The sequence below is a fragment of the Halobellus sp. GM3 genome, assembly GCF_052545375.1.
In genome coordinates this window covers 279,934-333,622 of record NZ_JBQWLT010000004.1, presented here as the reverse complement: position 1 = coordinate 333,622, position 53,689 = coordinate 279,934, and the positions used below count along the sequence as shown (strand labels likewise).

Below are 53,689 nucleotides of genomic sequence, written 5' to 3'. Positions count from 1 at the left end.
GCGAGTACGCGATCACCGAGGACGCGCTCCCGCGGACCGACACCGGGACGATTATGCGCGAAGACCTCGTTCAAAAGCACTTCTCGGAGTAGCCCCATCCGCGTCTCTGCGGTTTCTCGGACGGCACGGGGGTTTCAGCCCCGACAACGGGGAATCTCGAATCAGATCCCTAGAACAGGAACACGAACATCGCGATCTGGATCGGTAACAGGAACACGAGCGTCGCGATCGTGCAGAGACTCGCCATCCGACTCAGCTCCAGCGTGTCGACGACGCCGAGGCCGAGGATGGCGACGAGAACGGCGGACTGATACGGGAAGAAGTAGCCGTTCAGCGCCACGGCCTCGGCCATCGCGACCGGGACGAGCGGGATCCCCGCGCCGTTAGCGAACGAGACGAAGACCGGCGTGATCACGCTCGCGACGGCCATCCCCTCCATCACGAACGCGAGCAGCATCGAGACGGCGACGACGAAGACGAGCACGAGCGGCAGCGACGGGTCGCTGGGGAGGTACGAGAGCATCGTCTCGGCCGCTAGATCGGTGAAGGCGGTCCGTTGGAGCCCCTCGGCGATCGCGAAGATCGCCCCGAGGAAAAAGAGGATCGAGAAGTCCGTCTCGCCCATCGTCTCGTTGTCGATGACGCCGATTCGGGGCGTGAAGGCGAGCAGTGCGACGACGACCGCGCCGAAGAGCGGATGGAGCCCGTGGACGAAGTCGGTCGCCCAGATCGCGACGCCGATGAGCAAAAAGAGAAGCATTCGACGCTCGCGCGGGGACGCCGTGACCGACTCGACGGCGTCGGGAGCGACCATCGCGTCGCGGTCTCGCGGGCGGTAGAGGAGATACGTGACGGCGACGACCACGGCGACGCGCCCGACGCCCATCACCGGCCCCATCCACAGCGCCCACTCCGTCCACGAGATGGCGGGGCCGCCGCCGGACTCGACGAGTCCGGTGACGATGATGTTCGCGAGCGACCCGGTCAGCACGCCCGTGGCCCCGTAGTACGTCGCAAAGAGCGGGCCGAGGAAGATCCCGACCTTCGCCCGGCGCTCGGTGAAGAGGTCGCCGAGGGAGCTGAGGATCGGTGCGAGGATGAGCACGCGAACGAGCGAGGAGGGAACGAGCACCGCGAGCGCGAAGCTCCCGATCGAGAGCACGACGAGCAGGTATCGATACACCGCGAGCGCGTCGGTCGAGATCCGCTCGGGCATCCGGTCGAGGGAGATCCGCTCGACGAGCTCGGCGAGGCCGCTCGCTCTGGCCGCCTCGCCGATGAGGAGGCCGACGACCACGAGCCACGTCGCCGGCGAGCGAAAGCCCGTCAGCGCGAGATCCGTCGAGAAAACGACGCCCATCAGCCCGATGCCGAGAAGCGCCGTGAACCACGGTTCGACCGGCGAACCGATCCACATCGCGACGCAGAACAGCGTGATAGCCAGCATCCGCGCGGCGTCGGGCGCCAACGGCGCAAACCGGAGAACCGATCCGGCCGCCAGCACGCCCGCCGGGAGGGCGAGCCAGGACGGATCGACCGGAAGTGTCCGCCCCACCCGCGCCGAGAGTCCGTCTGTCATTTTCGTATCCGGCGTGTCACCGCGGACCACAATTAGCGTGTCGATGCCCGCGCCGTGCGCGGATCCGTCGGTTCCGCGCCGACGCCGTGTTTTTTACCATCGGCGACCGTGTGGTGACCACCGATGACCGAACTACCCGCGAACGTCACCGAGATCGCGCCCGACGTCTACGACATCACCGTCAAGGAAGCGGCCGACGCGGAGTGGCGAGTGTTCCTCTTCGACGGGGAGACGCCGACGCTCGTCGACGCCGGGTTCGAGGACACCGTCGGCGTCGTCGCCGAGACCGTGGCCGAGCTCGGGATCACGCCGGAGCGCGTCCTCGTGACGCACGGCGATCCCGACCACGTGGGCGGGCTCGCGGGGCTCGTCGACCGGTTCGACCTCGAGACGTGGGTCCCCGAGGGGGTCGACGTGGACGCCGACGTCGATCACCGCTTCGGAGACGGCGACCGCGTCGGGCCGTTCACGGCCGTCCACGTCCCCGGCCACGCCGAGTCGCACTACGCGCTCGTCGACGAGTCGACCGGAATCGCCGTCCTCGGGGACGCGGTCTTCGGAGCGGACGCCCGCGGGCTCCCGGCGGGCTATTTCGTCCTCCCCACGGCGCATTACTCCGCCGACCTCGCGGCCGCCGACGACTCGCTCTCGCGACTGCTGGAGTACGACTTCGAGGTCGGACTCGTCTATCACGGGTCGAGCGTGACCGAGCGCGCCAGCGAGAAGCTCGCCGCGTTCGTCGACTTCGAGGGGAAGTTCTGACAGCCTCCCGCGAGCGGCGTCGCCAGCTCTCTTCTCGAGTGCGTGTGACGCAATGTGCCCCCGGTACTCTGTCACGGAAAATATACGGAGAGAAGACGCCGGTCGGGACGAGGAGTAAACGCTTTGACGGAGTTCGGATAATGTCCGATCGTGAGTCTCACACAGCTTTTCGAACCCTCGGCGGTCGCCGTGATCGGCGCGTCGAAGACCGAGGGCAAAATCGGCTACGAAGCGATGGCGAACGCTACCCGGTTCGACGGGGCGGTGTACCCGGTGAACCCCTCGACGACGGGCGAACTGTTCGGCTCGGAGTTCGTCTCGTCGCTGAGCGAAATCGACGACGACATCGACCTCGCGCTCTGCTGCGTGCCGGGTCCGGCGGTGCCCGACGTGCTCGAAGAGTGCGGCGAGGCGGGCGTCGGCGCCGCGGTTATCTACGCGAGCGGCTTCGCCGAGGCGAGCGAAGAGGGCGAGCAGTTACAGCAGCGGGTCGTCGAAATCGCCGAGAAGCACGGCATTTCGGTCCTCGGCCCGAACACGAGCGGCTTTCTCGTCCCCGCGACCGACCTCCGGTGTTCGTTCGCCAGCGGCGTCGAGGAGGTCCCGCCGGGGAACACCGCGATCATCGCCCAGAGCGGGGGCGTCGCGCATGTGCTCTCGTTCCAGTCGCGCCGCCAGGACCGCGGCATCTCCGCGATGGTCGGCCTCGGGAACCGCGCGAACGTGGGGTTCGCCGAGGCCATCGAGTACTTCGACGGCGACGATCGAACCGATTCGATCGTCCTCCACGTCGAGGGGACCGACGACGGGCGCCGGCTGCTCGAGGCCTGCCGCGAGAGCGACACGCCGGTGATCGCCTACAAGGTCGGCCAGTCGGACGTCGGCGAGTTCGCCGAATCGCACACCGGCGCGCTGACCGGCGACCACGAACTGTACACGGCGGGGTTCGCACAGTACGGCGTCCCCACCGTCGACGCGACCGACGACCTGCTGGACGCCGCGGCGGCGCTCGGGAACTCCCCGACCCCCGACGGGCCGAACGTGGGCGTCGTCACCGCGCAGGCGGGGCCGGGGATCATCATCACCGATCGGATCCAGCGCGCCGGCGGGCGACTGCCGAAACTCACCGCGGAGACGCAGGCGCGCGTCGACGAGATCCTCCCAGGGGTCACCTACGCCGACAACCCCGTCGACACCGGTCGTCCGATGCCGGAGTTCGGCGAGATCGTGACGGCCGTCGCCGAGGACGAACGCGTCGACATCGTGCTCGTCAACGAGCTCTTCGAGGCGGCGCTCGGCTACCCCATCGAGGAACTCGACGGCCTCGCAGACCGCGTCGACAAGCCCGTCCTGTTCGTCACCGAGGGCGTCGAGGAGAACATGGCAGACCAGCGCGACGCGCTTTCTGACGCCGGGATCCCGATCTTCGAGACGCCCGAGCGCGCCGCGGAGGCCGCGGGCGCGCTGGCCCGGTACGCGCTGTTGCGGGAGGGCCCGTCGGGGGTTCGGACCGACGGCGGTCCCGGTACCGAGGCGGCGGCGAGGGACGGCGCGGCCGCAGACGGGGAGGTGACCGCCGATGAGTGATCCGACCCCCGAACCGATCGCGGCCGCCCGCGAAGACGGTCGGCAGACGCTGACGGAAGCGGAGGGGAAGCGACTCCTCGCGTCGGCGGGGGTCGAGACCCCCGCCTTCGAGGTCTGTGCGGACGCCGACGCCGCCGTCGAGGCCGCCGGCGACATCGGGTACCCAGTCGTCGTGAAGGTCTCTTCGCCCGCCGTCACCCACAAGAGCGAGTGGGCTGACGGCGTCGGCGTCGCCGTCGGGCTCGACGCCGAGGCTGCGGTCCGAGAGGCCGCAGCGGCGATCTTCGACGCCGCCGAGGAGCGGGGTATCGACGCCGACGTGCTCGTCGAGGAGGCGGCCGACCTCGACCGCGGGACCGAGGTCATCGTCGGCGGGCTCCGAGACCCCTCGTTCGGACCGGTCGTGCTCACGGGGCTCGGCGGCGTGTTCACCGAGATATTCGAGGACACCAGCCACCGGATCGCGCCGATCGACCGCGCGGAGGCCCGCGCGGCGATCGAGGAGCTGCAGGCCGTCGCGCTGCTCGAGGGCTACCGCGGGAGCGATCCCGCCGACATCGACGCGCTCGCGGCGACGGTCGCGGCCGTCGGCGACCTCGTGAGCGAGTACCCGATCGCCGAACTCGACGTCAACCCCGTCTTGGCGACATCCGACGGAGTGATTGCCCTCGACGCGCTCGTCGTACTGGAGGATCGATAATGTACGAGCGAATCTGGACTGTCCGGTTTTCGGACACCGACCCGCACGGAATCGCCCACTACCCGCGCATCGTCGACGCGCTCCACGAGACGTCGGACATGTTCATGCAGGAGATCGGGTTCCCGTTCTGGGAACTCGCCGGAGAGCGAAACTTCGGTCTGCCGCTGGTGGACATGAAATTCGAGTTCGAGGCCCCGCTCCACGCCGGCGACGAGGTCCGTGTGACGCTGACGCCGGACCCGAGCGACCGGGCCGTGCGCTTCGAGTACGAGGCGTGGGTCGGCGACACGCTCGCCTTCTCGGGGTACGAACAGCGCGTCTGCGCCGAGACCGACGGCGGCGCGATCGAGATCCCCGACGACGTGCGCGAGGGGTTCGAGGCGTACATCGAAGCGTAGTACGGAAGTAATATCAGATATTTTATCCTCCCAGTGCAGTGAGCGATACGCTTTTACGCGTTACGCGGATATCACGGGGTATGGCGGAGTTCGAGAACCCGTACGCGACGGAGGATCCGTTCGTGGAGGCGCACTTCGATTGTCTAGAATGTGGCGGCAAACTCTGGGAGTACGCGATTCAGCGACAGATGGTGTGTGAGGACTGCCGAAGCCTCTTCTCGACGGAGGAGGTCTTCGAGGCGCAGGCGATCGCCTAAGTCCACCGAGGCGACCGCGGCGGTGGAGGCGAAACGACACCCGAACGACCGAGCGGCGATCGGTACGCGACGCACCGCCAGCCCCCGCTCCGTCGGCCCGAAACGTGCGGGTGTCCAACACACTTATTATCGGCTTGTACCAATATTCGCTTATGGCACAGGAAGAGCCAGAGGAACTCCTAGAGATGAGTTCCCACACTCGGAGTATTCTCGAGGAGCACAGCCTCCAGCCGCTCTGGGAAGTCGAGGACGATTTCGGCAACGCCCTCGACGACCCCGAGCCGGACATCTGGAAGTGGGAGGACATCAAAGAGGCGATCGACGCCATCGAGGACGACATCCCGATCGCGGACCTCCCGCCGGGCTTCCAGCGTCGGGTCGCCGTCCCGATCAACGCCGCGCACGCGATCTCGAACACGATCTACGTCGGCGTGCAGACGGTCTCGCCGGGTGAGACCGCGCCGTCGCATCGACACGGGGCGAACGCGCTCCGCTTTACGATCGACGGCCACGAGGACATGAAGACCGTCGTCGCCGGCGAGGAGTTCCCGATGAAGGACAACGACCTCGTCACGACGCCGCAGTGGGAGTGGCACGACCACGTCAACGACGGCGACGAGACGGCGGCGTGGCTCGACGTGTTGGACCTCCCGCTGGTGCTGGACTCGCTGAACGCGAAGAACACCTTCGAGTACCACGAACTCGACCGACAGCCCGTCACGAAGAGTCAGGGATACTGGGCATCCCAGTACGGTCGCGGCCGGCCGCAAGACGACGTCAAGCAGAGCGGCATCCCCGGCCCGTTCGAGGGGATCCACGACGCGACCCCGCCGTACCGCTTCGAGTGGGACGAGATGGTGGAGTCGCTGCAGCAGCGCGCCGACAACGACGACCCCGACCCCAACGACGGCTACAGCCTCTCGTACGTGAACCCGGCGACCGGCAAGCCGCCGCTGTTCCCGACGATGTCGTTCCGCGCGCAGCTGATGCAGGAGGCGACGGACCCGCACTTCCACAACGCCACCGAGGTGTTCTTCGTCATCGAGGGCGAGGGAGCGACCCACATCGGCGACGAGGCCTTCGAGTGGAGTCAGTGGGACATCCTCGTCGTCCCGCCGGACGAGATCCACCACCACGAACCGGACGGGGAAGCGACCCTGCTCGGAATCACCGACCGGCCGGTCTTCGAGGCGTTCAATCTCTACGCCGAAGCGGAACCGAACTCGTAAGCCCGAGACGGTCGCCGCCGGACACCTCCGCACGTTTTTTCGGACGAACGAGGACGCTTTGAGGCTCGCCTCCGGAATAAAGACCGCGAGAACGGATCCGCCACCACGGGACGTGAGCGACGCTAGCAAAAGTGTCCGAGGGCAGCGAACCCGTCGGGTCGAAAGTGGTTCTCCGTGGCTGACCGCTCTGTTCTACTCCTGTCCGCCCTTGGTGACGTTGGCGTCGGCGTAGCTGACGTCGCGGCCGGTGACGTCGACGGTCATCGAGCCGACATCCTCGATCTCGGCCTCGATGGTGTCGCCGTCGTGGAGTTCGCTCACGCCCTCCGGCGTGCCCGTCGTGATCACGTCGCCGACCTCCAGCGTGGCGCCGAGAGAGGCGTACTGGACGACGTCCGCGCAGGTGTAGACCATGTCGCCGGTGTTCTCGTACTGGCGGCGCTCGCCGTTGAGCTGCAGTTCCATCTGCAGGTCCTGCGGGTCGTCGAACTCGTCGGGCGTGACGACGCAGGGGCCGATGACGGTGAACGTGTCGTAGGACTTGCGGTTCGAGCGGTCCTGGTCGCCCCGAAGCGAGATGTCGAGCAGGATCGTGTACCCGAAGATGTTGTCCCACGCCTCCTCCGCGGAGACGTCTTTGGTCTCTTCGCCCATCACGAACGCGAGTTCGATCTCGTGGTCGGTGCGGCGGTCAGTGAAGGGGAGTTCGATGCCGTGGTCGGGGCCGACGACGCTCGTCGGCGCCTTCAGGAAGTAGCCCTTGTCCTTGATGGAGAACCACTCGTCGGTGGTGATGTCCTTGTCCGCGATGGCCTCCTCGATGTGGTTCTCGTAGTTCAGCGGCGCGGCGATGACCTTCCCCGGACGGCCGACCGGCGAGCCGATCTCGACGTCCTCGACGTCGTAGTCGGGGTCTTCGCCCTCGTACTCGGCGGCGTCGTAGTCGCCCTCGATGTACTCGACGAGCGGCTCGTCGCTCTCGAGACCGAGACGGTCCGAGAGGTCGATGACGCCGCTGCCGTCGGCTGTGAGCAATCCGAGCTGATTGTCGTCGTAACGGACAAATCGCATACGCGAGTCATCGTCGGAATGAGTGATAAAAGATGCCTTTCGCGACGAGCGGCGAGCCACGCGAACGCGGCGCCGACCTGATCGCCGGTGTAGACGGGTGACGCGGGGGGTCGTGCCGATCCGAGCGTGATCACGGCCGCGGACGCGGGCCCCGACACCGACTCCGCGGCCGAAAACAGCGGTGGCCGCTCGGGGAGGGCTACAGGTAGCTCTCGGTCCGCGAGAGGTCGACGTCCGCCGCGACGTCCTCGCGGAAGTGTTCCGTCAGCGACTCCAGCGACCAGCCGTCGGGGTTCACGCCGACGACCTCCGTAGCGGGATCCGAGAAGACGCCGACGCGGTCGCCGCCGGCGTACAGCGTACAGCCCGTGACGTCCTCGGCGGCCTCGCTCGCCGCGTAGGCGACGAGCGGCGCGACCCGCTCCGGGGGCATCTCCTCGCGGGTGTACGGGCGGTGTTCCTCGGGCACCGTCTCGGTCATCCGCGTGTAGCCGTTCGGGACGAGTGCGTTGACTCGGACGTTCGATCGGGCCAGTTCGGTCGAGACCGACCTGACCATCCCGAGGACGCCCGCCTTCGCGGCGGCGTAGTTGGCCTGTCCGAGCCCGCCGCGCGCGGCGCCGGCGCTGACGGCGAGATAGGAGCGCTGGCGCTCGAAGCCGCCGCCGTCGTCGCCCTCGGCGTCCTCGCTCGCCTCCCGCCAGTGTTTCGCGGCCGCGCGAAGCGGCGCGAACTGGCCGGTGAGGTTCGTCTCGACGACCGCGCGCCAGTCCTCCGCGGAGAGCTTGTAGCTGATACCGTCCCGGAGAATCCCCGCGAAGTTGCAGACGAAGTCGACGCGGCCGTGTTCCGCGACCGTGTCGGCGATGAGTTCCGCAGCGTAGGCGAAGTCGCTCACGTCGCCGTGGTGGGCGGTCGCCTCGCCGCCGCCTTCGCGGATCTCGCGCGCGACGCGTTCGGCGACAGCGGGGTCGCTCCCCGTGCCGTCGACGGCCGCGCCGAGATCGTTGACGACGACGCGCGCGCCGTGTGCGGCGAGTTCGTGCGCCGCCGCCTCGCCGAGGCCGTTCCCGCCCCCGGCGACGACACAGACCGCGTCCGAAAGCGTTTCAGACGACCCTTCTCGCATCTCAGAAGGGGTACTCGCGGGGCTCGTGCTGCAGCGAGATCCACTTCTTCTCGGTCACCTCATCAAGGAAGTCCGTGGAGTTGTAGCCGCCGATTCCGGAGGCCTTCGTCCCGCTGAAGGGGACGTGCGCCTCGTCGTTGATCCCCTGATCGTTGACGTGGATGTTCCCGGAATCGATCCGCTTTGCGATCTGGAGCCCGGCGCCGATGTCGCCGGCGTGAACCGATCCCGCGAGGCCGTACTCGGTGTCGTTCGCCATCTCGATCGCCTCGTCGACGTCGGAGAACGGGATCACGGGCGCGATGGGACCGAAGTGCTCGTTACAGGAGGCCGCCATGTCGTTCGTGGCCTCGGAGAGCACGGTCGGCCTGACGACCAGCGAGTCGTCGACGCCGTCGAGGTCGACCGTCTCGCCGCCCGTCTCGAGCGTCGCGCCGGCCTCGATCGTCTCCTCGACGTAGCCGAGCATCTGGTCGCGCTGGGACTCGTTGATGATCGGTCCGAGGACGACGTCGTCGTGGGCGCTGCCGGCGGGGAGCGCCTCCGCGCGCGCGGTGAGCTTCTCGACGTACTCGTCGTAGATCGACTCGTGGACGATGTGGCGGTTGATCGAGATGCAGACCTGCCCCTGGTGGATGAACGAGCCGAACACGGCGGAGTCGATCGCCTGGTCGACGTCCGCCTCGGCGGTGACGATGTGGGCGTTGTTGCCGCCGAGTTCCATCGCCGGGACCGCGAGGTTCTCCGCCGCGAGGCCGGCGACGTGCTGGCCGACCTCGGTCGAGCCGGTGAAGGCGACGACGTCGCTGTCGGGATGGCTCGCGATGTGGTCGCCGATCTCCGAACCCCTGCCGGTGACGACGTTGATCACGCCGTCGGGGAAGCCGGCCTCCTCGGCCAGCCGGGCCCAGACGAGTCCACCGATGATCGGCGCGTCGGTCGACGGCTTGACGACGACCGAGTTACCCGCCGCGACGGCGGGTGCGAGCGCGCGGGCCGTGAGGTTCAGCGGGAAGTTCCACGGCGAGATTACCGTCACGACGCCCTCGGGCTCGCGGTAGACGATGTTCTCCTTGCCGGGGATGTTCGAGGCGGCGGTCTCGCCTTTCATTCGCCGGGGGAGCGTCGCGGCCTCCGCGAGGTGGTCCTGCGTGATCTGAATCGAGGTCTCGCCGACGCCGTGGATGCCGCCGATCTCGGTCGTGATCAGCTCGATGATCTCCTCGGAGTGCTCGTCGAGGGCGTGAATGAGGCCCTGTACGAGCTGTTCGCGCTGGGCGGGCGGAGTCTCGCCCCACTCAGCCTGCGCCTCGACAGCCGCCTCGTAGGCGGCGTCGACGTCGGCCTCGGTCCCGCTCGCGACGTGCGTTACCGTCTCTCGCGTCGAGGGGTCCTCGACGGGAATCGTTTCGCCGCTCTCGCTTTCGCGCCACTCGCCGCCGATGTACAGGTTGTTCCAGTCCGCGTCGATGCTATACGGTGACTGCCCTTCGAGTGCCATACTCTCTAGTTACCGCGAATCACTAATGAAAGTTTGGCCGTAACCCCTAATTTCCCGCGGAAAACCCGGTTACACCGGTGATACTGGATTCCGGCGTGAGGTCCACAGCTCCCGCGTTCGCGCCCAGTGACGCCGAAAACAAAAGATAATAAACGATCGGGCAAGAGCGTACACCGTACCAGTGGTGCGCAGACGACGATCAGCAGACGAACGCCGGAAAACCGCGAGTGGTACCGATGGATAGTTCACAGCGGTCACAGCTCGACTCGCCGACGAGCTGGCTCATCGTCGCGCTCGGCGTCGTCCTCCTCATCCTCGTCTGGGGGCTGATATTCACCTTCACCGTGTACTCCGAGGCGCTCGCGACCGGGTTCGGGCTCTCGGGGCTGCGCGTCTCCTCGGTCTTCTCGATCACGACCGCGGCGTTCTACATCGCGGGCGGCGCGATCGGCGTGGTCATCGCCCGGATGCCGCTCCGCCCGGTCGTCGCGGTCGCCGGCGCGGTCGTCGCGGCCGCCGTCGGACTCCTGCAGATCGTCTCGTCGTACCCGGGGCTCGTCCTCGCGTTCTGTCTGTTGGGAACCGCCGGCGGGACGGTGTTCGTCGTCGTCATCTCGCTCGTCCCGCAGTGGTTCGAAAAGTACCAAGGGCGGGCGATGGGGATCACGATGACGGGGAACGGACTGGGGATCTTCGTGCTGCCGCCGGTGTGGGTGTGGCTGCTCGACCGAACGGGCGTCAGGGGGGCCTTCGCCGTCGTCGGGGGGGCGACCGCGGCGGTGATTCTGCTCACCAGCCTCCTGTATCGACGCCCGAAGGGGCGGCGAGCGGCGGCGTCGCCGGTCGACGTGTCGTGGATCCGCTCGATGCTGACCGACCGATCGTTCTTGGCCGCGCTCGCGGGGTTCGCGCTCCTGTGGGGATGGTACTTCGTCCTCTCGGCGGACTTCGTGGGCATCCTGACGTCGAACGGCATCGGCAGGGCCGTCGCCGCCACGGCCTTCGGAATCGTCGGCGGGATCAGCGTCGTCGCCCGCGTCGCGAGCGGCGAGTTCGCCGACCGGGTCGGAATGCGGGTGACGCTCGCCGTGGGCGCGGTGCTGGCGGCCGCCGGGATGGTCGGGTTGCCGCTGGTGACGTCACCCCTCCCGATGTACGCGGTGCTCGCGAGCTTCGGCGTCGGACTCGGCGCCATCGCCGCGCTGTTCTCGCCGATCGTCATCGAGCGGTTCGGCCCCGAGAACGCGACCGCCATCGTCGGCATCTTCACGATCGCCGAGGCCACCACGGCGTTCTCGGTGCCGATCGCGGTGAGCGCGCTGTCGAGTTTCGCCGGTGGGAACACGCTGCCGCTGCTTTTGGTCGGCGGGATGACGCTCCTCGGCGCGGGGCTGTTCTACCGGGGAACGGCGCCGACCCCCGAGGAGTCACCGACGCGGGCGACGAGAGAATAGGCTGTTCCGAGTGGAGTCGCCATCGGTCGACGTCGCTATCGGTCGACGTCGCTATCGGGAGATGCCCGCGGCGAGCGCCTCGACCGGCGTCGGCGGCCCCTCGCGGTTCGGATCGGTTTCCCGGAGCAGCGACTGATCGATCGTCGCGCCGAGGTCGTTGAGCTGCGTGCGGCAGGACGCGCCCGGCGCGACGACGGCCTCCGTGTCGCTCGCGTCGATCTGTCCCTTGAGCGTTTCGCCGATCGACTCGCTCATCGCGCGGTGTTCTGACTCGTATCCGAACGTGCCGGCCATTCCACAGCAGCCCGAGTCCAGCGGGTCGACGCGGTAGCCCGCCCGGCGGAGCACGCCGACCGCGTGGTGGTCCTTCTTCGTGGCCTTCTGGTGGCAGTGGCCGTGGTACGCGACCGACCGGTCGGGGGCGTCGAAGTCGATCCGCTCGTCGAGGCGGAACGCGTCGATGTACTCACACACGCCGTAACTGTTCGCCTGCACCGTCTCCACGTCCGGGCCCGAGAGGAGGTCGCCGTAGTCCGACTGGAGCATCACCGCGTCGGAGGGCTCGGGGACGACGACGTCCCAGCCGTCCTCGATTCGCGGGACGAGCGCGTCGACCGTCTCCGTCGCCGTCTCGCGGGCGACGTCGAGAAAGCCCTTCGAGAACGCCGGCCGACCCACGTCGGTGACCTCGGCGACGTCGACGTGGACGCCGGCGGCCTCGAGCACTTCCACGGTCGCCTTGCCGACCGAGGGGTGGCTGTAGTTCGTGTACGTGTCGGCGACGAGGAGGACGCGACGGTCGGCCTCGTCGGCGGCGACCGTCGACCCCCCGCGCTTGTCGAACCACTTCTGGACCGTCTCGCGCTCGAACGTCGGGAGGGTGCGATCGCTCGCGATGCCGATCGTCCGATCCATCACGGCGCGCGCGCCGGGGACCTGCGACGCCCAGTTCGAGACGGGCGCGAACGTGCTCCCGAGCTTCGCTAAGACGTCGAAGTTCGCGAACAGCTTCGAGCGCAGCGACGACCCGTGTTCTTGGTGGTGTGCGTGGGTCACCTCGGCTTTGAGCTTCGCGAGGTCGACCTCGCTCGGGCAGTCGTTCGCACAGCCCTTACAGCCGATACAGAGGTCCATGACCTCGGTGACGAACTGCTCGTCGGTCGGGTCGTCGGGGAGGTCGCCGCTCATCGCCTGCCGGAGCATGTTCGCCCGGCCGCGGGTCGCGGTGATCTCCTCGTCCGCGGCGCGATAGGTCGGACACATCACGCCGCCCTCGGTCTGCTGAGTGCGGCAGCCGCCACAGCCGTGACAGAGCTCCACCATCCCCTGCATCCCGTTCTCGTTGTCCCACTCCAGCGCCGAGTCGAAACCGGCGTCGAACTCGTAGTCGGGATCGAACCGGAGGTTCTCCGTCAGGGCGACGTCGCCGCAGACCTGCCCGGGGTTCAGGAGCCAGTCGGGGTCGAAGGCGGTCTTGAGATCTTGGAACGCGAACCACAGCTCGTCGCCGTAGAGCTTCCGGTTCCACTGCGTCCGCGCGCGGCCGTCGCCGTGCTCGCCGGAGACCGATCCGCCGAGTTCGACGACGAGGTCGGTCACCGCGTCGCCGATGGCCTCCATCGCCGCGAGGTCCGTCGACGACTTCGTGTTGACGAGCGGGCGGACGTGCAGCACGCCCGGTCCCGCGTGCGCGTAGAACGACGCGAACGTGTCGTGCTCTTCGAGCACCGACTGGAACTCGGTGACGAACCGCGGCAGGTGCTCGGGCGGGACGGCGCAGTCCTCGAGGAAGCTGATGTGCTTGGCGTCGCTCGTCCGCCCGAGCAGGATCGGGAGTCCCGACTTCCGGAGCTTCCACAGCTCCTTTCTGTCCGCCTTGTCGTAGGCCTCCAGCGCGTCGAAGGCGTAGCGCTCGGGGCCGGCGCTCTCGTCGCCGTCGCCGCTACCGGCGTCGGCGTCGCCCTCTCCGTCGTCCGCTCGTCCGGGCACGCGGTCTTCGAGCAGCTTTCGAACTTTCTCGCGGCCGTCCGCCTCGTCCTCGGCGTAGAACTCGACGAGGAGGGCGGCCTCGGTCCGGTCGGGGAGCTTCGCCGCCACGTCGGCGAACTCGGTCGTGTCCGACGCCAGTCCGATCAGCACGTCGTCGATGAGTTCGACCGCGGCGGGGTCGTGCTCGAGGACGTGGACGACGTCGCTGACGGTCTCGACGACGCTGTCGTACGTCAAGAGCGCGACCGACTTGGTCTTCGGGAGCGGCTCGAGGGAGACGGTCGCCTCCGTGATGACCGCCAGCGTCCCCTCGGACCCGGCGAGCAGGCGTCCGAGGTTGACGACGCCCGCCTCGCCGTACTCGCCCTCGGCCTCGGCGACCAGTCGGTCGAGGTTGTACCCGGAGACGTTCCGCTTCATCTCCGGGAACCGCTCGTGGATCTCGTCTGCGTGCTCGTCGAGGACGGCGATCACGCCGGCGGCGACGCGCTCCTCGGCGTCGCCCTCCGGATCGGCGCGCTCGCGCAGTTCGTCGACGGCGACCTCGCCGAACGTCGTGACCGTCCCGTCCGAGAGGACCACCTCGACCTCCTCGACGTAGTGGTCGGTCTTCTCGTAGACGAGCGAGTGCGCGCCCGTGGAGTTGTTGCCGATCGCGCCGCCGATAGCGCTCCGGTTCCCCGCGGCGGGGTCGGGGCCGAACGTCAGGCCGAACTCGGCCGCGCGGTCGTTGAGCGTCGCGAGCACCGTCCCCGCCTGCACGCGCGCCTCTCGCGCGTCGGGGTCGACGTCGTAGACGGCGTCCATATGGCGCGAGAAGTCGAGGACGACCGCCTCGTTGACCGTCTGACCGGCCAGGCTCGTGCCGCCGCCGCGCGGGAGAACCGGGATTTCCTCGTCGGCGCAGTAGGAGACCACGCTCGCGACGTCGTCGGTCGAGGTCGGGAAGACGACGCCGATCGGCGTCATCTCGTAGGCGCTGGCGTCGGTGGCGTAGAGCTGTCTGGTGTACGTGTCGAAGCGCACCTCGCCGTCGATGCGGGATTCGAGGGCGTCGACCAGATCCGGTCGTTCGACGGTTTCGGAGACGTACTGATAGTCCGAGCGAGCGTCTCTCGCCGGTGCGGCGCTGCGCACGCCGCCGTCGGGAACAGCATCGCTGTCGCGGTCTGGCATATGCGTACTACTGTGTCGAACGGACACTTATAGCCGCCGTTGTCGGCTCTACGTCGAAGCCGCCGAGACAGGGCTTCCCGAGATGCGTTCTGGAGGGAGAGTCCCACGGTGCGGAACCGCCCAACGGCGCGGGACTGTCCTACCGCACGAGACCGCCACACCGCCCGGGACCGACCCCGTCGTTGGGAAATCGTTTTGACGGTCGCCGCGTTCGGTACGGTATCGTGACCCAGACAGACCACACCGACGTCGGCCGGTTACGGACGCTGACCGAGCGGTTGCTCGTCCGCGACGCGACGGCGCACGCGGCGGCGATCGAGGCGCTCGGCGAGGAGGGCGACGAGCGGGTCATCCCCCACCTGGTCGAACTGATCGTGATCGACAGCATCGCGAACGACTGGGAGCGGTTCGGCTTCCCCGCCGCGCTCCGGGGGCGTGATCCGCCGCGGTATCTCGAACTTCCGGAGGTGCGCTGGCCGGGCGTCCGCGACGCGCTCGCGAGCCTCGCGGAGCCCGACTTCGACTCCGCGCACGCGTGGGTCGAGTGGGAGTCGTGGTACTCCCAGCAGGACATCGAACCGCTCGAGGGCTTCGACGAGTGGAAACTGCGGCTGTACCGGTCGTATCTGCCGCCTGTCGGCGGACTCCTCGACTGTGAGCCCCGCGAGTTCGACCTGCAGGACATCCGGTGGGGCAACTGCGATCGGTCGTTCCTCGCCGCGCTCAACGCGCCGACGTTCGTTCCCGGCGACGCCGTCGACGCCGATGGAAGCGGGACTGCCGAAGGAGCGTCAGTCGACGGCGCGGGTTCCGGCGACGCCCCCGAGCGCTATCTCGAGGACGACCACGTCGTCTTCGGCTTCGAGATCGAGGGCACGTCCTACGCCGTCCCGCGGTGGGTGCTGTTCCCCCACGAACTGCTGAACGCCGAGCTCGACGGCGTGCCGGTGAGCCTCACGTACTGCACGCTCTGTAACGCGCCGATCCTCTACGACCGGCGGGTCGGCGAACGCGGCGACGAGGGCGGCAGTGGCGGTGCAGGTGCCGACGGCGACGGCCGCGGGGCCGACGTCCGCACGTTCGGCAGCACGGGGATGCTCGCCGCCGGCAACAAGGTGATGTACGACGAGGAGACCGAGACGCTGTGGGACCAACACGCCGGCACGCCGATCGGCGGACCGACGCTGGCGTCGGATCCGGATCTGTTCCTCGATCAGTTCGCCGTCACCCAGACGACGTGGGGCGAGTGGAAGGCCGAGTATCCGGACACGCTCGCGCTCGACCTCGACACGGGCTACGGCTACGACTACGCCTACTACGACGGGAACGTCGACTTCTTCGAGCACTACTGGAACCGCGAGGAGATCGTCCAGCCCGGCGTCCGGCGCGACGACGACCGCCTGCCGGAGAAGGCGTCGGTCTACGGCGTCACCGGCGACGACCCCGAGGAGGTGTGGGTCGTCCCGATCGACGACCTCGCCGATGTCGAGGGAGGCGTCCTCTCGGGGCGGATCGCAGGCCGCGACGTCGTCGCCCTGCTGGACGCGACCGACGACGTCGCGGTCTACGAGGCGCCGCCGGGGGCGGTCGAACGAGTCGCCGACGACGACGGGGTGGCGCTCGTCGACGGAGCGGGGACGCGCTGGCGGCTGACGCGGAACGAACTGCGGTCGGCGGACGGCGAGGCGCGCGATCGAATACCCGGCCGCCACGGCCTCTGGTTCGCGTTCCGAACGCACTACGAGACCGCGCACGTACTGGAGTAAGCTGGACCGGGATATCCCCGGTAGTACCCGCCCCGGCCGCTCGACGGTCGTCGGATTCGAGCCGTCGAACACCGACGCGAGCGGTCGGTTTCGGTGGTTCCCAATCGTTTCAAACGAGAGTAACGTTTAATGCGTCTTTTGTCGCTCATCGTAAACGGATATGTTCAAAGGTAGCGTGTGGTATCCGAGTTCGCCGCGGAACGCGGCGATCGTCGCGATGCTCGTGGGAATGATCATTCTGCATCACACCTCGCTTCTGGGGCTGACGGACGCCGGACTGCTGTTCGGGTGGCTCCCCATCCAGTTGGCCTACGACTTGGCGTACACCGTCCTCGCGGTGTTGCTTCTGTACTGGGTGTACACGGTCGCACCGAAGGGCGAGGAGCGCGACGACGTGCGCACGCCGAACGACCCCGCGTCGGGGAACCGATAGGAGGACGTCGAGATGGTCTCTCTCACCTCCGACATCGCGCTCATCGTCGCCATCGTTGTCGCGTACCTCGGACTCGTACTCGGGGTGGGGCAGTACGCCTCCAGTCGGACCGGGAACTCGCGCGAGGACTACCTGATGGCGAACCGCTCGTTCGGGACGATCGTCCTGCTGGCGGCGCTCTTTGCGACCAATATGTCCGCGGTCGTGATGATCGGCGCGCCGGGGTTGTCGTACAACATCGGGCCGAGCGCGTACGGCTACTTCATCGGCCTGCTGGTCTTCACGTTCCCGCTGTTCATGATGACGATCGGACACCGAATCTGGCTCGTCGGGAAGCGCTTCGGCCACATCACGCCGGCGCAGGTGCTGAATCACCGCTTCGAGTCGAAGTACCTCGGCCTGTTCGCGATGCTGCTTTTCACGTTCTGGACGGTGCCGTACCTGCTGGTCGGTATCCAAGGCGGCGGCATCGCGTTCGAGGCGCTCACCGAGGGGTTCGTCCCCTACTGGGCCGGCGGGCTGATCATCACGCTCGTCGTGCTCGTGTACGTCTCGCTGGGCGGGATGCGCGGGACGGGGTGGACGAACGCGTTCCAGGGCGCGGTGTTCGTGATCGCGCTCATCGGCTTCGCCATCGTCATCCCGCAGCAAATCGGCGGCTTCCGAGCGGCGACGACCGCCGCCTTGGAGGTCAATCCGGCGCTCCTGAACCGCGCGGACATCCCGCCGCTGGGATGGAAGAGTTACGTCTCGGTGGCGGTGTTAGTCTCCATCGAGACGTTCATCCTCCCGCACCTGTTCATCCGGTACATGACCGGGCGGTCCAGCCGCAAGCTCCAACGGACCGCCGTCGTCTACCCAATCGCGCTGATGCTGACGTGGGGACCGGCGGTTATGCTGGGCTTTTGGGGCGTCGGGCAGTTCCCGAACATCGATAACCCGGACTTCATCCTGCCGGCGCTGATCGGCGCGAACTTCCCGACGTGGCTCGTCGGACTCGCGCTGGCGGGCATCCTCGCGGCGCTGATGTCCACGCTCGACGGGCAGGTCCTGACGCTCGCGACGATGCTCACCGAGGACATCCTCCGGCCGTTCGTCGACATCACCGACCGGGCCGAGGTTCTCTCGACGCGTATCTTCATCGTCGCCATCCTCGCCATCGCGTACGTCGCTGCGCTCCTGACCCGCGAGTCGATCATCGACACGACTATCTTCGCGTTCAGCGGCTACGCGCTGATGTTCTTCCCGATCGTGACCGCGCTGTACTCCCGCCGGGTGACCAAGTACGCCTCGGGCGTCGGCCTCGCGCTCGGGTTCGCCGGCCTGTGGGCGTTCCAACTCGGCGTCCTCCCCGGGAGCCTCACCTTCGGCTTCCTCCCGGTGATGCCGCTACTCGTCCTCCAACTCACCGTGATGCTCGTGATCACCCTCGCGACGTCGCCGCCGAGCGAGAAGCGGATCGACGCCTACGAGGACCTGTTCGACGAGTCGTGGTGAACGAACCGCAGATCGGATAAACGATATCTGAGTTTTCCTTCGCGCTACGTATGTGTAACTCAGTATTTCAGTCCAGACTGTGCCCAATTCGGGTGCTCCCCGTTCAGTAAGCGTCTGGATCCGAGAAAACTATATATCCGTTTATTCGTCCTCGTTGGGGGTCACTCGCGGTCCGCTAACGACGATTCGAGGTCGTCGATGAGGTCTTCGTTGCCGACGTACACCGGCGTCCGGGCGTGGAGGTCGTCCTTCTCGACGTCCAGAAGCGACTGGCCGCCGTCCGAGGACGCGCCGCCGGCTTTCTCGACGATGTAGCCGACCGGGTACCCCTCGAACTGCACGCGGAGTTTCCCCTCCGGCGCGTTCTGCAGCGTCGGATACGCGAAGATGCCGCCGTAGGTGAGCACCTGGTTCACGTCGCCGATCATCGCCCCGCCGTAGCGGAGTTTCATCGAGGGATCCGACTCGACGGCCTCGGCGAACGACGCGAACTCGTCGACCCAGTGGGGGACGCGACCGCCGAAGCCGTACACCGACGGGTCGTCCGGAAGCGTGAGCTCCCCGTTGACGACCTGGTAGCTGCCGTCCTCGTGGATGACGTACTCGGTGACGGTCGCTTTGTCCGACCGGGCGACGGCCATCGTCGTCGTCGCGCCGTAGAGCACGTACGCGGCGGCGACGATGTCGCGACCCGACGCCGGCAGGTCGTCGTCGTAGATGGCGACGATGGTTCCCATCGCGGCGTTGGGTTCGAGGTTCGAGGAGCCATCGAGCGGATCGACGCAGACCGAGAGGCCGCTGCCGACGTCGACGCCCGCCTCCCGCTCCTCGCTGGCGTAGACGCCGACGTTCGACAGCGAGCCGATCCGCTCACAGAGCAGTTCGTCCGCGTAGACGTCCGCGGCCTTCTGTGACTCGCCGGAGGGGTTCTCCCCCTCGATGGCGACGCGGCGGCCGGGAAGGCCCCGGCGGATGTCGGGCGCGGCGCGCGCGACGACGTCCAAAACGGCGTCGACGGTCGCGTTGATCGATTCGGGGTCGGTCGGCGAGGAGTTGTCTTGCGTGGCCATCGGATCACTCGTCAAGAGGGTCGTCAGTGCCCTATTCGGTTACTGCGGGCATAAAATCTTTGTTACCGTAGGTAGATACAATGGAGCGCCGAGGTGAAGAATTCTCGGTTTATATCCCCTAACACACCCGAAACGAAGCTTTCGTGAGATTCACTCGGTGAGTAAATACTCTCCGGCTCCACTCCGTGCAACCCACGTGATCGCACCCAGCAAGGCAGAACTCCACCGGCGATCACGAGGACTCGTGCTCGCGCGCGAGTCGCCGCCACGACTCGACGCGGTCGGCGTCGAGGTCGAGCGCGTCGGCGACGCTCTCGGAATCGGCCGTCGCGAGCCGTCGTACCGAGCCGATCCCCGCCCGGCCGAGCGCGGCGGCGACCTCCTCGTCCAGCGCGTCGATCGCCGTTAGGGGCGTCGGCGCGCTCCGTCGCCGCCACGCGGCTTCGGCGTCCGTCGACGACGTCCCCGACGCCCTCTCGGCCCCCGTCGACTCCCCACCGGCGTCGGTCGACCGCGCGCCCGCCGCCGACGTCGCGTCGGTGTCGGGCCACGAGGTCGTCGTCGCGCTCTCCTCGGAGCGAGCGGCGTCATCGTCGCCATCAACCGTTCGGGCGCGCCAAGCCGCCTCCGCGTCCGCGGCGTCACCGGAGCCGTCGGTCTCGGCCCCGTCCTCGGACCAGCCCGATGACGCGGCGATCCACGCCCGCTCGTCGTCGTCCAGCCCGCGGACCTGCGTGGACCGGCGGTCGAGGTCGGTCCCGCCGCCGTCGAGCGACCACGACAGCGAGTGCTCGCGCCTGATCTTGGCCGCGACGCCCGGGTTGACGCCGGCTTCGGTCAGATCGCGGTACGCGACGCGCTTCTCGACGAGGTCCGCGACCGAGACCTCCGAGTCGCGGAGGACCGCCGCGCTCTTCGGTCCCACGAACCGCAGGTCCTCGAAGCTGTCAGGGACGCGCTCCGGGCCGCGCTCGTTGCGTCCGTCCCTCTCGTCCGCGCGTTCCGTATCGGTCGCCCCGCCATCGCGATTCTCAGACCCGGTATCCCCGCTCTCGCCGTCTTCGCGGGTGATCGTGTTCCACGGCAGCGGGATCTCGAGATCGTCGGCTCCGCCGTCGCCGTCGACTCCACCCGCATCGGTGGGGACGCGAGCGCCGTCACCAGCGAACTCCCGAGCGCCGTCCTCGTCGGTGCTCCACCGAGTAGCGGCGCTCTCTCTTCCGTCCGCGCCGCTTTCCTCCCCCTCGGCCACGCCGTCAGGCTCCCCCTCCTCGGTCACGCTTTCCTCCGTTCGGTTATACCTCCACGGTCGATAACTTGATACTGTCGACTGGTGTTTGATACCAGACAACATAGTAGAGGGCCGGTCGCCCGCTCGGCGTCCATAGCCGTACCCTATCAGAATCGATAGCCGGTCGTCAGGTTTTATCTCCGGCGGCTCCGTGCCGGTCGATAATGGCGATGATTCGCGTCGAGGGGCTGCGAAAGACCTACGGCGACTTTCCCGCCGTCGTCGACAGCGATTTCACGGTCGAGCGGGGGGAGATCTTCGGCATCGTCGGCCCGAACGGGGCGGGCAAGACGACGACGCTGAAGATGCTCGCCGGACTCGTCGAACCCACCGAGGGCGTCGCCGAGGTCGCCGACTACGACGCCGGCGATCCGGAGATGCGCCGAACCCTCGGGTTCCTCCCGGAGGAGTCGCCGCTCTATGAGGATATGACGCCCCGGTCGTACCTCCGGTTTTTCGCCGACCTGTACGACGTCCCCCGAGAGGCAGCGACCCGGCGGACCGAGGAGACGCTCGATCGCCTCGAGCTGGCCCATCGCGAGCGGCGGCTGGGCGATATGTCGAAGGGGATGAAACGGAAAGTCGCGATCGCCCGCTCGCTGGTCAACGATCCCGACCTGCTGATCTACGACGAGCCCGCCTCGGGGCTGGATCCGCTGACCACGAACTACGTCCTCGAGTTCACACAGGAGCTCGCCGACCGGGGCAAGACCGTCGTCTTCAGCGCGCACAACCTCTACCACGTCGAGAGCATCTGTGACCGGATCGTGATCATGAACCGCGGGGAGATCATCACCCGCGGGACCGTCCCCGAGATCCGAGACGAGCACGGGGCCACGAGCTATCACGTCTTCACGAGCGTCCCGGTCGAAAACGCCGAGCGAGACCCGCGCTCGAAGCCGGGGCACGAGGGAGGGGACGCGCGAGTGGACGAATCCGAGCCCACCTCCAGTCGCTATCGAAGCGTGGTTCCGGATATGGACGCCGTCGAGACGGTCCGCGAGCGCGCCGCCGCGGCCGGCGGCGAGGTCGTCGACATCCGGACGCGGGAGCAGAGCCTCGAGGACATCTTCCTCGACCTCGCCCGCGAGACGCCGACAACGTCGGCGCGGGGGCGGGCGCGGCCGCAGGACGACAGCGCGGAGACGTCCCACCCGCCGGATCGGACCGGTGGGGCCGATCCGCCCGAGAGGACATCGGACACCGATGCCGACGCGGACGCAAACAACGCCAACACCAATACCAACACCGACGCCGACGGGGGCCGACCGCGGTGACGCGGTCACTCCGCGAACGCCTCGCCGCGGTCGCCCGGATCGCACGCTGGGAGGTCGAGCGCTCCGCGGGAATCGTCGACCGGCGGACCGCGGTGCTCGGCCTCCTCGCGTTACTCCTCGCCGGGACGATTCTCGGATCCGGCGCGCTCGCCGGCGGCGTCGCACTCGACCGCGACATCTACCGGGTCGGCGTCGACGACGACAGTCCGTACCGCGAGCCAGTCGAACGCAGCGCCGCGCTCGACGCCCGGCCAGCCGACCCCGACGCGCTTCGGGAGGGTGATCTCGACGTGCTGGTCCGCGACGGTGATTTCCGCGCCGCCGACACGCCGAAGGGGCGGGCGGCGCTGTCGGAGCTCCGGTCGTCGATCCGCGCATACAACGTCGGTCAGATGCGCGCCGAAGAGAACGGCTCCGCCGCGTTCCCCGTCGTCGTGGTCCTCCAGTACGTCTCTCGGTCGGAGGCCATTCCCGACGACGCGTTCGCCGACGACGGCGGCTCCGAGGGGACGATCGAGATCGAGGTGACGTCCGGCGGTGACGGATCCGGAGGCGACGGGACGAGCGACGGCGGTTCTGACTCCGAGGGAGACGACACCGACGAGTCGGCGGCCGCCGGCTCCGCCGGGCCGCTCGGCGTCCCGGCGCTCTCCGGGATCAACCCGCTCGGCGGCGGATCGGGGTCGCCCGCGGAGATCGAACCGCCGTTTCCCTTCGGCTCGCTCGTGCTCGCGTTCGCCTTCTTGGTGCCGATGAACTTCGTCGTGCAGGCGTACGGGAGCACGATGCTCGCAGAGCGGATCAACCGCCGCGGCGAACTGCTGCTCGTCGCGCCGGTCTCGCCGGTCGACATCGTCGCGGGGAAGACGCTCCCGTACCTCGGCGCGATGATCGCGCTCACGGCGCTCATCGCGATTGCGGTCGGCGGCAGCGTGGTCTCGATCGCGGCCGTGCTGCCGATCGCGCTGCTCTTTCTCGCGGCGACGTTCGCCGGCGCGATGTTCGCGCGCTCGTTCAAGGAGCTCACGTTCGTGACGGTCACGGTCTCGGTGTTCCTGACCGCCTACACGTTCGTGCCCGCGATATTCGCGAACGTCACGCCGATCGCGCTCATCTCGCCGCTGACGGTCGTCGTCCGCGACCTCCAGCCGCTGGAGTCGGTGACGCCCGGCGCGTTCCTCTTTGCGACCGGGCCGTTCGCCCTCTGTGCGGGCGTGCTGTTCCTGCTCGGTAGCGGCATCTACCGCGAGGAAGACCTCTTCACGCAGCGGTCGGTGCCGCTGAAGTTCCTCGACGCGCTGGCGGCGCGCGTGTCGCGACCCCGCGACGTCGCCGTCCTCTCGGGGCTTTCGATCCCGTTCGTCTTCGTCGCGGAACTGCTCGCGATCGCCGTGCTCTTTGCGCTCCCGGTGTCGCTCACGGTTCCGCTCCTGCTGCTCGTCGTCGCGCTCGTCGAGGAACTCGCAAAGAGCCTCCACGTCTACGCCGCCTTCGAGAAGGGACGCTTCCGGCGGGTGCCGCGCGTCGCGCTCGTCTTGGGCGCGCTCTCGGGGCTGGGGTTCTTCGTCGGCGAGAAGTTCACCGCCGTCGTGCAGGTGGTCGGACTCCCCGAACTGGCGCTCGGGCAGGCCGCGTTCGCGCCCTCCGGAATCGGCGTGTTCTCCGCGGCGGGGCTGCTCTTCGCCCCGCTTGCGCTGCACGTCGTCACCGCCGGGCTGACCGCGCTGGGGGCGATGCGCGGCCTGCGGTGGTACGCCGCCGCGTTCGTCGGCAGCGTCGTCGTTCACACGGCGTACAACCTCACGGTGGTGAGTGCCCTTGGCTGATCGCCCCGCCCCGCGGAAGGGGTCGAGCGACCGATCGGAGACGGACCCGCGCGTAACGATCGCGCGCCGCGAGCTGGGGAGCCTCCGCAAGGAGAAGACGATCGTCCTCGCGCTGGCGCTGCAGCTGTTCATCGCGGCGTTCTCGTCGTTCCTCGTCGTCGGGCTCGTCTCCCTGTACGACCCTGGGCAGGTCGACGGCTACGAGGTCGACGTCGCGGTGACGGGCGACGCCGCCGAGGACCTGATCCGCGCCTCGCGGGAGGTCCGCGGCGTCGACGCGCAGTTCTACCGCTCCGAGGAGACGGCGATGCGGGCGTTCCACGAGTACCGGGCCACGGGAGTCGACGCGGTGCTCGTCGCGGAGACGAACGACGACCGGGTGTTCGTGCGGGCGGTCGCGCCCGACTCGAACGTCCAGACGACGATCGTCGTCGTCCAGCTCCGCGACGTGGTGCGCTCTTTCGAGCGCGCAGAGCGGGTCGATCGCGCGGCGCATCTCGAATCGCTCCCGCTGGAGCTGCCGCCGGAGGCGTCCTCGAGCCCCTATTTCGGCTTCACGTACACGGTGTTGCTCCCGCTGTTGCTGTTTCTGCCCGTCTTCATCTCCGGCTCCGTGACGGTCGATTCGCTCTCGGAGGAGATCGAACGGGGGACGCTGGAGCTGCTGTTGGTCGCGCCGGTCTCGCTCTCCGACGTCGTCGACGGCAAACTGCTCGCGGCGGCCGGCCTCGCACCGGCGCAGGCCGCGCTCTGGATCGGTCTGCTCGAACTGAACGGGACGGCAGTCGCGAACGTGCCGGCGCTCCTCGCGCTGGTCGCGGCGATGGCGCTCCTGATCTGTGGACTCGGCGCGGCGGTCGCACTGCTCGCGCCCGAGCGGCGCGCCGCGCAGTTCCTCTACTCCGTGGGCGTCCTGTTCGTCTTCGGCGGGACGACGCTCCTCGCGAACGGTCCGATCACCGCCGCGTCGCGGCTCGCGATCGATAGCGCGGGGGCCGCGGAGTTTCTCTCGGTCGCTGTGGTCGTGGTCGCCTCGATAGCCGTCTACGGCGGCGTTCGGAGGCTCCTCGCCCGGGTCGACGTCGACGACCGCTGAGCGGTGGCGGTCGTGTCTGGGCGCCGGCAGAGACAGGCGTCTCACAACGCCGGCAGAGACGGGCACCTGTGGGCACGAAGGCGGAACGCACACAAACCCGGGGATCCAGAGTGGGAGTATGGGACTCGGAGGAACGGCCAAGAAGCTTCAGAAGGTGACCGAGATGGCAGAGGACGTCTACGTGCGGCTGAACGACCTCCGCGATCAAGTGGTCGAAATGCGCGAGACGACCAAGGAGACGAGCGACCGCGTCGATCGCCTCGAAACGGAGACCGCGGAGGTGCGCGCGATCCTCGACGCGCTCGCCGAGCGGGAGGGTATCGACGTCGAGAGCGTCACCGCAGACGCTCACATCATCGATGCCGAGGGCGCTGACGAGGCGTCGACCGCGACTGCGGACGAGGCGTCGGTGTCGACCGCGGACGCCGAGGAACCGGGCGCAGGCGACGGCTCCTGATCAGCGCGCCTGTCACGACACGCCATCGGATACGGCGACCTCCCGGCGCGGCCGACGTACTTGGTTCACAGAGTACGACAAAACGCCCGGCTCAGCCGAGGAGCCGCGCGTGTTCGACCTTCATACACTTGTCTTGGACGAAGTTGATTCCGGCGTCTGCGGCCCGCTCGCCGGCGTCGTCGTCGGTGATTCCGAGTTGGAGCCACACGGCCGCCACGTCGCCGACATCCTCGCGGCGCTCGATCGCCGCGTCGACGATGTCGCCCGCCTCCTCGCTCGGTCGGAACACGTCGACGATCCCGATATCGATCGACTCCGGCACGTCCGCGAGGGAGTCGTAGGCGGGTTCGCCGAGGACCTCGTCGGCGAACGGGTTGACGGGGACGACTCGGTAGCCGTGTCGCTTGAGGTACGCCGGGATGTCGTGTGCGGCTTTGCCGGCCGTGGTCGAACAGCCGACCACGGCGACGGTGTCGTGGTCCAGTACCGCTTCGAGTCCGTCGTCGTCGGTCACGGGCATACCCGACACCAAGTGCGGCGGAGGTAAAATACTGCCGTGCGCCGCTACCGAGTACCAGCAGGGGACGAGAAGCGCACTCCGGTGCGTCGTCGGACGGTCAGTGACTCGCCAGTCGCACCGACGGCGGGCCGTCCTCCTGCGTGGTCACGATGCCGTCGAAGAGCTGTTTCAGCGTGTTCATCGTCTGATCGTCGTGGGCGCTCTCGTCGATCGCGAAGACGCCGAGTCCGTCGACGCTCTGAATCCGACCGGTGAAGACGTGCAGGAAGCGAAACACCGTCTGCAAGTCGGCGTACATCAGAAGCGTCGACAGCGAGTGCAGCATCACCCGGTTCCGCTCGATGCCCCGGTCCTGATAGAACGCCTGCAGGAACTCCGAGAGCTTGATCCCGATTCCGGTCATATCGACCGGCGAGGACGTGTATTTGATCCGCTTGTCGTCCCGGATCTCGCCGACGCCCTGCTGGCGCGTGACGCAGTCCACGACCGCGACCGGCCGGTCCTCGTAGTCGATGCGCGTGGCGTAGTCTTCGAGCACGCGATCGGCGCTGTCTTTCGTGGTGACGATGATCGCGCCTTCTCCCTTCTCCGTGCCCGACGCGAGGATGTCGAGACAGAGCGACCGCTTACCGGACATCGGCGGACCGCTCACCAGGATGTTCGTTCCCGGTTGGACCTCCTCCTCGAGGTCCGGGCCGAGGTCATACATCCGGGGTCCTCGGCGTCGAACCGCCAGCTAGAACGGGAGCATTGGTCGTCCGATGGATCGACTCGCCGGGAGTCATTAGACGAATAGACGATAACGGGTGCAGATAATATTCTTTTTGATTGTCTCACCGGTCACACGACGTTGAGGACCTCGACCGCGCGCCCGACGACGAACGCCCCCGTCGCGAGGAACATCCCCCGCTTTAACCGCCGCTGTGCGGTCGAGGCGTCCGAGAACGAGCGCAGCACCGCCGAGAGCATCACGCCGTCTGCCGGCACGACGAGCGCCAGATAGACGATCCCGAACGTGCCCAAAAGAAACGGGACGACGCTCGCGGCGACGGCCACGACTAATACGACCGCGGCGGCCCGGAGCGCCGTCGCGTCCCCGACGACGACCGGCAGCGTGCGTAGCCCCTCCGCCCGGTCGCCCGCGATGTCTTCGACGTCCTTGATCACCTCTCGGGTCACGGTCGCCAGCGCGGCCAGTGCGAACAACACGAGCACCGCCGGATCGTCGAGCCGACCGACCGCGGCGCCACCAAACAGGAACGTCGACCCCGTCAGGTAGCCGACAACGACGTTTCCGACCGCCGGAAGTCCCTTAAATAGCTCCGTGTACGCGAGCAACGCGAGCAGATTCACCACGGCGATGAGGACCGCCGCGATCGGGAGCACGAGGACGGCGAGGACGGCCCCGAGAAAGAGCGCCGCGCTGAACGCGAGCGCGCCGCGTGCGGTGACCGCGCCGCGGGGAATCGGGCGGTCGGGTCGGTTGACGCGGTCGATCTCGCGATCGAAGTAGTCGTTGATCGCGTTTCCAGCCGCCGTCGCGAAGATCGTCGCGGCGACGGCCGCGGCGACGGGGACCGCTCCCGAACCGAGTCCCGAGGCGACGAATGCGCCGGTGAATGTGAGGACGCCTGCGGCGACCGCGTTCCCCGATCGCATCAGATCGAAGAGGCCACGAGCGGTCGCTGCCGAAGGTCGCCCGTCGGGTGCCATACGTACCTCCTGTCCCCGGCTTCGAGATAAATGGCGCGAAGTCGCCCGCCCCGAATCCGTGGGTTTAAATCGTCGCATCCGGAACCCAGAATCGAGGGCGCTTAGCTCAGTTTGGACAGAGTGCTTGGCTTCGGACCAAGTTGTCGCGGGTTCAAATCCTGCAGCGCCCATAGCTTAACAACGCGATTCTTCGCATTTCAGTATGGGTGACTAGAAGCGGTTATCTCCCCGATATCAGCACTTCGGAGAATTGAGAGAAGCATCTCTCAGCCGATCCAACGTTGTGACCACACGCGGGTCCGAGCCGTCGGGCGGTCGGCTTCGCAAACCAAGGGTGAGGTTCGATGATGGATCTCTCGCGAGGTTCGTCCGAGGACCACGGCCGCTGTCTCCACTGCGGGACCCACGTCAGTCGGGACTTCCGGCGGACCTTCGGCGACGAGGAGAACCGCGCCCATCGGTGCCAAGCGTGCGACAGTCGTCCACGGATCCAGAAGGGATCCGCTGCCGGTCAGTCCGTTACGTACCCCGACCCCGCCGAACAGCAGGGACGGAACAAGGGGCCGCGCGCTCGGCCGTGCGTTTGACCACGTTCCTGATCCCGCGCTCGGAGAGATCTACGAGCGGCTCGTCGCGGGCGATATCCTCCGCGGTCTGGTATCGGTGGATGTCGCCTTCGAGGTCCTTCGGAAGGTAGGCGTCGCGAGGCTTCCCGCCGTTGCCCGTCGTGTCCTTTCCCTCCGGCACCCGGAGGCGGTAGTGATCACCGTCCTCGGTTCGCTTGACGTGCTTCGGACAGATCTGCGGGGTCTCGGAGGCCCGGAGTCCAACGTAGCCGCCGAGTTGGATCACGAGATCGTCCCGGTGGGTCGCCGCCGCGCGTCGGAGATCGTCGAGCTCGTCGGCGGTCATCCACACGTGATACTGATCCGGCCGCGAGGTGGCTTCTAATCTCATTCCGGTTTGTCCTGAGAAGGAGTCAGTATAAGGTGGGGATGCGGCGTGATCAGCGCGGAATCAGGGCCGATTTCGGGCGTTCGCTTCCGACTTCTGTATCTACCCGGAAGTTGTATATAGGTGAAAATAATTTTTCATTATATGAACCGTCGACATTTTCTCACTTCCTCTTGTGGTTTGATGGCGACTGTTGCAGGGTGTTCTGGTTCTTCAAACGATATTCAAGATTCTGACGGGGATGGTGTGATTGATAGCGAGGACTACGCTCCACACGATCCAGAGGTGCAAGAAAAATCAGATCTCAGAGACACAACTACAGTTACACCTATTCCAGAACCAACGTCAACACCAGTTCCAACAACGACCAATAAATCAGAAGACGAGACGCTTAGAGTGACCGATGACTATTGGCAGGATATTTCACATATCACCGAGTACAGTGCTGATCACGTCTCCGTTGAAGTCAGTCCAGAACATCCAAGCGCGGACTTTGATACTGCAAAAGTCTTTATTGGTATCGCCGATTTTTCTCGGAACCAAGTCCTCAGAGAAATACTGAGTTCAGAATTTGAGTACGGTGATCAGGTGGTGTCCCGAACAGTGGAGATCGACTCGCTAGCCTTTGACCCAGACTCAAAATACTACTATTATGCGGGGCTCGTGTCTGGAGATGTCACCTCAACGTCTACTGTCGACCCTGAACAGGCAGTGACTATAATGGAGACCGACGCTTTCAGATGGAATCAAGATTCAGCAGAAATCACAGCTACCTCATTCCCAAATGAACTCTCTGATGATTCAGGGGGTAACTATTCAAGAAATTCCGTAGAGGGCGCTTATCTCCTTGAACTCTCGGGACGTTCTTTTGGTCAGAGGTGGACCGTGGATTTCTTTGCCCGAAAATCGGCCTATTCGAGAGCAGTTCAGAGAAGTCGAGGACGGTCTCGGCCTGAATATGTTCAATTTGAGTTAACGAGTGGTACGGCTACCGGCTTGGCAAAATTACTTCAGGAAGTGGCCGACGATCGCGACTATTCTGACACTGAGGCAGCCGCGTTCGTGATCGACTTCGTACAGGCCCTGCCCTATGTCCCTGATGATGTCAGTAAGGGATACGATGATTATACCAAGTTCATTATGGAAACTGTGACTGAGATGGGTGGTGATTGTGAGGATACAGCGGTCCTTCTCGCAAGTATCCTTCAAGCAGAACCCTTCAATTACGATACGATCTTAATTCAGCCACCGGGGCATATGGCAGTGGGTATCTACCAGAGCAATCCTTCTGGATACTACTTCGAATTCGAGGGTCGGAAATACTCGTACGTCGAAACTACAGGACAAGGGTGGAGTATCGGAGACTGTCCTGAGGAATACCAAGGTGTTGAGTCCCGCCTCTATCAAGTCTAATTTACTTATTTGTGCATCCTGCCGGTCACACGTAGAGAAAGTACGATCCCTCGAATTGCACAAGCGGAGCGACGCGACTTGTGCGAAAGCGGTCGACCTTCGGCGTGATCGAGGCGGATCCGAACCGCGGACACGTCGGGAGTATATAAGCGCGCGTGCGTTTGACCCCGTTCGTTTGCTTGAGAGCGACGCCGATTCGAGGGGGTTGTGCAAGAAATGAGGATCGAAGCGACCGACGAACGACAGAGACTGTGGGAGAACCTCCTCGAGGCGACCGACCAGTCCGCGAAGTCGAAGGCGCTCGACGACGCCGCACGGTACTACTGTCGGATGCGCGGCGACGTCGCAGGCTATGGGACCGGGAAGGTCGAGGAGCTACTTCGGGCAGCCGACGAGCGCGGTTCGCTCACGGCTTCGGAGATCGCGGAGATTCTCGACTCCCGAGAACTCTCCGTGTCATATGAGACCAGTTGGTCACTGGGAGACTGATCGCGTTCGGTATCGGCTACCTATTCCGAGCAATCCATTTACAGAACTCCTCGAAATCGTTCGCTCCGGCGTCCTCAGCGATGTCGTGGAGCGTCCCAATGCTGATGCTGTCGTGGTACGGCACGCTCACGGTTCGAGAATCTACGTCCGGGCCATCCGGATGTTGCCACTTCAGAATATAGTGGTCTCCAGCGATCCGGTCGACCCAGAAATTACCCTTGTTACAGAGGACCTTAACGATCTCTTTCCCCGAAAAGTCCCGCGTGACCATCGTCGCTATTCGAGAACGTCCGGGAGCTCTCCTCCCAAAGTGTTCTGCTCGGGGTCGATCCCGAGCTCTCGGAGTTCCTCGTCTGTCGGCTCGCGTCCACCCTGTCCGCGGACCGCGTCGACGACCGCATCGAGATTTTCGAGGGCGCCCTGACGCGTCTCGCCTTGCGCTGATATCTCGGCCTCGAGGTCCCTCGCCGTCCACTTCCCATCCGGGTTCTTCGTAAGGGTGATACTCGGCGTTCGCGCCGAATCAGTCCCCGAATCGGTACTCATACACCGTGCTATGGCACGTTCCGGCATAAGGATTCGGACGTTTCACCCGTGATTTACTTTCACTCCGGATGGCTCGCCTACAAGTCAGCGAACCGATTAGTACGAGCCGATGATCCTCGACGCGCGGGCACTCCGTGATGCGTTTCTCCCGCAAGAACTCTACCACCGAAACAACGAAATCGGTCACATCTCCTCGTGTCTTCGGCCGATCCAAGACGACCTGAGCGGCGAGCACGCGCTCATTACAGGCCCCTCGGGAGCGGGGAAGACGACGCTGGCCCGGTACGTCAGCCAGCAGCTGGAAACGCAGACCCTCGGTGTCAGGACCGGATACGTGAACTGTATGTCAGCGAACACCACGACGGGAGCCGTCCACACGCTCCTCCGAGATGCGCGGGTTGGGCTGGACCTCCCGCGCGATTCGACGGCGCGGAGCGAATACTTCGAGCGGGTTCGGACCACCGACGACCAGCTGGTGTTCATCGTCGACGAGGTCGACATCTTCGATGATTAAGGCGTCCTGCTCTCGCTGTACGATCAGCCCAACGTGACGCTCCTGATGGTGTGCATCGACGAGGACGCGTTTCTCTCTGCCGTGGATACGCGCGTCCAGTCGCGCGTTCGCGCCGCGAGGTCGGTGGAGTTGGAGAAGTACCACGACGACCAGATCATCGACATCCTCCGCGGTCGCGCCGACGCGGGGCTCGCACCCGACGCCGTCGACGAGGAAACGCTCGCGACGATCGCCGATCTGGCCGCCGGGGACGCGCGGCTCGCGATCGCGTTGCTTCGTCAAGCGGCGGAAGAGGCGGAGACTGAGGGACAGGACCACCTGAGCCCGGGCCTCGTCGCGTCCGTCAGCGACTCGGCGACGACGGAGGTCCACGAGCGGAACGTCGCACTCCTCTCGACGCACCAGCGACTCCTCTATGAGATCATCGCCGAGGCCGGAGTGATCGGCGCGAAAGAACTGCGTCTGGCGTACGAGTCAGAGGCATCGTCGCCGAAATCCCCGGCGACGAGACGGCGGTACCTAGACTCGCTGGAGCGGTACGGACTGATCGAGCAGCGCGGCTCGACTCGGGATACGACGTACTGTGCCGCGGAATCCACATCACGGATTCCACAGTGAACGCGGTCGGTTCTACGGCGGGTTCTCGGCAGTGTTCAACGCGTCGAACGAGCCTGTCTCGTAGGCTCGACGCCAAAGACTGTGAACCGCTCGTGCTACCAGCATCGGGTCCGTGGTCGTGATACAGGACCGCTCGACGTCGTCAGAGCGGGCGTCCGGCGGCGTGTGAAAGTGCTTCTCGGGAGCGTCCGGCTTCGGATGGTAATCGAACCGGAAGTCGACGCCCCGCTCGTCGGTGTGGTGAAAACTGTAGTAGCCCCGCTGGAACCATCGGACGTCGAAGCGACACCACTCGGCGTTGCCGACGCCGTCGTCGAATCGGATCTGTAGCTTCGTCGGATCGAGGCGACTGTCGAATCCCGCCTCTCCGACGAGCCCGTCGACGCTCGCGAACACGTCTTTGATCTCCGTGAGCGCAATGTCGTCGATCGGACCGACAGCACCCTCGATATCCGTGTCTCCGGTTATCTACGCCGCCGACTGGGTGGTATCGTCGCCGAGCGCGCCGCGGCCGTGAACCGCCGTAGACCCCTCCGCGACTCGCGCCGCCGCAGAGCGGCTGTCGTCCGGATCGAAGTCGTAGAGCGCGAGCGCCGCCTGGGCGATTTCGAGGTTCTGTTCGATCTGCTGCCAGCGGGTGAGATCCTCCCAGCCGTCGTCGCCGGGCTCTAGATCGAGCGTGAGTTCGTCGACGTCGTCGGCGTCGTGTCGCTCCCGGAGCTCCCGGCGCTCCTCTCTCAGTTCCCGGATCGCCTCGCGGATCTCGTCTTTCGTGTGCTCGCGGTGGATGTCGGCGATCCGGCGCATCGCCAGCATCTGCGGCGCGCGCATATAGCGGGTGCCGTCGTCGGTCGCGATCGCCTTGACGCGGCCGGTCTCCGCGAGCGCCGAGAGGTGCTTTCGCGCCGTCGGCTCGCTCACCCGCGCCCGGTCGGCGATCTCGCCCGCGGTCTGGGGCTCGGTCGTGACGTCGATGATCTGCCGGACGCGCTCGAAGGTCGTCGTGTCGGCCTTCCAGTCCTCGGCGACGGCCTCGTTGACGTCGCCCTGCCAGCGATCGTCCGTGGGTTCCGGATCGGTCATACGCGTCTCTACTGTCGCGTGCGATAAAATGTTTTCCCAGAGAAAAGCATATTTTGTAAGAAGTGGTTCGGAACGATCTCGAACAGTCAGTACGTAACGACTTCCAACCCTTCGACGTCCCGAAAATCGGTATCGTTCGAGACGACAGGCTCGTCGAGCAGCAGTCCGTGAGCGGCGACAACGGAATCGGCTCCATCGAGGTTTTTCAGTTCGTCGGAGGCCGCGTGTTTGCCCCGAAGCGTCCCCGATCGGCGGGCAACCGTTTCGTCTTGAACGGGCACGGTTGCCGAGCGAAAGAGCGTTTCATAGGTACGGCGAATCCGACCGGCCTTCTCGTCGTCGGTCATCTTCCCGAGTCCGTAGAAGAGCTCTGCGACGACGGCCGAGGGGATTCGCCTCGGAGATCCGGTGGATTCGATCTCTCCGGCCAATTCTCGGGCGTCCGGATCTTGGACGGCCAACTGTCCGAGGTACTGCGTATCGAGAATCACGGGAGCTGTTCCTCAAGCTCCTCTCGGTTCCCCTCGTCGGACTCCTCAAGAGCTGTTTCGAGTTCGTCCGGGTCCCAATGATCCTCGCTCAGTTCGGCCATATCGTCGGCGAAATCGAGGAGCGTGTAGTCGTCGACCAGCCGTTCGAGCGCGTCACTCAGCGTCTCTCCCGGTCGTTTCTCCGATTTGATCCGCGCGTAGAGGTCTTCGCTCACCCGGATCTGTTTCGTCCCCATACCTCCCCGTTGACGCCGTTGACAGGAAAATGTACCGCCGATGGGCGCGTTCTACAGTGAGATGCGGACTCATCGTCGCAGCGACTCGAATTGTCCACTGCACCGGATTCGTTCATCGTTCGCTCATCATTCGTTCACTGGCGAGTGACGGATCGAACGCCGCTAGTGGTCGATTTCCTCGAACGACTCCGCTTTCGCCCACGGCCCCAACAGCGGTATTTCGGTATCGGTCGTCGTCGAGATCGTGTCCCGAACGCAACGCGCCCGTTCACCCGAACCGTCTCACGAACTGCTCGTGGATCTCTCAGCGCACGGCTTCGAGCCCGGCCCGTCGACGCCGCGGCGTGCGGCCGTCGAACTAGCTCGCGTGCGGGTGGGGTTCGTGCTCTACGTGTGGCCGGCCGATACACGCACACAGTTATTTTCGACTTGGGAGTCAAAGCCGTGTATGGAGTCGACTGACGAGTTCAAAGAGATGTTCTGGAAACGGCATTCGAATCCGAAAAGCGGGTGGAGTCGAACACTCATCTTGCCTGTACTTCTGTACGCGATGTATCAGCGGAGATGGCGGGTTGCCGTTGCTGCCGTCGTCTTCACCGTGATCAATCCGGTTTTGTTTTCACCACCGGAAAATGACGAGGCGTGGATGACCCGTGTGGTCTTGGCGGAACGGTGGTGGACAACAGAAACCGAACAGTCGGTCTTTGATCTGTCCTATCCAAACGTCCTTAACGTACTCAATATACCTGCGGCAGGATACGCATTCGTCGCTGCGTATCGACGACGGCCACGTGCAACGGTGCTTGCAGGAGCCGTTTCGATGGCGCTAAAACTGTGGTATGTTGCGGCGCTAGTCCGTCGATACGATGCGGAGAACGCCCGGGTGCCGTGACCGCCTAGATAGTTACCGAAGTGACATTCATTGGTTTCGAGTCAGCGATAAATTCCACCAGTCACGCGAAGGTCGAGTGATCCGATACCAGCCGATCCTATGGGCTGAACAGGAGCGAGAGTAATCACGTACGCTCGCTGGGAGTTCGCCTTTGTTCGATGACCGATGAGTCGAATGGCGCTCACTGGAATTCGCGTACAGCCAAGCTGGTGGCTATTCAGAAGAACGTTGCTAGATTAACAGAAGTCCCGAGTGCTCTGTCAGGATACGCGTGCCGCTTTGTTCCCCTATTCTCTCGATGGTGTCGGGAGACGGATCTCGATCGTCGTTCCTCGGTCGAAATCTGTGACTTCGATCTCACCATTTACCGTCGTAATGATCCAATAACTCAACCATAGCCCAAGCCCCAGTCCGTGGACAAGTGGTGTCTCTTCGCCCGCCTCTAAGACCCCCCGCTCAGTATTCGGAAGCCCCGGCCCGTCGTCGCGTACTCGACAGGTGACCTGAAGATCGGACACACGCACATCGATCTCGACGGATGCGGGAGTCCCCCCGTGCTTTGCGGCGTTGTCCACAAGTTCGAATAGCGCCACTTCGACGCGTGGAAGCGTCTCCGCAATCGCTTCTTCCGGTGCGTCAACAGTTATTGAGACATCTGGATACCGCGTTTCACACTCAGTGACGATACGATTCACCAGCGGCATAACGTCCGTCGGTTCCAACTCGGGCGAAATCTCACGGTTTTGTTCGATTTGCTGCGCAGATTCGGTCAGGTCGAGCAACCGCTTCGCAGCTGCCCTGATCGCTGTTACCTTGGTAGCCTGCTCCGTATCCAAGTCCTCAGCGAGCATATCAGCCCAGCCACGGATCACAGACATCTCGTTTCGCACGTTGTGCCGGAGCACGCGGTTAATCACGCTGATGAGCCCTTCCCGCTGGCGACGTTCTGTCGCATCACGGACCAGTACTTGGATCCCGACGATGTCGTCCTCAGAGCGTTCCGACTCCGGCACGCTCCCGTCGTAGACCGGAACACCGCGAATATCCGTATGGATGATGTGACCCGCTTTCGCTTTCAGTGGGAAATCTCGGGCTTCGGCGGGCTTCCCGCTCAGTATCTGTGAGAGTTGTTTCCACGCCCACTCGGTGGTCTGTGCGTCGGGATGGGTGACGGTTATCGGTTGGCCATCGAGTTCCGCCGGCGAATAGCCTAACAGATCACGGACGCTTTCGGACGCATATGTGAACGTCCCGTCAGTATCGAACCGAAAGACGGAGTCGAAATTGGCGTCGATGACGGCTCGATATATCTCTCGCTGCTCGTTCAACCGTTCTTCGCGCTGTGTGAGTTCTCGTTCGTAGCTCCGCCGTTCGATGGCGTGCCCACCGAGTCTGGCGATCAGTTCGACGAAGAACCGTTCCGCATCGACAAAGGGGTCCTCGCGCGGCTCTGTATCGGCAAAGCACGCCGTTCCGTACACCTCACCACCGACGATGATTTTCGCACCGATGTACGCGCCCAAACCGAACGTGTCAATAGCGATGTCGGAGATCTCCGGGGACGCATATGCGTCCTCGATGGCGAGTTAGCTATCGATTTCGATGGTTCGACGACAGTAGGCTTCATCGAGCGGACAGCTTTCCCCGGGTTGGATCAACGGGTGATCTCCAGTCGAGTGAAGTATCTCCTGCGTGCCGTCAGTGATACGCGTGAAAAATCCCACTGAAAGGTCGAGATATTCAGTACCGGTAGCGAGGGCCTGCGTGATTTGCGCCTCAAATTCGGCGTTCGGATCAGCAAAAATCTCGTATATTTGGTCTCGATGCGAAACACGCCCCATAGCCGTGTATCCTCAGTCAAATCGTATGAAAGTTGTGTCAGAATGGCGTGTTTAGCTCTGCCGTCGCACAGTTTCGGGATGAGTTTCGACTGCTCATATCAATTGATCACCTCTCACCTGAAGTAAATTCATTTGCAGATCAATCACACATAGTGTTAGTGCGTTTCGAACGGGTCGTGTTTAGTTAAGGATGAAGGGTGAGGCGGGAGAATTTCTTGGTGCCTATGCCAGAAATCGCCCGCCTCAACGGATGTACAGACTGTATTGATTTGGATTTTGTGGAGCGACAGCGGACACCCGAGCGTGCGATGAAGCTCGGTATTCAACTGCAGTTAGCGGGCCTCTCGCTGTCGAATACCGTCTCTATTCTCGAAGGGTTGGGTGTCGAGCGATCTCGTAAGGCAATCCACGATTGGGTGCAGAAGGCGGATCTACAGCCCGCAGACGGCCGAAGCCCGAATCACGTTGCGCTCGACGAAACTGTGATTCGAATCAATGACGAGCAGTTCTGGCTGTACGCCGTCCTCAGAACGGCGATGCCGTTCTGATGTGCTGCGCAAGAGCTCCGCTCTTGCGAACGCCGCCGATCCCGACACAAACGATCTGCTACATCTGCGACTCTTTGCAACGACAACGACCGCATTAACCGAGATCTTTCTGCGGGAACTCCGCCAGAAACACGATGTCGAATCCGCTATGTTTCTGGTCGATGGCGCTCAACACCTCCAAACAGCGCTGGCCAGATCTGGGCTCCGATTTCAAACTGAACGGACTGGAAATCGGAATGCCATCGAACGAATCTTTCGAGAACTCAAACGCCGAACATCCTCATTTTCAAACTGTTTCAGCCACGTTGAGCCTCAAACCGCCGAAAATTGGCTCCAAGCATTTGCTGCTTGGCTCAATGCTCCTAACTAAACACGACCGACGATTCACTGGCAAACCATATATTTTGACGGACACTACCGGCAGATTAGTCGCCGGCCTGTTCGGCCTGCGGCGTCTTTCTCACTCCTAACGGATCCGCCGTCGACGTCGCGGTGACCAGTCGCAAGAGCTGTCCCGCGTTCGTGAGGAGTTTGTTCTCCGCTTTTCGGAGGTGCTCCTCGTACGTCGACCGAGCGACGGTGGTCTTATCGGCCAGCTCTCGAAGCGAGGTGTTCCGCGGTTGTTCGTAGTACCCGCTTTCCAGTGCCAACTGGAGCGCTGCCAACTGCCGATCCGTGACGTTCTCGAACAGTTGATTCGCCGGAGCGAGCATACTATGGGGAATCTGTTTCTCCGAAATCGAGGTTTTCGAGAGCAGTTCGATATCCCTGTCGGCGCGCAGATCACCGAGCAGTTCCCGGATGTCGTCACCGCCGAAGGCGACCACGGTGTAGTGCTCCCAGCCCTGGCGGTAGATTGTCGGCGACTGATACAGACAGTTGTGTTCCTCGAAGCGGTCGATGATTGACTCCTCAAGCGAACAGAGACACGACTGCGTGACGACGTGATACCCGTCGTCGTCGTCCGATTCGTGGAGAACGGTTCCGATCCGACTGATCTCGTCGAGGAGTTCGTCGGTCGGCGTCATCTCCGCGGTGATCTCGAGCACTTGGCAGTCGCTCAGCGGCCACTCGCGTATGGTCAAGTCCGGGTGCCGTTCGGAAATACCTCGGTACGGACACTCGTGTTTGACTCGAATCGAGGCCTCGTACAGACTCATACGAGTACCAATGGCTGAGAGAAATTAACAGTGCCGGTCATGTCCGGCAGAGCCTATATACAGATATGTCTCATATCCGAATACACCGATGCAGGAGATAGCGCCGGAAGAACTCAGCGAACGACTACACAACGGTGACGGAGACACGCTCGTCCTCGACATTCGCCACGAAGAAGAGTTCGAGGAGTGGCGAATTCCCGGCAGCCGCAACGTCGATGTCTACGACGAACTAACTGACGACCCCGAACGGGCGAAGGAGGCCCTTTCGGACCTCCCGCGCGATGAGCAGATCGTCACCATCTGTGCCGCGGGTGCCGTCTCACAGACCGCGACAGAAGTGCTCCGAGAGCAGGAGTACGACGCCGTAACGCTCACGGACGGGATGAACGGATGGAGCCGCGTCCACAGGCACGCGCAAGTGCCCGCCGATCTCGAGGGCACGCTCGTTCAGGTCGCACGTCCGGGCAAAGGCTGTCTCTCCCACGTCCTCGTCTCAGACGGTCAGGCCGTCGTCTTCGACCCGTCACACTATCTCGAGGAGTACGAGGCGATTCTCGACGACTACGACGCAGAACTCGTCGGCGTCTTCGACACGCACGCTCACGCCGACCACGTCTCTGGTGCAGCGAAGCTCGCCGAAACACACGGCGTTCCCTACTACCTCCACCCCAAGGACGCGCTCGCCATCGACGCGACGCCGATCGAAGGCGGGCAGACCGTAACGGTCGGCCAACTCGACATCGAGGTTATTCACACGCCGGGACACAGCGAGGGGAGTGTCTCGTTCGATATTGGCGGCACAGCGCTGATCACGGGCGATACGCTCTTCCACGAGAGCGTGGGCCGCGTCGAACTCGGCGTCGAGGCGGGTATCGAAGATTCGGACGTCGAGCAGAACGCCGCGACGCTCTATGAGAGCCTCCAGCGGCTGCTGGATAAGCCGGATACCGCGTTAGTCCTGCCGGCCCACGACCCCGGTTCTCCCGAACCACCAGTGACCGCGACCCTCGGGGAAGTCAGAGCACAGAACGAGGACCTCACCCGTGACCGCGAGGAGTTCGTCCGAGAGCTCGCGTCGGACATCCCGGATCACCCGCCGAACTTCGAGCGCGTCAAGCGGACGAACGTGGGGCGGGAATCGGTCCCGGCCGACGAGCTGGCCGAACTGGAACTCGGTCCCAACAACTGCGCCGCTGAATGAATCCATGAGTACGGCAACTGAGTTAAAACAGGGAATCCGCGAGCACCTCGGGCAGTTCTCACTGCACGTCCTGTTGGTGTTCGCAACGGGACTGACTATCGGGTCCGAACGCACCGTGGTCCCCGTTCTGGGAGAGGACGTACTCGGCGTCGAGTCGTTTCTCGTCATCGGCTCGTTCGTCGTCTCGTTCGGGGTCGTCAAATCGATCCTCAACCTCTACGCCGGGAAGTGGGGCGAAGAGTACGGCCGCAAGCCCGTCCTCGTCCTCGGGTGGGCGACGGCACTCCCCCTCCCGATCATCCTCATTTTCGCTCCCAGTTGGGGCTGGATCACTGTCGGGAACGTCCTGCTGGGCGTCAACCAAGCGTTGACGTGGAGTATGGCGATCAACGCGAAGATCGACCTCGCAGGCCCCGACCAGCGCGGTCTCGCGGTCGGTATCGACGAATCGTTCGGGTACACCGGAGTCGCTGTCGGTGCGTGGATTACCGGTGTCATCGCAGGGCAGTGGAACCTCCGGCCCGAACCGTTCTACTTCCTCGCCGTCGTCGTCGTGCTGGCGTTCCTCATCTCGATCTTCCTGATCAAAGAAACCGTTCAGTACGCGCAAGCGGAGGGCGACGACGACCATCACGACGCGAACCTGCCGTTCAACGAGGTGCTGAAGCGGGCGACCTACGGCGACAGAACGCTGTTCGCCGCCGCGCAAGCCGGCCACATCGAGAACTTCGTGGACACGTTGTTCTGGATCGCTGTCCCGCTGTATCTGATAAGCCACGGCCTCCGTATCGAGGCTGTCGGTGTCGTCGTCGGGGTCCACAGCGCGATGTACTTCCTCCAGATCGCGACCGGTGGCCTCGCTGACCGTATCGGGCGCCGCCCGCCCGTCGTCTGGGGGATGTTCCTCGCGGGAGCGGGCGTCCTCGGGATGGTACTCGTCGAGGGGTATCTCGCGTGGGCGGTCTTGGCCGCTATCTCCGGTCTTGGGATGGCGTTGCTGTATCCGAACCTGATGACTGTGCCGAGCGACGCCGCGCACCCGACGTGGCGGTCTGCGGGGATGGGTGTCTACCGGATGTGGCGTGACTCCGGCTATGCCGTCGGGGCCGTCCTGATCGGACTCTCGATGGAGTTCGTGAGCGCCGAGGCGGCCTTCTATATGACTGCACTCCTGATGTTCGTCTCCGGTGCGGTGGTGTACGTCTGGATGGAGGAGACACACCCGGACTTCGGGACGCACGAGCCCCCGGCCCCCGCTCCGGAGCAGTCGGCGTCGACCTCTCCGGACTGAGGTTTATATACGAACGCAGGGGCAGTTCCCTCCCCATATGGAGACGATACAGGAGATCCTCGCGACATTCGGTGTCCAATCGATCGAGCAGATGGACGTCAACGAGAGCTACACCGTCGCGGTGTCGGGATACGACGACTTGGCCATCGAGAAGGTCGGCCGACAACGGATTAGCGTCGCCCACCACTACGTCCGGCGGTGCGATCTGATGTGTGATCCGGAAATCGTCTTCCGGGTCGAAGGCGGCGACTGGATCCCGATCGAGTACACGCAGCATCCGCGGGTGTACCGGCGCGATGAGGACGGCCTCCCGCTGAGCGGGTTCATCGAGCGCTGGGACCGTAACCTTCGACAACAGGGGTTCGTCGAGGCCGCGGGAAAGTGATCGTCCGGAGTTGCGAGCGGTCAATCACGTCTCACAGAGCAGATCAATCGAGATCGATCCCGAACCACTCCAGCACCAGTGCCGAAAGCGATGCGATGACGAGGGAGAGTAGCGTGCTCGCGGCCATTTGGCCGACGGTGAGCCACGAGCCGTCGAAGAAGAGCGCGAGTATCGCCCACCCGACCACACCGAGCGCACCGGCCAGCATCCCGAACACCGAGACGAGAAGGGCGAGTCCGGCCGTCGGGACGGCGACGAGCCACAAAAGCGCGTAGAGAATCGACAGGAGGTACGTCTTCTGCCCGAAGTTCCGCGCGTACGACCCGACCGTCGAGGCCGACAGCGGGGGCGGCGACACCGACACCGACGCCGAACGCGCGGGGGTTTCGTCGGTGAAAGTCACCCGCCGGCGAGTGACGTCCCCGTCGCCGCCCAGCACCGAGACGGCGGCTTCGGTGACGTTTTCCGAGAGGATGATCGTCGTATCGGCGGCCGTCTCGCGGTCTACTTCCTCGACGGTCGCCTCGGAGGAATCCGCCGACTCCGTCGTCGCAGTGGGGGTGACAGAGACGTCCGGCTCGTACGACGAAAGCCACCCGAGTGCGCCCGTCACTGTGGTGTCGATTTCGATCCTCCGGTGGTCGTACGACTCGTTTTCCGGGACCCGACCGCGTCGTAACAGGCGTTCGTTTACCCCCTCGAGGACGGAGGTAGCGTCGTCCGGCGTGTCTGCGCCCTGCGATAACCGCCGAACCGCGGCGGGCGGGAGGTCGTGGACGGCCGGCGACTGTGAGGCGTAGGTGTCAGCGCTCGGCCCGACCTCGGCTCCGATCTTCTCGAAATCGAGGTCCGTCCCCGTCTGCTCCGCGTCGCCGGAGTCGAGACGGTCCCGCTTGATCACGGCGACTTCCGATTGCGCGTTTTCGCAGGGGTATTTCGGGGCCTTCCGCCAATCGCCGTTGAGGTCGTCGACTGTCGGATGTAAGAGCGCGTGGCAGTCGGCACACAGCCCGACGAGATTCTGTAGTCCGTTCGTTCCCTCCGCGGCGAGCGGCTTGGCGTGGTGGACGTGCCCCTCGGTGCCGGCGTCGTGCCCGCATCGAGCGCACTGGTCGTCCTGTAACCACCAGATGGCGTTGCGCCGGTGGGCCCAATCCGGCGGGTACTTTCCCTCACCATAGAACGATTCCGGCACGCCGTATCTGTCGGGGGCGTTGAACGTCGGATCCGCGCCGAACTTCTCCAGAAGCGCCCGCTCGTCCCGTACGTCCTGCTTTATTTGTGCCATTGTTGCGATCGCTGTGATACGTCCGAGTGTGTCGTCCAGCCCGACGAATAAAAATTGATGTACCGCGGGCGACGGACTAAGTGAGTCGAAGTCCTCACGGCCCGACTCGGCTGCGGGGGACGTCTTGACGCGACCGGGGGAGGACCTGCCTGACGCGATCAAGGGAGGAGGTGCCTGACGCAGTACCCCCGATGGTCGACCGACTCAGCGGCGTCGCGGTCGGGGAGCGCTATCGAACTGCTCGGAATCGATCCGCGAAACGCCGCCGCTGGACTCTCTAACGAGCGCCGACAGCCGGTGGGGCGTCTCGACGAACACGGCCTCGCCACCGGCGCGGTCGAGGTTGTTTCGGAGGACGTTCTGACAGTAGACGGCGCCGTTCCGCCGGGGCGTGTCGTGTCTCGTGTGACCGACGACCTGCGGCGGTGCGTCGGGGGGCAAATGCGAGAAATCGAGCCAGACGAGCCCCGCCTCGGGGCCTTTCGGATGGCCGTCCCCGGTGCCCAGCACGCGGTCGTACCTCTCGATGACCGCCCGCTGTGCGTCGGCGTCCTCGAGCGTCCCGCAGGCACCGCGGAGCCTCTCGGCTGCCGCGACCAGCGACGCGTTCACCTCGTCGACGTCGTAGGGGTCCGCGGCCCCGGCGTGGACGTACGTGACGGAATAGCCGCGGTACGCGGCGACGACGTGGCCGTCGACGATCCGGTCGAGGAACGCGCGCCGGTCGTCCGTGGTGACCCGTCCCGAGAACCACCTCTCGAAGCCGAACACGGCGGGTGAGAGCATAATCGCCTCGTGGTTGCCGAGCGTCACGCGGACGCGACCCGGGGGCGCTTCGTCGATCAGGCGGCCCACGAGGGCGAGCACCTCCTCGTTCGCGGGGCCGCGGTCGACGAGGTCGCCGTTGAACACGAGCACGTAGTTCGAGTCGGCCCAGTGGAGCGTCCCGTCGGGGTCTGCGACCACTAGCGGATCGAACTCAGGGTGGTCCGAGAGGGTCGTGAGCGCGCTCCGCGCGGCGTCGAGATAGCCGTGGATATCGCTGATACTCACGACTGCGGGCGGGGTCGAAGCGGTGTCGGCCACGCCGTCCACGCGCGAGCGGAGCGGCGCCGGAAGCGGGACGTCTTCGCGAACCCGGAGCGGTATCACGTCCACTCACCCAGCGACGATTGCTCATCGTCCGCGTCGGGCCGATCCGCGCCCGCTTGAGAACGGTCGGCACTCGATTCGACTCGTAGGTCCCGGAGCCACCGATGCACGTCGGCGGCCGACGTGACCGCCGTCGCGTCCCCGGCGTCGAGCATCTCGCGGATTCCCCCGGTGGGGGTCACCCCCAGTTCCGGCGGCGGAACGAAGACCGGCGTCCCCTGGGAGACGGCGTCGCGGTACTGCGACATCGTCCCGCCGGAGCCGTCGGTCGCGACGACGACGATCCCCTCGCTGAGCGCGGAGTTGGTCTTGTTCCGGTGCAGGAACCCGTGCCGCGAGGGGCCCGCGTCGGGCGGGCGGTGTGAGACGACGAGCCCGCCCGACTCGAGGATCCGCTCGAACAGCGCCCGGTTCTCCTCGGGGTAGGGGCGTTTCACTCCCGTCCCGAAGACGACGATCGTCTCGCCGCCCGCGCGAAGCGCCCCTTCGTGGGCGGCGGTGTCGACGCCGAGGGCCCCGCCGCTGACGATCACGTACTCCTCGGCCAGCGCCTCGGCGACCTCACGCGCCCACTGTCTGCCGCGCTCGTCGGTGTCGCGGCTCCCGGCGAACGACACCGACGGTCGGGCGAGGAGGTCCGTTTCCCCCCTCGCGTACATGACGAGCGGCGCGTGATCGCGTCGGAGCGCCGCGGGGTACCGCGGATCCTCGATACCGATCACGTCGATGCCCTCGGCTTCGCACCGTCGAAACCGCTCTCTGTTCCGGTCGACGGCGTCACCCAGTTCGTGCAATTCCTCGACGGTGTCTCCGTCGACGTAGTGGAACGCGTCGAACGCGTCCGAGTCCGCGGCGTACAGCCGATCGAGCGAGTCGAACGCGTCGTAGAGCTGAAGCGCTCGCTTGTCGCCGACGCCGCGCAGTTCGGTCAGTGCGACGAGCCGGCTGAGCGTATCGAGGTTCATTGGTGGTCGGTGCGGATATCCGAGAGGCGGCGCTCGCGGTCGGTGATCTCGCTGGCGCGTTCGGCGTTCTGCGATCGAGTGAACCCGAGCGTGAGCCCGATCACGTCCGAGGCTCCCGCCCGGCGCAGGAGGTGTGCGGCCGCACACAGCGAGCTTCCGGACGTGGCGATGTCGTCCAGCACGATGACGCGGTCGCCGGACAGCTGGTGACGGACCGTGAGCGTCTCGGCCGGCCGCCGGGCGACGTCCCACCGCGAGCGTTGTCCCTTTTCGCGCTGCTTTTCCGTCGTCTCCGTCCGTTCTAACAGTTCCGAGTAGACGATCGGCGTCTCGACTGTCGCCTGTGTCGCGAGTTCGACGAGCGCGGGCGAGAGCGACTGGGCCCTGTGTCCGGGGTAGACCGTGAGGTAATCGTACTCGAGGGAGTCCCGAAGGACGCGCTGATACAGGAAGTCCCGGACCCGATTGAGGAAGTGCCCCCGGAACCGGTCGTCGTGCTGCTTCGCGAACGAGAGGATGCGAAACGAGTGCTGGCTGGGGTTGGCGGTGCGGCTCACGGGATCGTAGAAGTCGAGGGCGAAGACCGGGAGCGACTCGTCGACCGGCGTCTCCGCCGGCGGGTCGACCCGCTGATAGAGGTGCGTCAGCTTCCCGTACCGCGTGAGGAACGCCTCGATCTCGGCGGGCGACTGCGGCGAGGCGAGCGCCGCCGGGCTCTCTCGCCAGTGGGGAGTCGTCGACTGCGGAGCCCCGGACACTGACGTTCTGGCCCGGTCGTACACCCGCGTGAGGTCCGCTTCGACGGGATCGATCGCAGTCTCCGAGAGGACGGCCTCGTGTACGGTCTTCACCGGGAAAGTCGACGACTGGGTCTCCTCGCCGCGTTCGACCGGCGGCTCGGAGGGGAACCGCGCGAGGATCGAGAGCGCCCGCGCCAGTTCGCCGCGCGTCCGGACCAGTTCCGGCACCGGGATGCCCGTTCGCGGGGTGGTCGGCCGGACGAGGAGCGCCGGGTTGTCGACGCGGTCGTACGACGACAGCGTCGCGCGGACCGCCTCGCTCAGCGGCTCGACCTCGATGCACTGAAACGCCGTGATCCAGTCGCCGTTCCCGTAGTGCTCTCGGTAATCGGCCACTCTGTGGTCGACGCGGTCGACGTGTTGAGGGCCGTATCCGAGGATGTCACCGGACTCGTGTTCGGTCGTCCCACAGAACGCGCCCAGCACCTCGCGATACTGAACGAGGGGATTCGAGCGGTCGTCGGGATCGATCTCGGACGAGTCGGCCTCGAGCGTCGCCGACACCGCGGTCCGGATACCGCGGAACGCTTCGTACAGCTCCGAGAGCGGCGATGGCCGGATCTTCCCGTCGTCGGTCCGGTTCGCGTCGCGCTCCGATCGGGCGATGCGCTCGTACTCCGCGGCGTCAGAATAGCCGAGTGCGGCCCACGAGTGCGCCGGGTTGGCGACGGTGTCGACGTGGGCGAGCACCGCGTCGAGGTCCCCAGCGTAGCCGCATCCCGTGACCGGACAGTCGTATGTGTCGGCCCCGTCCATTTGTCCCGTTCGCCCGTCGGCCCCGAGCCAGTAGAACCTTGTTATTCGCGAGGGCGCGTTCGGGGGGCCGGCCCAGCAGACGGCCGCCCCATCGACCCTATCAGACTGATCGGTCCGTCGCGTCCCGAACGCCCGTGATCTCGAACCGCGCCCCGCCGTCGGCCCCGTCGGTGACCGTCACCGCCCAGTCGTGTGCGTCGGCGATCTGTTTGACGATGCTCAGGCCGAACCCGGTCCCGTCCTTCGAGGTCGAATAGCCCGCCCTGAACACCTCCGATCGAACCGCTTCGGGAATCCCGGGGCCGTCGTCCTCGACGAAAAAGCCGCCCTCCAGCGCGCCGACCGTCACCGTGACGCCCTCGCCACCGTGCTCTTTCGCGTTCCGGAAGAGGTTCTCGAGCAGTTGGCGGAGGCGGTCGTCGTCCGCTAGGATCGCCCGCGGTCCGCGCTCTGCTCCGCCGTCGGCTCCGCTTTCGAGTTCGATCTCGAGCCCGTCATCGGCGTCTGCGACCATCCGCCACGCCGACTCGACGGCGTCGCGGAGGCGAACCGGTTCGACGGCGCCGATGTCTTGGCCCTCAAGCGCCAGCAAGAGCAGGTCGTCGATGATCCGTTTCATCCGGTCGAGGGCCCTCCCGAGCGCCTCGAAGTGTGCGCTGTCGATCTCCTCCCGCGCGAGCGAGAGCCGCCCGATCGCGACGTTCAGCGGGTTCCTGAGATCGTGGGAGACGACACTGGCGAACTCCTCCAGTCGCTCGTTCTGCCGCTCGAGTTCCCGCTCGCGCTCTCGTCGTTCGGTCACGTCCCGGAAGTAGACCGAGAGGCCGGTCTCGGAGGGGTACACGGTCGCTTCGACCCGGAAATCGAGCGGCTCGAAGTAGAGCTCGAAGCCCTGTGACTCCTGCGTCTCCAACGCGGTGTGGAAGGCGTTCCAGACCGTGTCCGACTCGGCGGCTTCCGGGAACTGCTCCCAGAGGGTCTCGCCGATCAGCCCCTCTGCGTCCATCTGCAGCAACTCCGCGGCCCGGTCGTTGACGTGCGTGAACCGGTACTCCTCGTCGACCGCGTAGAAGGCGTCGGTCACCCGACCGAGGATCTCTTGGAGCTTCGCTTCCAGTTGGCGGCGCTCGGTGACGTCCTCGAAGGCGAAGACGGCTTTTTCGACGTCCCCGTCGGCGTCCCGCAGGGGGGCCCCGTTGACGGACACCCACACGCGCTCTCCGGAGGGTCGGCGGATACCGACGATCTGATCGTGGATCCGCTCGCCGGCGGCGACCCGCTCGAACGGCGTCTCGCCGTCGTCGAAGGCCCCGCCGTCCTCGTCGACGAGGTCCCACCGGGGGTCGTCGTGCGTGAACTCCCCGATCGACTCCCGCGGGCGCTCGTATATCTCCTCGGCCCGCTCGTTGACGAGCGATATCGTTCCGTCGGCGCCGACGACAGTGATCCCGACCGGGCTGGTCTCGACGATGCCCGACAGCAGATCCCGTTCGGCCTCGAGCGCGGCCTCGATCTCCTTCCGCTCGGTGACGTCTTGGGTTGCGCCGTGAACCGCGCGGACGGAGCCGTCCTCCTCCCGGGGGGTGCCGAGGATCCGAAGCCAGCGGACCTCGCCGTCGCCGTGTCGCACGCGGACTTCGACGTCGAACGGCTCCCCCGATTCGAGCGCCGACGCGAGGGCGGCTTCGACGGTCGATCGGTCCGCCTCGTGAATTCGTTCGAGCGCCTCCTCGACGCTCGGCTCGCGTCCGGCCCCCAGCCCGAGGAGCACAGAGAGGTTCGCCGTCCGGAAGACGTCTCCCGTCTCCGCGTCGACCTCCCAGCCGCCGACGTCCGCGAGCCGACCCGTCTGTTCGAGGAGCTCCCGCGCCCGTTCGAGCTCCCGCTCGCGCGCTTTGAGGGCGCTGATGTCTCTGCCTTCCGGAACCAACAGCACGACCTCGCCGTCCTCGTCGGTGATCGGGCGGATCGAGAAGTCGATCACTGCGGTGGCGTCCGCACCCTGGACCTCCAGCTCGCGCCGGACGAACTCGCCGGCGGCCGCCCGTTCGACGTCTGCTCTCGTCTGGGCCTGCGTCTCCTCGGAGATCCGGAACCAGTGTGCGTTCCAGACCTTCTTCCCGACGACGTCCTCCCGATCGAGACCGCCGAACGCCAGCGCGGACTCGTTGGCCTCGATGAGCGTCCCGTCGGGCTCTAAGAGCCCCGTGAACTGATACGTCTGGTTGAAGATGGCCTCGAACCGGCGGGCGCGCTCCCGCCGCTCGGTGACGTCTTGGATGTACCCGCGGACCGTCCGCCGGCCGTTTTCCTCGGCCGGCTCGCCCTCCGCGCGGACCCAGCGGCGGCTGCCGCCCGCAGTGTCGATTCGGAACTCCAGATCGAATCGCTCGCCAGTTTCGAGGCACTCCCCGACGGTCTCGACGATCCGGCCGCGGTCGTCGGGATGGGCGAACTCGAGGACCGTCGGGACTGTCGGGTCGAAGTCGCGGGAAACCCCGTGAATCCGTCTCGCGCCCTCGGTCCAGCGGACCTCCTCGCTTTCGAGATCGACCTCCCACGCGCCGACACCACCCAGTCGCTCGGCGTTCGCGAGCAGGTCGCCGGTGCGTTCGAGTTCGCGCTGGGACCGTCGGCGTTCGATAGAGCCGCCGGCGAGCGAGGCGAGCGTGTTCACGAGCGCGCGCTCTTCGGGGAGGACCGCCCCGTCGGGGTCCGGCAGACCGTCGAGGCGAACGGCGACATCGAGACGGATCGCGGTCCCGTCGGCGAGTTCGGCCGTCGCCGAGAGCGCCCGGTTCGACGGGTCGAAGCCGTCGGTCGCGACCTCGCTCTCGCCGTATGAGACCCGCGCTTCGGTGCGGTCCGGGTACTGGAACGACCCCGGAATCGCCGCGACGAACTGCGCCAGCAACTCCTCGAGCGGCGCATCGCTCGACTCGAACACGCTCGTCGCGTCGTGAATCATCGTCAGCTCCTTCACGCGCTCTTGCAGCTGCTGTTCGCGCTCTTTGCGTTCGGTGATCTCCTTTGCCACCCCGACCAACTGCGGCGACGGCCCCGGTCCGGTCTTCCAGACCTCGCCGTAATCTTCGATCCACCGGACCGAACCGCCGTCCAGCACCCGGTACTCGGCGCTGTAGGGACGGTCGGTCTCGATGGCGGTTTCCAGCGCGTCGCGGACGCGAGCTCGGTCCGCCGGGTGGACCCCCGAGACGAAGTCCTCGCCGGTCGTCACCCTCGTCCCGAGAGTCGTGTGCGTGTCCGGGTGCGTCGTCGCCGTGTCGGTCTCGACGTCCCACTCCCAGACGGTCGCGTCCGTCACGCTCAGTGCGAACTCCATCCGCGCGTACGCCCGCTGCAGCTCCGCCTGCTGTTCGTTGTGCTCGGTCGTATCGCGGAAGTAAAACGAGAGCCCGCCGTCGAAATCGGGGTACACGTAGACGTCGAGCCAGCCGTCGATCCCGGGGTAGTACGCCTCGAGGCTCTGTGAGGATCGGGAGTCCATCACCTCCCGGAAGACCCCCTCGAACGGCGTTTCGCTCGCGTCCGAAAACACGTCCCACAGGTCGCGACCGAGGGCGTCCACCGCGTCGACGCCGAGAATCTCCTCGGCCCGCTGATCGAAGAGGGTGATCGTCCACGCCGCGTCGACCTCGACGATCGCGTCCGTCACGCGGTTGATGACCGTTTGGAGCCGTCGCTCGCGCTCCTGTAGCGTGGGGATGTCGAGCCCCTCGGAACCGACCTGCTCGGCGGAGGGGAACTCGACGGTGACGCGGGTCCCCCCGTCGGTGGTCTCGAAGGTGATCTGGCCGCCCACCCCCTCGATGACCCACTTACTCAGCCACAGGCCGACCCCGGTGCTGTGCGAAAGCGGCGTCTCCTCGCCCTGTTCGAGCGCCGCCAGTTCCTGCTCTGAGATCCCGGTTCCGTTGTCCTCGATAGTCAGCGTCGCGCCGTCGAACCCCCGGACGCTGACCCGGACGCGCGGCGACGCGGCGTCGGCGTACCGCGCCGCGTTATCGAGCAGTTCCTCGACGGCGTGTCGGACGCCGCTCCGCGCGTGGATAACGCACTCCTCCGGCACGTCGAGGTCGACGTCCACGTCGGGGTGTTGCTCGCGGAGCGAACTGACCGCGTCGGTCACGACCGCCGAGAGATCGATCGGTGACAGCGCGACGTCCCGTGCGAGCAGCGAGCTGTACGTCCGAGCGGTGTCGCTCTTCTCGAGCAGTCGCTCCGCCGTTCGGGTGATGGCCTCCACCGGTTTCGCGTGGGCCGCCGACAGCGACTCGTCGGCCTCGAGCAGCTGGCCGTAGCCGAGTATCACGTTCAGATCGTTCCTGAGGTTGTGGCGGAGATATCGCGTCAGGATCTGTCGGAGCAGTTCGAGCTCCTGTTCGCGGTGTTCGAGCTCGCGCTCCCGCTGGATCCGCTCGGTGACGTCGCTGAAGACGATGACGAACCCCTCGGTGACCCCCTCGTCGTCTCTGATCCCGGTGACCGAGGTGTCCGCGATGCACCGGGTCCCATCGGCGCGTTCGACGACGAGTTCGCCCTCCCATCGACCCCGGTCGACCATCGTTCGCCAGAACCGCTCTGTGAACGCGTCGGCGGCTCCCGACGGGAGCAACACTCGCGGCGTTTCCCCGACGACGCTGCGCTCTGCGTGCCCGGTGATCGCCTCGAACGCCGGGTTCACGTATTCGATCGTGCCGTCGCTGTCGGTGATCGCGATCCCGTTGCCGGTCGAGTCGACGCTGCGCTCGAACCGACGGAGGGTCCGTTCTCGCCGTTCCAGCGTCTCGACCTGCTGTACGACCGCCGCGGACTGCTGGCGACGGATGAGCAGCGAATGCAGACGCCGGATCAGGAGGCTCCGGTCGATCGGCGCGTCCACGACGTCGTCGATGAGAACCGGGTCGTCATCGGAGGGGTGCCCCCAGCGGCTCCACGGCACGGTCGTCGTCGGCCGCCGGATCAGGACGACCGGGCAGAACGCCGGCGCCTCCCGCTCGACCCGGTCGCGTAACGTCTCGTGATACGAGCCGAAGAGGTGGTCCTCGACGAGGTACAGGTCCGCCTCCCGCAGCGTCTCGCCCGTGACCACGTCGAAGTGATCGCTGAGCATCGACCGTATCGCGGTTCGGTTCCCCCTGTCGGCGACGATCAACTGCACCGTCCCCGACGCGTCATCGGCGTACGGCTCGGGGTCGAGTGGCTTCGCGCTCGATCTGCGGTCGCGTTGGCCCGCGCTCGACTCGTCACCACGCGGTTCGTCCGTTGAATCGCTGTCACGTGCCCCCGCGTTTGGCGGCGGGCTCGGCGTCATTGTCGCTTGTCGCCCGGTGGGTTCCACTGTCCGTACTGGGGCGTTCCGTGGAGGATGCCGCTGAACTCGGTCATCGGCTCGGCGACGCGGATCCCGTCCGTCGTGATCTCGAACTCTCGAAGCGTGTGCTCGAAACCGCCGGCCCGCTTCTTGAGGACGCCGACGACTTTGCGGAGCGAGCCGCGGAGCTCCACGTAGCTGAGAAACAGGAGGTTGTCCGCGATCGGGCTCATCTGCCGGCTCGTCGCCGAGGAGAGCCCCGTGATCTGATGGACGGTGTCGACGACGAACACCGTCACCTCGCGGTTGGTGAGATAGCGCGTCAGCGCGTGGATCTCCCGTTCGAGCTCCGACTCGTCGCCCTGGATCGCGGAGATGTAGCCGCTCAGGCCGTCGATAAGGACCGTCTCGACGCCGCCGTTTTCGACGTCCTCCCGGACGGTGTGAGCGAACTCCTCCGCCGAGAGCGCCCGCGGATCGACGACCCTGATCGAGAGCCGCCCGTCCTCGCGCAGTTCGTCGATCGGGATGCCGATCGACCGACAGCGGTGCACGAACGTTTCGATCCGCTCTTCGAAGAGGTAGATGGCCGACGGCCCGGTCTCCCCCGCGGCCGCCGCGAGATACAGCGTCCCGAGCGTCGTCTTCCCGACGCCCGGTGGGCCGCTGATGAACGTCACCGTCCCGCGCTCGAAGCCGCCGCCGACGAGGTCGTCGAGGGCGCTGATACCGGACGGGATCGGCTCGGGATCGAACGGCCTGTCGGACGGCCGGGGGCGGACCTTGGGGAAGACCTCGAGCCCGTGTGCGTCGAACGTCACGCCGTGATCGCCGTCGATCTGTCCGTATCCGCGGTTCTTCTCGACCTCGATCCGGCGGCCGTCGTCCGTCCGCGAGAGCGTGATGACGCCGTCACTCAGTGAGCGGATCTCGGACCCGGCGCCGCGGTGAGCGCCAGTCGTGGCGGTTGCCAGCACCGTGATGTCCCGCTCTTTGAGGAATCGCACGAACGAGAGGATCCGCTTTCGGAAGTGGTACTCGGAGTTCTCGATGTAGTGCAGTTGGGTGATCGGGTCGATCACGACCCGGTCCGGATCGACCTCTCGGATCGCCTCGTGGATCGCCTCGGTGTACCGCTCCTCCTCGATGTCGGCGGGTCGGACCAAGTCGTAGGACGCGCCCTCGGTGAAGAACTCCGAGTCCGGTCCCAGATCGAGAAAGTCCGCGCGCGCGAGGTCGATACCGAACCGGGAGGCGTTCGCGTCGATCTCAGCGGCGGTCTCCTCGCCGTGAATATAGAGCACGGTGTCGCCGGCGTCGAGCCCCGCTTCGAGAAACTGCGCGGCGAGCGTCGTCTTCCCCGTCCCGGAGTCACCGGAGATGAGATACATTCGGCCGCTGACGAACCCGCCGCGAAGCAGCTCGTCCAGCCCCGGAATCCCGCTGTCGACTTGGGTGATTTCCGATCGTGTAGAAGCCATTCGCTTGGGGACTCATCGCGGGGGAGAACGGAAATAGGTTCGCGTGGGATATCGTCGGACTCGCGTCGCGCTGGGTGGTGAGCCTCCGGAAAGTATTTGATCCGCATTCGGTGATACATAGAGGGATGAACAGTCGAACTATCGACGTGGTGACCGACTGGGAGACGGTCGCCGCATCGGAGGGATACGAGGGGCTCCACCAGCTCGCGGACACGGAGTTCAGCGGGGCCGTCTCCGCCGGGATGACGTGGGCATTCTACCTCAACGGCCGCGTCATCGGCGTCTTCGAGGGCGACATCGAGGACTTCGAGGACGCCGAACTGACGGCCTACCGCGCGGCGGATCCGAGTCTGCCGCTGTTGTTCGCGATGCAGGAGCGCGGGGGGGAGACGCGCGCGAGGTACTACACGAACGATACGCCGCTTTCTGACGCCGACCAGACGCTCTCGAACGGCGGCTTCACGGGCTACAT

At 65.7% G+C, this 53,689-nt stretch carries 48 protein-coding genes, 1 tRNA gene and 2 pseudogenes (1 of these 51 cut by a window edge); 26 read left to right on the top strand and 25 right to left on the bottom strand.

What is annotated here, in order from left to right:
- Positions 1–169: 169 nt before the first annotated feature.
- On the bottom strand, positions 170–1,579 hold the full coding sequence (locus ACT3HL_RS09035; RefSeq protein WP_445086495.1) for an SLC13 family permease: 1,410 nt from the start codon (positions 1,577–1,579) through the stop codon (positions 170–172).
- Positions 1,580–1,702: 123 nt separating this feature from the next.
- Between ACT3HL_RS09035 and ACT3HL_RS09030 the strand changes: the two genes are divergently transcribed.
- The 6 genes from ACT3HL_RS09030 (at position 1,703) to ACT3HL_RS09005 (ending at position 6,512) form a co-directional block, all read left to right on the top strand.
- A complete protein-coding gene (locus tag ACT3HL_RS09030) occupies positions 1,703–2,341 on the top strand; it encodes an MBL fold metallo-hydrolase (RefSeq protein ID WP_445086494.1) in 639 nt (212 codons plus the stop codon).
- Between the two features lie 150 nt (positions 2,342–2,491).
- Entirely contained in the window at positions 2,492–3,928 is a 1,437-nt protein-coding gene (locus ACT3HL_RS09025) for a CoA-binding protein (protein ID WP_445086493.1), read from the top strand.
- Positions 3,921–4,628, top strand: coding sequence for an acetate--CoA ligase family protein (locus tag ACT3HL_RS09020; protein WP_445086492.1), 708 nt, complete (start codon positions 3,921–3,923; stop codon positions 4,626–4,628). The genes ACT3HL_RS09025 and ACT3HL_RS09020 overlap by 8 nt, the downstream gene beginning before the upstream one ends.
- On the top strand, positions 4,628–5,026 hold the full coding sequence (locus ACT3HL_RS09015; RefSeq protein WP_445086491.1) for a thioesterase family protein: 399 nt from the start codon (positions 4,628–4,630) through the stop codon (positions 5,024–5,026). The genes ACT3HL_RS09020 and ACT3HL_RS09015 overlap by 1 nt, the downstream gene beginning before the upstream one ends.
- Before the next feature lie 80 nt (positions 5,027–5,106).
- Positions 5,107–5,283, top strand: a complete 177-nt coding sequence (locus ACT3HL_RS09010) for a hypothetical protein (protein WP_445086490.1) — start codon at positions 5,107–5,109, stop codon at positions 5,281–5,283.
- A gap of 152 nt (positions 5,284–5,435) precedes the next feature.
- On the top strand, positions 5,436–6,512 hold the full coding sequence (locus tag ACT3HL_RS09005) for a cupin domain-containing protein (protein ID WP_445086489.1): 1,077 nt from the start codon (positions 5,436–5,438) through the stop codon (positions 6,510–6,512).
- 192 nt (positions 6,513–6,704) lie between these two features.
- Here ACT3HL_RS09005 and ACT3HL_RS09000 read toward each other — a convergent pair whose 3' ends face one another.
- The 3 genes from ACT3HL_RS09000 to ACT3HL_RS08990 form a co-directional block, all read right to left on the bottom strand.
- Positions 6,705–7,583, bottom strand: a complete 879-nt coding sequence (locus ACT3HL_RS09000) for a fumarylacetoacetate hydrolase family protein (protein ID WP_445086488.1) — start codon at positions 7,581–7,583, stop codon at positions 6,705–6,707.
- 199 nt (positions 7,584–7,782) lie between these two features.
- Positions 7,783–8,712, bottom strand: a complete 930-nt coding sequence (locus ACT3HL_RS08995) for an SDR family oxidoreductase (RefSeq protein ID WP_445086487.1) — start codon at positions 8,710–8,712, stop codon at positions 7,783–7,785.
- 1 nt (position 8,713) lies between these two features.
- A complete protein-coding gene (locus ACT3HL_RS08990) occupies positions 8,714–10,213 on the bottom strand; it encodes an aldehyde dehydrogenase family protein (RefSeq protein WP_445086486.1) in 1,500 nt (499 codons plus the stop codon).
- 236 nt (positions 10,214–10,449) lie between these two features.
- On the opposite strand from ACT3HL_RS08990, the gene ACT3HL_RS08985 reads away from it, so the two are divergent.
- Positions 10,450–11,667 (top strand): MFS transporter, encoded by a 1,218-nt coding sequence (locus tag ACT3HL_RS08985; RefSeq protein WP_445086485.1) that lies wholly within the window; start codon positions 10,450–10,452, stop codon positions 11,665–11,667.
- Between the two features lie 51 nt (positions 11,668–11,718).
- On the opposite strand, the gene ACT3HL_RS08980 is transcribed toward ACT3HL_RS08985, so the two are convergent.
- Entirely contained in the window at positions 11,719–14,832 is a 3,114-nt protein-coding gene (locus ACT3HL_RS08980) for an FAD-linked oxidase C-terminal domain-containing protein (RefSeq protein ID WP_445086484.1), read from the bottom strand.
- 224 nt (positions 14,833–15,056) lie between these two features.
- Between ACT3HL_RS08980 and ACT3HL_RS08975 the strand changes: the two genes are divergently transcribed.
- From ACT3HL_RS08975 to ACT3HL_RS08965, 3 genes are all read left to right on the top strand, one after another.
- Positions 15,057–16,598: a DUF3179 domain-containing (seleno)protein gene (locus ACT3HL_RS08975; protein ID WP_445086483.1), complete on the top strand. Its 1,542-nt coding sequence runs from the start codon at positions 15,057–15,059 to the stop codon at positions 16,596–16,598.
- A gap of 160 nt (positions 16,599–16,758) precedes the next feature.
- The gene (locus ACT3HL_RS08970) at positions 16,759–17,031 is read left to right on the top strand and encodes a hypothetical protein (protein WP_445086482.1); all 273 of its coding nucleotides are present in this window, start codon (positions 16,759–16,761) and stop codon (positions 17,029–17,031) included.
- Between the two features lie 12 nt (positions 17,032–17,043).
- Entirely contained in the window at positions 17,044–18,528 is a 1,485-nt protein-coding gene (locus tag ACT3HL_RS08965) for a sodium:solute symporter family transporter (protein WP_445086481.1), read from the top strand.
- 161 nt (positions 18,529–18,689) lie between these two features.
- Here the strand turns inward: ACT3HL_RS08965 and ACT3HL_RS08960 are convergent, their stop codons facing one another.
- Positions 18,690–19,598: a class 1 fructose-bisphosphatase gene (locus tag ACT3HL_RS08960; RefSeq protein WP_445086480.1), complete on the bottom strand. Its 909-nt coding sequence runs from the start codon at positions 19,596–19,598 to the stop codon at positions 18,690–18,692.
- Positions 19,599–19,830: 232 nt separating this feature from the next.
- Positions 19,831–20,877 (bottom strand): DUF7409 domain-containing protein, encoded by a 1,047-nt coding sequence (locus tag ACT3HL_RS08955; RefSeq protein ID WP_445086479.1) that lies wholly within the window; start codon positions 20,875–20,877, stop codon positions 19,831–19,833.
- A gap of 182 nt (positions 20,878–21,059) precedes the next feature.
- Between ACT3HL_RS08955 and ACT3HL_RS08950 the strand changes: the two genes are divergently transcribed.
- The 4 genes from ACT3HL_RS08950 to ACT3HL_RS08935 all read left to right on the top strand — a co-directional run bounded on the left by ACT3HL_RS08950 (position 21,060) and on the right by ACT3HL_RS08935 (position 25,545).
- Complete coding sequence (locus tag ACT3HL_RS08950) at positions 21,060–22,166, top strand: ATP-binding cassette domain-containing protein (RefSeq protein ID WP_445086502.1); 1,107 nt, start codon at positions 21,060–21,062, stop codon at positions 22,164–22,166.
- Positions 22,163–23,992, top strand: coding sequence for a PrsW family intramembrane metalloprotease (locus ACT3HL_RS08945; protein WP_445086478.1), 1,830 nt, complete (start codon positions 22,163–22,165; stop codon positions 23,990–23,992). The genes ACT3HL_RS08950 and ACT3HL_RS08945 overlap by 4 nt, the downstream gene beginning before the upstream one ends.
- A complete protein-coding gene (locus tag ACT3HL_RS08940) occupies positions 23,985–25,088 on the top strand; it encodes an ABC transporter permease (protein WP_445086477.1) in 1,104 nt (367 codons plus the stop codon). The genes ACT3HL_RS08945 and ACT3HL_RS08940 overlap by 8 nt, the downstream gene beginning before the upstream one ends.
- Positions 25,089–25,206: 118 nt before the next feature.
- A complete protein-coding gene (locus ACT3HL_RS08935; protein WP_445086476.1) occupies positions 25,207–25,545 on the top strand; it encodes a DUF5798 family protein in 339 nt (112 codons plus the stop codon).
- A gap of 91 nt (positions 25,546–25,636) precedes the next feature.
- On the opposite strand, the gene ACT3HL_RS08930 is transcribed toward ACT3HL_RS08935, so the two are convergent.
- The 3 genes from ACT3HL_RS08930 to ACT3HL_RS08920 form a co-directional block, all read right to left on the bottom strand.
- Positions 25,637–26,065 carry a CoA-binding protein gene (locus ACT3HL_RS08930; RefSeq protein WP_445086475.1) on the bottom strand — a complete coding sequence of 143 codons (429 nt, stop codon included), beginning with the start codon at positions 26,063–26,065 and terminating at the stop codon, positions 25,637–25,639.
- A gap of 97 nt (positions 26,066–26,162) precedes the next feature.
- A complete protein-coding gene (locus ACT3HL_RS08925) occupies positions 26,163–26,774 on the bottom strand; it encodes a DUF7504 family protein (protein WP_445086474.1) in 612 nt (203 codons plus the stop codon).
- Between the two features lie 131 nt (positions 26,775–26,905).
- Positions 26,906–27,778: a geranylgeranylglycerol-phosphate geranylgeranyltransferase gene (locus ACT3HL_RS08920; RefSeq protein ID WP_445086473.1), complete on the bottom strand. Its 873-nt coding sequence runs from the start codon at positions 27,776–27,778 to the stop codon at positions 26,906–26,908.
- A gap of 95 nt (positions 27,779–27,873) precedes the next feature.
- Here ACT3HL_RS08920 and ACT3HL_RS08915 point away from each other — a divergent pair.
- Both ACT3HL_RS08915 and ACT3HL_RS08910 read left to right on the top strand, forming a co-directional pair.
- Positions 27,874–27,948: transfer RNA gene (locus ACT3HL_RS08915), tRNA-Arg, on the top strand.
- 174 nt (positions 27,949–28,122) lie between these two features.
- Positions 28,123–28,365, top strand: a complete 243-nt coding sequence (locus ACT3HL_RS08910) for a DUF7563 family protein (protein ID WP_445086472.1) — start codon at positions 28,123–28,125, stop codon at positions 28,363–28,365.
- Here the strand turns inward: ACT3HL_RS08910 and ACT3HL_RS08905 are convergent.
- Positions 28,340–28,735: pseudogene (locus ACT3HL_RS08905) on the bottom strand (site-specific integrase); the annotation flags it as partial. The gene ACT3HL_RS08910 and the pseudogene ACT3HL_RS08905 sit on opposite strands and share 26 nt — an antisense overlap.
- 180 nt (positions 28,736–28,915) lie before the next feature.
- Here ACT3HL_RS08905 and ACT3HL_RS08900 point away from each other — a divergent pair.
- Positions 28,916–30,145 (top strand): hypothetical protein, encoded by a 1,230-nt coding sequence (locus ACT3HL_RS08900; protein WP_445086471.1) that lies wholly within the window; start codon positions 28,916–28,918, stop codon positions 30,143–30,145.
- Positions 30,146–30,361: 216 nt separating this feature from the next.
- Positions 30,362–30,634, top strand: a complete 273-nt coding sequence (locus ACT3HL_RS08895) for a hypothetical protein (protein WP_445086470.1) — start codon at positions 30,362–30,364, stop codon at positions 30,632–30,634.
- A gap of 16 nt (positions 30,635–30,650) precedes the next feature.
- Here the strand turns inward: ACT3HL_RS08895 and ACT3HL_RS08890 are convergent, their stop codons facing one another.
- Together ACT3HL_RS08890 and ACT3HL_RS08885 are read right to left on the bottom strand one after the other, a co-directional pair.
- Positions 30,651–30,905 (bottom strand): type II toxin-antitoxin system HicA family toxin, encoded by a 255-nt coding sequence (locus ACT3HL_RS08890; RefSeq protein ID WP_445086469.1) that lies wholly within the window; start codon positions 30,903–30,905, stop codon positions 30,651–30,653.
- A gap of 5 nt (positions 30,906–30,910) precedes the next feature.
- Positions 30,911–31,180 carry a type II toxin-antitoxin system HicB family antitoxin gene (locus ACT3HL_RS08885; protein WP_445086468.1) on the bottom strand — a complete coding sequence of 90 codons (270 nt, stop codon included), beginning with the start codon at positions 31,178–31,180 and terminating at the stop codon, positions 30,911–30,913.
- A 109-nt stretch (positions 31,181–31,289) separates the two neighbouring features.
- Here ACT3HL_RS08885 and ACT3HL_RS08880 point away from each other — a divergent pair, with 109 nt between their 5' ends.
- Together ACT3HL_RS08880 and ACT3HL_RS08875 are read left to right on the top strand one after the other, a co-directional pair.
- Positions 31,290–31,694, top strand: a complete 405-nt coding sequence (locus tag ACT3HL_RS08880) for an AAA family ATPase (protein ID WP_445086467.1) — start codon at positions 31,290–31,292, stop codon at positions 31,692–31,694.
- Between the two features lie 45 nt (positions 31,695–31,739).
- Complete coding sequence (locus ACT3HL_RS08875; protein WP_445086466.1) at positions 31,740–32,312, top strand: hypothetical protein; 573 nt, start codon at positions 31,740–31,742, stop codon at positions 32,310–32,312.
- A 12-nt stretch (positions 32,313–32,324) separates the two neighbouring features.
- On the opposite strand, the gene ACT3HL_RS08870 is transcribed toward ACT3HL_RS08875, so the two are convergent.
- The 4 genes from ACT3HL_RS08870 to ACT3HL_RS08855 form a co-directional block, all read right to left on the bottom strand.
- Positions 32,325–32,708, bottom strand: coding sequence for a hypothetical protein (locus tag ACT3HL_RS08870; protein ID WP_445086465.1), 384 nt, complete (start codon positions 32,706–32,708; stop codon positions 32,325–32,327).
- Positions 32,709–32,780: 72 nt separating this feature from the next.
- Positions 32,781–33,395 carry a DUF7342 family protein gene (locus ACT3HL_RS08865; protein ID WP_445086464.1) on the bottom strand — a complete coding sequence of 205 codons (615 nt, stop codon included), beginning with the start codon at positions 33,393–33,395 and terminating at the stop codon, positions 32,781–32,783.
- Between the two features lie 86 nt (positions 33,396–33,481).
- Positions 33,482–33,886 (bottom strand): PIN domain-containing protein, encoded by a 405-nt coding sequence (locus ACT3HL_RS08860; protein WP_445086463.1) that lies wholly within the window; start codon positions 33,884–33,886, stop codon positions 33,482–33,484.
- Entirely contained in the window at positions 33,883–34,122 is a 240-nt protein-coding gene (locus ACT3HL_RS08855; protein ID WP_445086462.1) for an antitoxin VapB family protein, read from the bottom strand. The genes ACT3HL_RS08860 and ACT3HL_RS08855 overlap by 4 nt, the downstream gene beginning before the upstream one ends.
- A gap of 448 nt (positions 34,123–34,570) precedes the next feature.
- Between ACT3HL_RS08855 and ACT3HL_RS08850 the strand changes: the two genes are divergently transcribed.
- Positions 34,571–35,014, top strand: coding sequence for a DUF6653 family protein (locus ACT3HL_RS08850; protein WP_445086461.1), 444 nt, complete (start codon positions 34,571–34,573; stop codon positions 35,012–35,014).
- A 287-nt stretch (positions 35,015–35,301) separates the two neighbouring features.
- Here ACT3HL_RS08850 and ACT3HL_RS08845 read toward each other — a convergent pair whose 3' ends face one another.
- Positions 35,302–36,537, bottom strand: coding sequence for an ATP-binding protein (locus tag ACT3HL_RS08845; RefSeq protein ID WP_445086460.1), 1,236 nt, complete (start codon positions 36,535–36,537; stop codon positions 35,302–35,304).
- A 542-nt stretch (positions 36,538–37,079) separates the two neighbouring features.
- Between ACT3HL_RS08845 and ACT3HL_RS08840 the strand changes: the two are divergent.
- Positions 37,080–37,773, top strand: a pseudogene (locus tag ACT3HL_RS08840) (IS6 family transposase).
- Positions 37,774–37,828: 55 nt separating this feature from the next.
- Here the strand turns inward: ACT3HL_RS08840 and ACT3HL_RS08835 are convergent.
- Positions 37,829–38,563, bottom strand: coding sequence for a helix-turn-helix domain-containing protein (locus tag ACT3HL_RS08835; protein WP_445086459.1), 735 nt, complete (start codon positions 38,561–38,563; stop codon positions 37,829–37,831).
- Positions 38,564–38,651: 88 nt separating this feature from the next.
- On the opposite strand from ACT3HL_RS08835, the gene ACT3HL_RS08830 reads away from it, so the two are divergent.
- From ACT3HL_RS08830 to ACT3HL_RS08820, 3 genes are read left to right on the top strand one after another with little or no spacing between them, the layout of a single operon-like run.
- The gene (locus ACT3HL_RS08830) at positions 38,652–39,764 is read left to right on the top strand and encodes an MBL fold metallo-hydrolase (protein ID WP_445086458.1); all 1,113 of its coding nucleotides are present in this window, start codon (positions 38,652–38,654) and stop codon (positions 39,762–39,764) included.
- A 4-nt stretch (positions 39,765–39,768) separates the two neighbouring features.
- Positions 39,769–41,055 carry an MFS transporter gene (locus ACT3HL_RS08825; RefSeq protein ID WP_445086457.1) on the top strand — a complete coding sequence of 429 codons (1,287 nt, stop codon included), beginning with the start codon at positions 39,769–39,771 and terminating at the stop codon, positions 41,053–41,055.
- Positions 41,056–41,092: 37 nt separating this feature from the next.
- Entirely contained in the window at positions 41,093–41,440 is a 348-nt protein-coding gene (locus ACT3HL_RS08820; protein WP_445086456.1) for a DUF6908 domain-containing protein, read from the top strand.
- A gap of 43 nt (positions 41,441–41,483) precedes the next feature.
- On the opposite strand, the gene ACT3HL_RS08815 is transcribed toward ACT3HL_RS08820, so the two are convergent.
- The 6 genes from ACT3HL_RS08815 to ACT3HL_RS08790 form a co-directional block, all read right to left on the bottom strand.
- Positions 41,484–42,728, bottom strand: a complete 1,245-nt coding sequence (locus ACT3HL_RS08815; protein ID WP_445086455.1) for an HNH endonuclease — start codon at positions 42,726–42,728, stop codon at positions 41,484–41,486.
- 204 nt (positions 42,729–42,932) lie between these two features.
- Positions 42,933–43,886, bottom strand: coding sequence for a metallophosphoesterase (locus ACT3HL_RS08810; protein ID WP_445086454.1), 954 nt, complete (start codon positions 43,884–43,886; stop codon positions 42,933–42,935).
- A complete protein-coding gene (locus ACT3HL_RS08805; RefSeq protein WP_445086453.1) occupies positions 43,877–44,845 on the bottom strand; it encodes a DNA-processing protein DprA in 969 nt (322 codons plus the stop codon). The genes ACT3HL_RS08810 and ACT3HL_RS08805 overlap by 10 nt, the downstream gene beginning before the upstream one ends.
- A complete protein-coding gene (locus tag ACT3HL_RS08800; RefSeq protein WP_445086452.1) occupies positions 44,842–46,401 on the bottom strand; it encodes a phosphoribosyltransferase family protein in 1,560 nt (519 codons plus the stop codon). The genes ACT3HL_RS08805 and ACT3HL_RS08800 overlap by 4 nt, the downstream gene beginning before the upstream one ends.
- 100 nt (positions 46,402–46,501) lie before the next feature.
- Positions 46,502–51,736, bottom strand: a complete 5,235-nt coding sequence (locus ACT3HL_RS08795; protein ID WP_445086451.1) for a PAS domain S-box protein — start codon at positions 51,734–51,736, stop codon at positions 46,502–46,504.
- Positions 51,733–53,217 (bottom strand): ATPase domain-containing protein, encoded by a 1,485-nt coding sequence (locus ACT3HL_RS08790; protein WP_445086450.1) that lies wholly within the window; start codon positions 53,215–53,217, stop codon positions 51,733–51,735. Before ACT3HL_RS08790 ends, ACT3HL_RS08795 begins: the two co-directional genes overlap by 4 nt.
- A gap of 125 nt (positions 53,218–53,342) precedes the next feature.
- Here ACT3HL_RS08790 and ACT3HL_RS08785 point away from each other — a divergent pair, with 125 nt between their 5' ends.
- A protein-coding gene (locus ACT3HL_RS08785; protein ID WP_445086449.1) for a DUF7527 domain-containing protein crosses the window boundary here: on the top strand, positions 53,343–53,689 show its 5' portion. It continues 1,990 nt past the right edge of the window; 347 of the gene's 2,337 nt are visible here — the first part of the coding sequence; its start codon is at positions 53,343–53,345; its stop codon lies off the right edge, out of view.

Coding starts and splice junctions, on each gene's coding strand:
- ACT3HL_RS08965 (WP_445086481.1), top strand. CDS start 17,044: ATGGTCTCTCTCACCTCCGACATCGCGCTCATCGTCGCCATCGTTGTC.
- ACT3HL_RS08960 (WP_445086480.1), bottom strand. CDS start 19,598: ATGGCCACGCAAGACAACTCCTCGCCGACCGACCCCGAATCGATCAAC.
- ACT3HL_RS08830 (WP_445086458.1), top strand. CDS start 38,652: ATGCAGGAGATAGCGCCGGAAGAACTCAGCGAACGACTACACAACGGT.
- ACT3HL_RS08880 (WP_445086467.1), top strand. CDS start 31,290: ATGATCCTCGACGCGCGGGCACTCCGTGATGCGTTTCTCCCGCAAGAA.
- ACT3HL_RS08995 (WP_445086487.1), bottom strand. CDS start 8,712: ATGCGAGAAGGGTCGTCTGAAACGCTTTCGGACGCGGTCTGTGTCGTC.
- ACT3HL_RS09030 (WP_445086494.1), top strand. CDS start 1,703: ATGACCGAACTACCCGCGAACGTCACCGAGATCGCGCCCGACGTCTAC.
- ACT3HL_RS08950 (WP_445086502.1), top strand. CDS start 21,060: ATGATTCGCGTCGAGGGGCTGCGAAAGACCTACGGCGACTTTCCCGCC.
- ACT3HL_RS08930 (WP_445086475.1), bottom strand. CDS start 26,065: ATGCCCGTGACCGACGACGACGGACTCGAAGCGGTACTGGACCACGAC.
- ACT3HL_RS08910 (WP_445086472.1), top strand. CDS start 28,123: ATGATGGATCTCTCGCGAGGTTCGTCCGAGGACCACGGCCGCTGTCTC.
- ACT3HL_RS08865 (WP_445086464.1), bottom strand. CDS start 33,395: ATGACCGATCCGGAACCCACGGACGATCGCTGGCAGGGCGACGTCAAC.
- ACT3HL_RS09000 (WP_445086488.1), bottom strand. CDS start 7,583: ATGCGATTTGTCCGTTACGACGACAATCAGCTCGGATTGCTCACAGCC.
- ACT3HL_RS08825 (WP_445086457.1), top strand. CDS start 39,769: ATGAGTACGGCAACTGAGTTAAAACAGGGAATCCGCGAGCACCTCGGG.
- ACT3HL_RS08990 (WP_445086486.1), bottom strand. CDS start 10,213: ATGGCACTCGAAGGGCAGTCACCGTATAGCATCGACGCGGACTGGAAC.
- ACT3HL_RS08835 (WP_445086459.1), bottom strand. CDS start 38,563: ATGAGTCTGTACGAGGCCTCGATTCGAGTCAAACACGAGTGTCCGTAC.
- ACT3HL_RS08795 (WP_445086451.1), bottom strand. CDS start 51,736: ATGACGCCGAGCCCGCCGCCAAACGCGGGGGCACGTGACAGCGATTCA.
- ACT3HL_RS08895 (WP_445086470.1), top strand. CDS start 30,362: ATGAGGATCGAAGCGACCGACGAACGACAGAGACTGTGGGAGAACCTC.
- ACT3HL_RS08805 (WP_445086453.1), bottom strand. CDS start 44,845: ATGAACCTCGATACGCTCAGCCGGCTCGTCGCACTGACCGAACTGCGC.
- ACT3HL_RS08920 (WP_445086473.1), bottom strand. CDS start 27,778: ATGGCACCCGACGGGCGACCTTCGGCAGCGACCGCTCGTGGCCTCTTC.
- ACT3HL_RS08885 (WP_445086468.1), bottom strand. CDS start 31,180: ATGAGTACCGATTCGGGGACTGATTCGGCGCGAACGCCGAGTATCACC.
- ACT3HL_RS08970 (WP_445086482.1), top strand. CDS start 16,759: ATGTTCAAAGGTAGCGTGTGGTATCCGAGTTCGCCGCGGAACGCGGCG.
- ACT3HL_RS09020 (WP_445086492.1), top strand. CDS start 3,921: ATGAGTGATCCGACCCCCGAACCGATCGCGGCCGCCCGCGAAGACGGT.
- ACT3HL_RS08815 (WP_445086455.1), bottom strand. CDS start 42,728: ATGGCACAAATAAAGCAGGACGTACGGGACGAGCGGGCGCTTCTGGAG.
- ACT3HL_RS09005 (WP_445086489.1), top strand. CDS start 5,436: ATGGCACAGGAAGAGCCAGAGGAACTCCTAGAGATGAGTTCCCACACT.
- ACT3HL_RS09035 (WP_445086495.1), bottom strand. CDS start 1,579: ATGACAGACGGACTCTCGGCGCGGGTGGGGCGGACACTTCCGGTCGAT.
- ACT3HL_RS08875 (WP_445086466.1), top strand. CDS start 31,740: ATGGTGTGCATCGACGAGGACGCGTTTCTCTCTGCCGTGGATACGCGC.
- ACT3HL_RS08890 (WP_445086469.1), bottom strand. CDS start 30,905: ATGGTCACGCGGGACTTTTCGGGGAAAGAGATCGTTAAGGTCCTCTGT.
- ACT3HL_RS09010 (WP_445086490.1), top strand. CDS start 5,107: ATGGCGGAGTTCGAGAACCCGTACGCGACGGAGGATCCGTTCGTGGAG.
- ACT3HL_RS08850 (WP_445086461.1), top strand. CDS start 34,571: ATGGAGTCGACTGACGAGTTCAAAGAGATGTTCTGGAAACGGCATTCG.
- ACT3HL_RS08790 (WP_445086450.1), bottom strand. CDS start 53,217: ATGGCTTCTACACGATCGGAAATCACCCAAGTCGACAGCGGGATTCCG.
- ACT3HL_RS08980 (WP_445086484.1), bottom strand. CDS start 14,832: ATGCCAGACCGCGACAGCGATGCTGTTCCCGACGGCGGCGTGCGCAGC.
- ACT3HL_RS08855 (WP_445086462.1), bottom strand. CDS start 34,122: ATGGGGACGAAACAGATCCGGGTGAGCGAAGACCTCTACGCGCGGATC.
- ACT3HL_RS08925 (WP_445086474.1), bottom strand. CDS start 26,774: ATGTATGACCTCGGCCCGGACCTCGAGGAGGAGGTCCAACCGGGAACG.
- ACT3HL_RS08935 (WP_445086476.1), top strand. CDS start 25,207: ATGGGACTCGGAGGAACGGCCAAGAAGCTTCAGAAGGTGACCGAGATG.
- ACT3HL_RS08820 (WP_445086456.1), top strand. CDS start 41,093: ATGGAGACGATACAGGAGATCCTCGCGACATTCGGTGTCCAATCGATC.
- ACT3HL_RS09015 (WP_445086491.1), top strand. CDS start 4,628: ATGTACGAGCGAATCTGGACTGTCCGGTTTTCGGACACCGACCCGCAC.
- ACT3HL_RS08800 (WP_445086452.1), bottom strand. CDS start 46,401: ATGGACGGGGCCGACACATACGACTGTCCGGTCACGGGATGCGGCTAC.
- ACT3HL_RS08900 (WP_445086471.1), top strand. CDS start 28,916: ATGGCGACTGTTGCAGGGTGTTCTGGTTCTTCAAACGATATTCAAGAT.
- ACT3HL_RS08985 (WP_445086485.1), top strand. CDS start 10,450: ATGGATAGTTCACAGCGGTCACAGCTCGACTCGCCGACGAGCTGGCTC.